Source organism: Myxococcales bacterium (assembly GCA_022563535.1).
In the GTDB taxonomy this organism is placed as follows: domain Bacteria; phylum Myxococcota_A; class UBA9160; order UBA9160; family UBA4427; genus DUBZ01.
In genome coordinates this window covers 1-57,671 of the sequence record JADFNE010000016.1, presented here as the reverse complement: position 1 = coordinate 57,671, position 57,671 = coordinate 1, and the positions used below count along the sequence as shown (strand labels likewise).

General features: G+C 59.9%; 54 protein-coding genes (1 of these 54 running past the window's edge). 30 read left to right on the top strand and 24 right to left on the bottom strand.

Features of this window, described 5'->3' with window-relative positions:
* A protein-coding gene (locus IH881_07365) for a cytochrome P450 (GenBank protein ID MCH7867502.1) crosses the window boundary here: on the bottom strand, nt 1–731 show its 5' end (the start). The gene continues 847 nt to the left of window position 1, outside the view; the window shows 731 of its 1,578 coding nt (coding positions 1–731); the start codon lies at nt 729–731; its stop codon lies beyond the left edge, outside the window.
* An 80-nt stretch (nt 732–811) separates the two neighbouring features.
* Complete coding sequence (locus IH881_07360) at nt 812–2,314, bottom strand: aldehyde dehydrogenase family protein (protein ID MCH7867501.1); 1,503 nt, start codon at nt 2,312–2,314, stop codon at nt 812–814.
* A gap of 184 nt (nt 2,315–2,498) precedes the next feature.
* Here IH881_07360 and IH881_07355 point away from each other — a divergent pair, with 184 nt between their 5' ends.
* Both IH881_07355 and IH881_07350 read left to right on the top strand, forming a co-directional pair.
* Nucleotides 2,499–3,365: an NAD(P)-dependent oxidoreductase gene (locus IH881_07355; GenBank protein ID MCH7867500.1), complete on the top strand. Its 867-nt coding sequence runs from the start codon at nt 2,499–2,501 to the stop codon at nt 3,363–3,365.
* Nucleotides 3,362–3,988, top strand: coding sequence for a TetR/AcrR family transcriptional regulator (locus tag IH881_07350; protein ID MCH7867499.1), 627 nt, complete (start codon nt 3,362–3,364; stop codon nt 3,986–3,988). Before IH881_07355 ends, IH881_07350 begins: the two co-directional genes overlap by 4 nt.
* A 259-nt stretch (nt 3,989–4,247) precedes the next feature.
* On the opposite strand, the gene IH881_07345 is transcribed toward IH881_07350, so the two are convergent.
* A complete protein-coding gene (locus IH881_07345) occupies nt 4,248–5,705 on the bottom strand; it encodes a sulfatase-like hydrolase/transferase (protein MCH7867498.1) in 1,458 nt (485 codons plus the stop codon).
* 382 nt (nt 5,706–6,087) lie between these two features.
* On the opposite strand from IH881_07345, the gene IH881_07340 reads away from it, so the two are divergent.
* From IH881_07340 to IH881_07330, 3 genes are all read left to right on the top strand, one after another.
* Nucleotides 6,088–7,299, top strand: a complete 1,212-nt coding sequence (locus IH881_07340; protein ID MCH7867497.1) for a CoA transferase — start codon at nt 6,088–6,090, stop codon at nt 7,297–7,299.
* 123 nt (nt 7,300–7,422) lie between these two features.
* On the top strand, nt 7,423–8,166 hold the full coding sequence (locus IH881_07335) for a glutathione S-transferase family protein (protein MCH7867496.1): 744 nt from the start codon (nt 7,423–7,425) through the stop codon (nt 8,164–8,166).
* A gap of 139 nt (nt 8,167–8,305) precedes the next feature.
* Complete coding sequence (locus tag IH881_07330; protein MCH7867495.1) at nt 8,306–8,830, top strand: DsbA family protein; 525 nt, start codon at nt 8,306–8,308, stop codon at nt 8,828–8,830.
* Nucleotides 8,831–8,850: 20 nt separating this feature from the next.
* Here IH881_07330 and IH881_07325 read toward each other — a convergent pair whose 3' ends face one another.
* The 6 genes from IH881_07325 to IH881_07300 form a co-directional block, all read right to left on the bottom strand.
* Nucleotides 8,851–9,795, bottom strand: coding sequence for a TIGR03621 family F420-dependent LLM class oxidoreductase (locus IH881_07325; GenBank protein ID MCH7867494.1), 945 nt, complete (start codon nt 9,793–9,795; stop codon nt 8,851–8,853).
* 20 nt (nt 9,796–9,815) lie between these two features.
* Complete coding sequence (locus IH881_07320; protein ID MCH7867493.1) at nt 9,816–11,072, bottom strand: cytochrome P450; 1,257 nt, start codon at nt 11,070–11,072, stop codon at nt 9,816–9,818.
* Between the two features lie 39 nt (nt 11,073–11,111).
* The gene (locus IH881_07315; protein ID MCH7867492.1) at nt 11,112–13,784 is read right to left on the bottom strand and encodes an MMPL family transporter; all 2,673 of its coding nucleotides are present in this window, start codon (nt 13,782–13,784) and stop codon (nt 11,112–11,114) included.
* Between the two features lie 116 nt (nt 13,785–13,900).
* Nucleotides 13,901–15,442: a DUF115 domain-containing protein gene (locus IH881_07310; GenBank protein MCH7867491.1), complete on the bottom strand. Its 1,542-nt coding sequence runs from the start codon at nt 15,440–15,442 to the stop codon at nt 13,901–13,903.
* 163 nt (nt 15,443–15,605) lie between these two features.
* A complete protein-coding gene (locus IH881_07305; protein ID MCH7867490.1) occupies nt 15,606–16,946 on the bottom strand; it encodes an MFS transporter in 1,341 nt (446 codons plus the stop codon).
* A gap of 64 nt (nt 16,947–17,010) precedes the next feature.
* The gene (locus tag IH881_07300; protein MCH7867489.1) at nt 17,011–18,183 is read right to left on the bottom strand and encodes an OmpA family protein; all 1,173 of its coding nucleotides are present in this window, start codon (nt 18,181–18,183) and stop codon (nt 17,011–17,013) included.
* A gap of 284 nt (nt 18,184–18,467) precedes the next feature.
* Here IH881_07300 and IH881_07295 point away from each other — a divergent pair, with 284 nt between their 5' ends.
* The 4 genes from IH881_07295 (at nt 18,468) to IH881_07280 (ending at nt 22,516) form a co-directional block, all read left to right on the top strand.
* Nucleotides 18,468–19,058 carry a TetR/AcrR family transcriptional regulator gene (locus IH881_07295; protein MCH7867488.1) on the top strand — a complete coding sequence of 197 codons (591 nt, stop codon included), beginning with the start codon at nt 18,468–18,470 and terminating at the stop codon, nt 19,056–19,058.
* Nucleotides 19,059–19,114: 56 nt separating this feature from the next.
* Nucleotides 19,115–20,347, top strand: coding sequence for a cytochrome P450 (locus tag IH881_07290; GenBank protein ID MCH7867487.1), 1,233 nt, complete (start codon nt 19,115–19,117; stop codon nt 20,345–20,347).
* Nucleotides 20,348–20,535: 188 nt separating this feature from the next.
* A complete protein-coding gene (locus IH881_07285) occupies nt 20,536–22,143 on the top strand; it encodes a response regulator (GenBank protein MCH7867486.1) in 1,608 nt (535 codons plus the stop codon).
* Nucleotides 22,130–22,516: a CBS domain-containing protein gene (locus IH881_07280; GenBank protein ID MCH7867485.1), complete on the top strand. Its 387-nt coding sequence runs from the start codon at nt 22,130–22,132 to the stop codon at nt 22,514–22,516. Before IH881_07285 ends, IH881_07280 begins: the two co-directional genes overlap by 14 nt.
* A gap of 25 nt (nt 22,517–22,541) precedes the next feature.
* Here IH881_07280 and pyk read toward each other — a convergent pair whose 3' ends face one another.
* Nucleotides 22,542–23,975 carry a pyruvate kinase gene (pyk, locus tag IH881_07275; protein MCH7867484.1) on the bottom strand — a complete coding sequence of 478 codons (1,434 nt, stop codon included), beginning with the start codon at nt 23,973–23,975 and terminating at the stop codon, nt 22,542–22,544.
* A 50-nt stretch (nt 23,976–24,025) separates the two neighbouring features.
* On the bottom strand, nt 24,026–25,546 hold the full coding sequence (locus IH881_07270) for a PQQ-dependent sugar dehydrogenase (protein ID MCH7867483.1): 1,521 nt from the start codon (nt 25,544–25,546) through the stop codon (nt 24,026–24,028).
* Nucleotides 25,547–25,694: 148 nt separating this feature from the next.
* On the opposite strand from IH881_07270, the gene IH881_07265 reads away from it, so the two are divergent.
* From IH881_07265 to IH881_07255, 3 genes are read left to right on the top strand one after another with little or no spacing between them, the layout of a single operon-like run.
* Nucleotides 25,695–27,137, top strand: a complete 1,443-nt coding sequence (locus tag IH881_07265; GenBank protein ID MCH7867482.1) for a thioredoxin family protein — start codon at nt 25,695–25,697, stop codon at nt 27,135–27,137.
* Nucleotides 27,134–27,430: a hypothetical protein gene (locus IH881_07260; protein MCH7867481.1), complete on the top strand. Its 297-nt coding sequence runs from the start codon at nt 27,134–27,136 to the stop codon at nt 27,428–27,430. Before IH881_07265 ends, IH881_07260 begins: the two co-directional genes overlap by 4 nt.
* Nucleotides 27,431–27,451: 21 nt before the next feature.
* Nucleotides 27,452–27,673, top strand: coding sequence for a hypothetical protein (locus IH881_07255; GenBank protein ID MCH7867480.1), 222 nt, complete (start codon nt 27,452–27,454; stop codon nt 27,671–27,673).
* A 58-nt stretch (nt 27,674–27,731) separates the two neighbouring features.
* Here the strand turns inward: IH881_07255 and IH881_07250 are convergent, their stop codons facing one another.
* From IH881_07250 to IH881_07240, 3 genes are read right to left on the bottom strand one after another with little or no spacing between them, the layout of a single operon-like run.
* Nucleotides 27,732–29,840 (bottom strand): sulfatase-like hydrolase/transferase, encoded by a 2,109-nt coding sequence (locus IH881_07250; GenBank protein ID MCH7867479.1) that lies wholly within the window; start codon nt 29,838–29,840, stop codon nt 27,732–27,734.
* Nucleotides 29,830–31,080, bottom strand: coding sequence for a DUF2029 domain-containing protein (locus IH881_07245; protein MCH7867478.1), 1,251 nt, complete (start codon nt 31,078–31,080; stop codon nt 29,830–29,832). Before IH881_07245 ends, IH881_07250 begins: the two co-directional genes overlap by 11 nt.
* A gap of 24 nt (nt 31,081–31,104) precedes the next feature.
* A complete protein-coding gene (locus IH881_07240; GenBank protein ID MCH7867477.1) occupies nt 31,105–31,725 on the bottom strand; it encodes a 1-acyl-sn-glycerol-3-phosphate acyltransferase in 621 nt (206 codons plus the stop codon).
* A gap of 142 nt (nt 31,726–31,867) precedes the next feature.
* On the opposite strand from IH881_07240, the gene IH881_07235 reads away from it, so the two are divergent.
* Together IH881_07235 and IH881_07230 are read left to right on the top strand one after the other, a co-directional pair.
* On the top strand, nt 31,868–32,143 hold the full coding sequence (locus tag IH881_07235; GenBank protein ID MCH7867476.1) for a BolA family transcriptional regulator: 276 nt from the start codon (nt 31,868–31,870) through the stop codon (nt 32,141–32,143).
* Between the two features lie 20 nt (nt 32,144–32,163).
* Nucleotides 32,164–32,538 carry a Rieske (2Fe-2S) protein gene (locus IH881_07230; protein MCH7867475.1) on the top strand — a complete coding sequence of 125 codons (375 nt, stop codon included), beginning with the start codon at nt 32,164–32,166 and terminating at the stop codon, nt 32,536–32,538.
* A gap of 294 nt (nt 32,539–32,832) precedes the next feature.
* Here the strand turns inward: IH881_07230 and IH881_07225 are convergent, their stop codons facing one another.
* Nucleotides 32,833–33,930 carry a Zn-dependent alcohol dehydrogenase gene (locus tag IH881_07225; GenBank protein ID MCH7867474.1) on the bottom strand — a complete coding sequence of 366 codons (1,098 nt, stop codon included), beginning with the start codon at nt 33,928–33,930 and terminating at the stop codon, nt 32,833–32,835.
* Nucleotides 33,931–34,251: 321 nt separating this feature from the next.
* Between IH881_07225 and IH881_07220 the strand changes: the two genes are divergently transcribed.
* From IH881_07220 to IH881_07180, 9 genes are all read left to right on the top strand, one after another.
* A complete protein-coding gene (locus tag IH881_07220; GenBank protein MCH7867473.1) occupies nt 34,252–34,992 on the top strand; it encodes an outer membrane lipoprotein-sorting protein in 741 nt (246 codons plus the stop codon).
* A 21-nt stretch (nt 34,993–35,013) separates the two neighbouring features.
* Nucleotides 35,014–36,480 (top strand): DUF1302 family protein, encoded by a 1,467-nt coding sequence (locus tag IH881_07215; GenBank protein MCH7867472.1) that lies wholly within the window; start codon nt 35,014–35,016, stop codon nt 36,478–36,480.
* 320 nt (nt 36,481–36,800) lie between these two features.
* A complete protein-coding gene (locus IH881_07210; GenBank protein ID MCH7867471.1) occupies nt 36,801–39,719 on the top strand; it encodes a chemotaxis protein CheW in 2,919 nt (972 codons plus the stop codon).
* Nucleotides 39,716–40,231: a purine-binding chemotaxis protein CheW gene (locus IH881_07205; protein MCH7867470.1), complete on the top strand. Its 516-nt coding sequence runs from the start codon at nt 39,716–39,718 to the stop codon at nt 40,229–40,231. Before IH881_07210 ends, IH881_07205 begins: the two co-directional genes overlap by 4 nt.
* Before the next feature lie 99 nt (nt 40,232–40,330).
* The gene (locus tag IH881_07200) at nt 40,331–41,428 is read left to right on the top strand and encodes a chemotaxis response regulator protein-glutamate methylesterase (protein MCH7867469.1); all 1,098 of its coding nucleotides are present in this window, start codon (nt 40,331–40,333) and stop codon (nt 41,426–41,428) included.
* Nucleotides 41,425–42,291: a protein-glutamate O-methyltransferase CheR gene (locus IH881_07195; protein MCH7867468.1), complete on the top strand. Its 867-nt coding sequence runs from the start codon at nt 41,425–41,427 to the stop codon at nt 42,289–42,291. Before IH881_07200 ends, IH881_07195 begins: the two co-directional genes overlap by 4 nt.
* Nucleotides 42,288–42,662, top strand: a complete 375-nt coding sequence (locus IH881_07190; protein ID MCH7867467.1) for a response regulator — start codon at nt 42,288–42,290, stop codon at nt 42,660–42,662. Before IH881_07195 ends, IH881_07190 begins: the two co-directional genes overlap by 4 nt.
* 2 nt (nt 42,663–42,664) lie before the next feature.
* Nucleotides 42,665–43,546, top strand: a complete 882-nt coding sequence (locus tag IH881_07185; protein MCH7867466.1) for an HDOD domain-containing protein — start codon at nt 42,665–42,667, stop codon at nt 43,544–43,546.
* A gap of 102 nt (nt 43,547–43,648) precedes the next feature.
* Nucleotides 43,649–44,128, top strand: coding sequence for a chemotaxis protein CheX (locus IH881_07180; GenBank protein MCH7867465.1), 480 nt, complete (start codon nt 43,649–43,651; stop codon nt 44,126–44,128).
* A 45-nt stretch (nt 44,129–44,173) separates the two neighbouring features.
* On the opposite strand, the gene IH881_07175 is transcribed toward IH881_07180, so the two are convergent.
* From IH881_07175 to IH881_07165, 3 genes are all read right to left on the bottom strand, one after another.
* Nucleotides 44,174–45,529 carry a protein kinase gene (locus IH881_07175; protein ID MCH7867464.1) on the bottom strand — a complete coding sequence of 452 codons (1,356 nt, stop codon included), beginning with the start codon at nt 45,527–45,529 and terminating at the stop codon, nt 44,174–44,176.
* A 117-nt stretch (nt 45,530–45,646) separates the two neighbouring features.
* Entirely contained in the window at nt 45,647–46,453 is an 807-nt protein-coding gene (locus tag IH881_07170; protein ID MCH7867463.1) for a ParA family protein, read from the bottom strand.
* Between the two features lie 209 nt (nt 46,454–46,662).
* A complete protein-coding gene (locus tag IH881_07165; protein MCH7867462.1) occupies nt 46,663–46,965 on the bottom strand; it encodes a hypothetical protein in 303 nt (100 codons plus the stop codon).
* A gap of 140 nt (nt 46,966–47,105) precedes the next feature.
* Between IH881_07165 and greB the strand changes: the two genes are divergently transcribed.
* On the top strand, nt 47,106–47,642 hold the full coding sequence (greB, locus tag IH881_07160; GenBank protein MCH7867461.1) for a transcription elongation factor GreB: 537 nt from the start codon (nt 47,106–47,108) through the stop codon (nt 47,640–47,642).
* Here greB and IH881_07155 read toward each other — a convergent pair.
* Nucleotides 47,632–48,369 (bottom strand): hypothetical protein, encoded by a 738-nt coding sequence (locus tag IH881_07155; protein ID MCH7867460.1) that lies wholly within the window; start codon nt 48,367–48,369, stop codon nt 47,632–47,634. The two genes, greB and IH881_07155, sit on opposite strands and share 11 nt — an antisense overlap.
* A gap of 186 nt (nt 48,370–48,555) precedes the next feature.
* On the opposite strand from IH881_07155, the gene IH881_07150 reads away from it, so the two are divergent.
* Nucleotides 48,556–49,530: a CvpA family protein gene (locus tag IH881_07150; GenBank protein ID MCH7867459.1), complete on the top strand. Its 975-nt coding sequence runs from the start codon at nt 48,556–48,558 to the stop codon at nt 49,528–49,530.
* Here IH881_07150 and IH881_07145 read toward each other — a convergent pair.
* The 3 genes from IH881_07145 to IH881_07135 all read right to left on the bottom strand — a co-directional run bounded on the left by IH881_07145 (nt 49,527) and on the right by IH881_07135 (nt 52,194).
* Nucleotides 49,527–50,261, bottom strand: coding sequence for a DUF502 domain-containing protein (locus IH881_07145; GenBank protein MCH7867458.1), 735 nt, complete (start codon nt 50,259–50,261; stop codon nt 49,527–49,529). The genes IH881_07150 and IH881_07145 overlap by 4 nt on opposite strands.
* A 99-nt stretch (nt 50,262–50,360) precedes the next feature.
* The gene (locus IH881_07140; GenBank protein MCH7867457.1) at nt 50,361–51,386 is read right to left on the bottom strand and encodes a sulfotransferase; all 1,026 of its coding nucleotides are present in this window, start codon (nt 51,384–51,386) and stop codon (nt 50,361–50,363) included.
* A gap of 73 nt (nt 51,387–51,459) precedes the next feature.
* On the bottom strand, nt 51,460–52,194 hold the full coding sequence (locus IH881_07135) for a cyclic nucleotide-binding domain-containing protein (protein MCH7867456.1): 735 nt from the start codon (nt 52,192–52,194) through the stop codon (nt 51,460–51,462).
* A 277-nt stretch (nt 52,195–52,471) separates the two neighbouring features.
* On the opposite strand from IH881_07135, the gene IH881_07130 reads away from it, so the two are divergent.
* Both IH881_07130 and queG read left to right on the top strand, forming a co-directional pair.
* A complete protein-coding gene (locus tag IH881_07130; GenBank protein MCH7867455.1) occupies nt 52,472–53,344 on the top strand; it encodes an exosortase/archaeosortase family protein in 873 nt (290 codons plus the stop codon).
* 26 nt (nt 53,345–53,370) lie between these two features.
* Nucleotides 53,371–54,432 (top strand): tRNA epoxyqueuosine(34) reductase QueG, encoded by a 1,062-nt coding sequence (gene queG / locus IH881_07125; GenBank protein ID MCH7867454.1) that lies wholly within the window; start codon nt 53,371–53,373, stop codon nt 54,430–54,432.
* Between the two features lie 6 nt (nt 54,433–54,438).
* Here the strand turns inward: queG and IH881_07120 are convergent, their stop codons facing one another.
* Both IH881_07120 and IH881_07115 read right to left on the bottom strand, forming a co-directional pair.
* Nucleotides 54,439–54,993, bottom strand: a complete 555-nt coding sequence (locus tag IH881_07120; GenBank protein ID MCH7867453.1) for a class I SAM-dependent methyltransferase — start codon at nt 54,991–54,993, stop codon at nt 54,439–54,441.
* Nucleotides 54,990–55,790, bottom strand: coding sequence for a glycerophosphodiester phosphodiesterase (locus IH881_07115; protein ID MCH7867452.1), 801 nt, complete (start codon nt 55,788–55,790; stop codon nt 54,990–54,992). The genes IH881_07120 and IH881_07115 overlap by 4 nt, the downstream gene beginning before the upstream one ends.
* A gap of 29 nt (nt 55,791–55,819) precedes the next feature.
* On the opposite strand from IH881_07115, the gene dcd reads away from it, so the two are divergent.
* From dcd to IH881_07100, 3 genes are all read left to right on the top strand, one after another.
* Nucleotides 55,820–56,332: a dCTP deaminase gene (gene dcd / locus IH881_07110; GenBank protein ID MCH7867451.1), complete on the top strand. Its 513-nt coding sequence runs from the start codon at nt 55,820–55,822 to the stop codon at nt 56,330–56,332.
* A 3-nt stretch (nt 56,333–56,335) separates the two neighbouring features.
* Nucleotides 56,336–56,785, top strand: a complete 450-nt coding sequence (locus IH881_07105) for a D-tyrosyl-tRNA(Tyr) deacylase (GenBank protein MCH7867450.1) — start codon at nt 56,336–56,338, stop codon at nt 56,783–56,785.
* Between the two features lie 274 nt (nt 56,786–57,059).
* Nucleotides 57,060–57,518: a hypothetical protein gene (locus IH881_07100; protein MCH7867449.1), complete on the top strand. Its 459-nt coding sequence runs from the start codon at nt 57,060–57,062 to the stop codon at nt 57,516–57,518.
* Nucleotides 57,519–57,671: the final 153 nt, after the last annotated feature.

Below are 57,671 nucleotides of genomic sequence, written 5' to 3'. Positions count from 1 at the left end.
ATGAGTGAGATGAACATGCCGGTAATCTTGTCGATCGGGTATCGGGGCTCACCGTGCTCGTCCTCGAGGGTGAGCAGCACATCGAACAATTCGCGTTTCGCGTTTGGATTCTGACGTCGCCGCTCGAATACATCGGTGAGCAGACTGACCAGGCGCCGGCGCGCGCGGTCTCTCGCGCGAAATGCTGGTAGCGGAAGGTTGGCGTTCACGTATGCGATCGCGTCGGTTCCCTTCTCCAACTCGTAAAATGCCTGGAAGTATTCCGGCGTCAACTCTTCCCGAAACTCCTTGCCGATCAAGCAGGCGCTCGAGGTGTAGATCGTGAGTTCGGAAAAGAAGTCGAGCAAGTCGATCTCGCCTTCATCGCCGAGCCGCTCGATCATGCGATGGACTTCGCCGGAGATCGTCTCGGCGTGCCCTTTCATGAATTTTGCGGTGAGGGACTGGTTGCGAATCGCCTGCTTGCGTTGTTCGGGAGTGCCGTCGAAGACCACGCCCTTGCCAAAGATCGGGGTCATGAAGGGATAGGCGGCCGCCTGATCGAGTTGTTCGTCACTTCCGCGGAAGAAGGCCTCTTGCGCCTCCTCTCCGATCATCATTACCACGCGGTTGCCCGCGAAATTGATTTCTCCGATTTCTCCAAGTTCGTCGCGCACCCGTTGAAACAATCCGATCGGATCGCGGCGCAACTCGCCCAGATGGCCGATCAGCGGTCGGGAACGGGACAGCACCGGCGGCGCCCGCCCTCCTGGATGCGCGGCCCGCGACGGAGCCAGGGGCTCCGATTCGCTCGGGGTACTCGCTTGACTACTCACTTGCCCACTGTCGAGTCTGCAGGGATGGCGATCACCTTGGTTTCGAGCATGCTTTCGAATCCCATCACTCCGTTTTCGCGTCCTACACCACTTTGCTTGTAGCCGCCAAATGGCGTGTCGGGATGGAACCACTGAGCGCCCGCGACCGACAGGGTTCCCGCGCGAATTCTGCGCGCTACCGCGATCCCGCGTTCGATGTCATTTGTCTGAACGGCGCCCGAAAGCCCGTACTCGGAATTGTTCGCGATGCGCACGGCATCATCGTCATCCTCGTAGGGAATCACGCAGAGCACGGGGCCAAAGATTTCTTCCTGAGCGATCGTCGAGTCGGGATCTACATCGACGAACAGAGTCGGTTCGACAAAACACCCCTTGTCTCCGAGGTCACCGCTCGGCTTGCCGCCCCCGACCACGCAGCGCGCTCCATCTCGCTTTCCTATTTCGATGTAGCGCAGCACCCGCTCTTGCTGACGCTTGCTGATCTGGGGGCCTTGAAGATTGGCTGGGTTGGTGGGGTCGCCGTAGTTCCAATTTTCAAAGGCCCCGATGAGGATCTCGATGGCTTCGTCGTAGCGAGCACGGGGGACCAGCAGGCGGGTGGTGATCGCGCAGCCCTGTCCAGCATGGACACACGTCATGGCGGCCCCGGGAAGTACCGCTGCCAGGTCGGCGTCGTCGAGCACGATGTTTGCGGACTTGCCGCCCAGCTCGAGGAACACACTCTTCACCGTGGGCGCGGCAGATTCCATAATGCGCCGCCCGGTCGCGGTCGAGCCCGTAAACGACACCAGATCGATGCGCGGATCCGAGGACAGGATCTCGCCGGTCATGTGATCCGAGGAGGCGACGATGTTGAATACGCCTGCGGGAATGTCGGTCTTCTCCGCGACGATCTTGCCGATATGCGTCGCCGACCACGGTGTGTCGGGCGCCGGCTTGAGCACGAGGGTGCAGCCCGCTCCCAGTGCCGGGCCGATCTTGGCGATATTGAGATACAGCGGCACGTTCCAGGGTGTGATGGCCCCGACTACGCCGGCCGCCTCCTTGCGCAGCAAGCGGCCCTGGGGCTTGCCCAAGAAGGGCACGTCGGGCATGCGGATTTCGTACTCATACGAGGCGGTGAGATCTGCCCAGTAGGACATCATCTCGATCGGATCGTCCACGTGCATGTAGGGGGTCAAGGAAATGGGTGCGCCGGCCTCGTGGACGACGATTGCGCGAAGCTGTTCTTTCTCTTCGACCAACCCTTCATAGAGTTGTCGCAGGCAGCGGCTGCGAAATTCAGGGTCGACAGACCAATCGGTTTCGTCGAAGGCGCGGCGCGCGACTTCGACCGCGCGGAGCATGTCGTCCTTGGTGCCGTCTGCGGCCTGCCCGAGTATCTGTCCTGTGGTCGGATTCAGATTATCGAACGTGTTGCCGTTGCTGGCGTGACACAATTCACCGTCGATCAGATTTCGGGTTTCGGGAGCGAGGGGGGACAGGGGCAATTGATTGATCCTCAGACCTTGGCTGTCAGCGCAATGGAGCCTTGCGCAGAAAGTGAGTATTCAAGCGTCGAGACGACCGTATCCAATTTGCAATGCGCTTGCAAGGTAAATTATGATAGGGTTTGATGACCGGAACGACGGTGACGGACCCATCGATGGCCCGTCCGCGGCCGCATGAAAAAGGACAGTGTCGATGACGCTTCGAGTTGGCTTTATCGGGTTGGGCAACCAGGGTCTGCCGATTGCGGGGCATCTGGCCCCGGCAGGATTCGAGACGACGGTGTTCGACATCGTCGAAGCGCCGGTACAGGAGTTGGTCGCCGGTGGCGCGAAGGCGGCCGGATCGCCCCGGGAGGTGGGTGCCAATGCCGAGCTCGTCGGGATCTGTGTTCCCGAAGACTCCCACGTCATCGACGTCGTCCTCGGCGAAGATGGACTGTTGAGCGGGATGAAAGCGGGAAGCGTGATCTTGATTCATAGCACCGTGCTTCCAGAGACTGCCAACAAAGTTGCAATGGCGGCGTCCGAAAGAGACGTCGCGGTGTTGGATGCGTGCGTGACCGGCGGCCAGGCGCGCGCGCTGACCAAACAGATCACCTACCTGGTCGGCGGATCGGATGCCGCGGTCGAAAAAGCGCGCCCCTATTTCGAAGCCACGAGTGAAGTGCCAATCGTGCACGCGGGAGAACTCGGCAACGGCGCCAAGTTGAAGCTCTGCATCAATCTCATTACGTACATCCAATGGTCGGCCGCGTACGAGTCGATGGCCCTGGCGCGCGCGATCGGCCTGCCTCAGGAAGTTCTGGAGGAGGCGGGTCGTTCAAACGGCCAGATCACAGAAATGATGCTCTCCTTCCTCGCAGGACACAAAATTCCAGAAGAGGCGCGCAAGAGCGAGGGCTTCCAGAAATTGATGCGCGGCCATATGAAGATCGCCGAAAAGGATCTGGCATGGGCGCTACAGCTGGCTCGCCAGGCGGGGGTCGCATTGCCGGTGGGTTCGTTGGTTTCACAGTCGATGGCACGCCTGTACAACGTCGACGATGAGTGGCGCCGTTGAGTCCGCGCGCAAAAAAGCCGCCGCCGGTGCGAGCGCGACGCACCCACGCCGAACGCACAGCGGAAACTCGCGAGCGAGTGATGGCCGCAGTGGTCGAGGCCATTTCTGATATCGGCTTCACGCGCGCGACTGCGGTCGAGATCTCCCGGCGAGCGGGGGTGACCTGGGGAGCGGTGCAACATCATTTCGGGGACAAAAACGGCATCTTGAAGGCGGTGCTGGAGGAATCCTTCCACCGCTTTGCGGAGACCCTCGGCCAGGTCCCCGAAGGCCAAGGTCTCGAAAAACGCGTGGCACTATTTGTCGAGCGGAGCTGGATCCACTTCTCCAGTCCGCTCTACCGATCGACCTTCGAGATCCTGCTCAATTTGCCCGACGAAATCGAACCGCCGTGGCAGCGAGAGATGTTGGGGGAATGGCATCGCATCTGGTCTCGCTATTTCCCCGAGAGTGATCCGTCGAGTCAGCAGACCATCGAGATCATGCTCTACGCGGTGTCGGTGTTCTCCGGCCTGGCGACGACCCGAATGCTCGAACCCAAGCCCGCGCGTTCCCGGGACCGCGAACTCGAATTCTTGAAGGAAACACTGGTTTTGCAGATCGAACGTCATCGGAGTGCTTGATCGGGGAGCTTGGAGTGGTGACCGCGGAACCCGTTGAATCTAGCCAGAGACGCTCGGGCTTGAGAACATGCCAACTTGTAGTTCTGATCCAGGTCGCCGGCCGTATCACAGCAGCCGGCAAACACGGCGACCAAAATCAGGGTTCGAGTGGACCCAGCGCGAGGGTAAGACGCATGGCGGTTGATTGAGCACTTGAGCGTGTGTCGCCTAACACTGAATCATCATGCCCTAGGTCTGCTTGGCAGAGAAAGCAAGATGCCTACTCCACTATATCGGCAGGAATATCGGCAGGACGTGAAGCCTGACGACCCTCGGGAGCCCAGGGCTCGAGTTGGCACTCGGCGTCCCTCATATCCGTCGAACCGTCGCCGTCGTTGTCGAGGAAATCGACACATTCCAATGTCTGGGTCAAGAGATGTCGAGTCGTCAGAAATGCCGTTCGAGTTGGACTGGCCGAACTTCCACCATCGGCGCCCAGCCCGGGCGCCAAATCGTTGCGCTCATCTGGGTCCTTGCACACGTCGAAGAGCGCAAAGTCGGTGGCGACGGGAAATTTTGGATCGATAAAGGTGATCCCCTTGTAGCAGCGACCCCACCATGCTGCTCGCGATACCTTGGTATAGCCGTGGCGCTCCACCATCATCCAGCGATGCAGTGGCTGATCTTCGCCGCCGAGAATGCTCATCAATGAACGCGAGTTCGCCGGTATCGGCTGCGTGCTGCCAACCAACTCGGCGATCGTCGCGTAGATGTCGATCAAGCCCACGAGTCGATCACTCGACCCCACTGTGACCCCCGGCCCAAACACGATCGCGGGAACCGTTACGCCTCCCTGGTACGGGGTCCCCTTGGTTCGTCCATCTCCCCAGAAGGTGTCCTCTGCCTTCGGCGTACCGTTGTCACTCAGAAGGAACACGAGCGTATTTGCTGGGAGCGCGGCGAGCAGCCGTTCGAGTTCGGTGTCCATGGCCTCGATCATCGCACGATGGCGCTCGGCGTTGTTCAGCAGGGGGCGCGGTCGCGAAAGCAGCTCGCTGGGAGGGTCATGGAAGGATTCGTGGGCCGCGTGGTAGGCAACGAATCCCAGCCAGGGTCCGCGCGCGGACTGGACGCGATCAATCGCTTGATCGGTGACGTAGGTCGTGGCGTATGTATCGACCTCGTGCGCGGTTCCGTTTCGGTAGCTCGTCCATTGGTAGTACGATTTCAGATTCGCGCGCGAGACATCGGCGTAGTCGAATCCGTAGTTCAGCGGGTGAGTCATCGGGGCTGAATCGCCAGCCAGATGCCACTTGCCAAGCACGAAGGTGTAGTAGCCATTGTCCCGGGCCACGTCGGCAAAGCTCGGTTGATCGGCCAGGGTGCGATCGAATCTCTTGGTCATGGCGTTGGCCGTCATGCCATGGTGACGCGGTATTTTTCCAGTTAGCAGGGTTGCTCGGGAAGGGCTGCAGATCGGGTTCGCCTGGAAGTAGTCGAAGCGCATTCCCCGGGCAGCCAAGGCTGAGATGGTTGGCGTTGGCGGTGCATCAGGGGCCCCAAGTCCATAGGATGAGATGTTCTCGCGCCCGATGTCGTCGATCAAAACGATCAGGATGTTGACCCGGGTGCCCGTGCAGCTCACGAGCCATACAAGCAAGACAAGCGTAAACAGGCCGACCGCGCCCCACTTCATCGCGCGTCCCGTGCTACCGGGCGCAACCACCAACTCCGACATCTCGCTTCCCCACCTTCGCCCGGCAACCCGTGCGTCGCCATGATTTCGCTTCGACCAGAATTGACGAACTCTGTGGCCGGGCGTGATGTTGCTGATCGCGACGGGTTTACCTAGGAGACAGTTTTCAGTTTCAGTCTAGGCGGCTTTGCTGGCCAAGCGCTCTCTTTTTCTGCGTCGCATCGTTTTCCTCTTGATCTTCACAGCACGCGGGCTGAGGCACGGGCAGATATCTTCGACTACATCGAACGATTCCACAATCCAAGGAGAGCAAGAAGGACTGAACAACGCAGGCAAGAAGAAGTAGGCTTAACTCAACTGTTCGTGGAAAAGGGGTAGAACCCAGGTGCTTGATCGGGTTCTTGATTGACGAAGGGGAGGGCGCATGAGCAAAGACGGTTCATCGCAAGCAGCGCAGGGACCCTGCTCAGGCCTTCGCGTGCTCGACTTCACAACAGTGATTTCGGGTCCCATGTGCACCCAGTCCCTCGGCGATTTCGGGGCAGACGTGATCAAAGTGGAATCGCCCTCCGGCGATCCAAGTCGCCACAGTGGGGCGCCGTTTCGCGAGCCGGGATTTTCTGGCTTTCTTTCGCAGTTCAATCGCAACAAGCGAAGCATTGTGGTCGACCTCAAGAACGAACTCGGACGCGACATGATTCTCGACCTGTTGCCTCAGATCGATGTCGTGATCGAAAACTTCCGTCCCAGCGTGATGAATCGACTTGGACTCGGGTACGAGGTCATGTCGCGACTCAATCCGAGCCTCATCTACGTCGCCATCAGCGGTTTCGGTAGTGACGGACCCTACGCAGAATTGCCAGCCTACGACCAGGTACTCCAGGGTTTGATCGGCTTGATGCCTGAACAAGGCGGTGACGGTCCCCCCGCGCTAGTGCAGGGCGCAATGGCTGACAAGTCGACGGCACTCACGGCCTTGGGTGGTGTGCTCGCCGCGCTGTTGGCCCGGGAGCGCGATCCCGAAAAGCGCGGCCAGCGAGTCGAGATTGCGATGATCGACGCCTACAGTGCGTTTGCGCTCCCCGAATCCATGATGGAGCGTTCCTATCCGCCGCTGCGCAACGATGTCAGTGTGGGCAAGGACTTCTTCCGCAGTTGGGAAACCGCCGACGGGCACGTCGTGGGCCTGATCATTCAGGACGATCAGTATGCGGGGCTGTGCCGGGTCATCAATCGGCCGGACCTCGCCGTGGATTCGCGCTTCCAAAAGATGATCGAGCGTTTCCAGAATTGGCGCGCGATGGTGCCACTGATCGCTGAAGAGATCCTGAAGATTCCGACCGACGAGTTTCTCGCCAAGACCCGCAAGGAAGGAGCGCCCTTTGCGCCAGTCAATACGATTGACGACTTTCTCGCCGATCCCCAGGCCGTCCATCGCAAGTGCGTCGTTCGCCGCGAGGACGAGCGGTTCGGAACAGTGCAGTACCTCTCCCCGCCGGTCCGCTTCGAGCGCACCCCCGCTTCGATCCAACGACACGCTCCGCGCCTGGGCGAACACACGGACGAAGTGTTGATGGAACTCGGCGTCGAAGCCGTTGCGATCGCGGAACTGAAGCAAGCGGGCGCCATTCGCTGAATTTTCGAGTTTCGCTCCGGTGGCTTTGTTCTTCGGCCCAGCGGCGTCGCGTAAACGGGCACCCCGAGCTAGACTCCAATTTTCAACCCCCGATTCCGCAGCCTGGCGAGAACGCAACTGGCATTGACGGAATCAATTAGACCCAAGATGCCAATGCCCAACGTCAATCTCTATTCCCAGGCCCTGAACCCCTTCACCGAAAAAGTGGCGTGTGCGCTCGCGCTCAAGGGGGTGGACTATCGGCGCATCGAGGTCAGCGATGCCGAGGAAATCAAGCGGCTGAGCCCGGACAAGCAGACCCTGCCGGTACTCGAGGTGGACGGAAAGCGAGTCTCGGAATCGGGCGAAATTCTCGTCTGGCTCGAGCAGCTATTTCCAGAGCCCTCACTGTTCTCCGCACTGCCACGGATTCGTCGGCAACAGGAGAGCCTGGCCATCTGGTCCGACGCGAGCTTTGCTTTTTACTGGAACCGTTGGCGCACAGCGAGGGATGAACACGAGCGAAAGCAGGCTCGTTCCTCGCCGGGACTCCTGACCCGCATTCACCAGCGCGTCGAAGAGCGCATGGGAATCGAATCGGAGCCTGCAAACGAGGTCATTCCGGGGACCGAAATTATTTCGGAAGAGTTGTCTGCTCGCCTGGACGACCTGGTGGGCTTTCTCGGCAGCCGCCCCTATTTCTACGCCGATCAGCTCAGCGTTGCGGATCTCGCAGTATTTGGGATGCTGCTGTTGATGCGCGACGGCCCGATGGCGGGAAGTGCCGTAATGCTCGCGGAACGACCGACCCTGGTCGCGCACACGGTTCGACTGATTGAACTGAGCCGACGAGGCAGTGAGGCGGGACGAAAGACTTTGGAGGCCTGAGGGCACCACGTCGATTACCAAGCGACAACCAACCGACAACCCGAGGAAAAATTCGATGCGCACGATTCCCTTTTATTACGACTACGCTTGACCTTGGGCCTACTTCGGCAGTTGCCGAGTCGAAGCCTACTTTAGGGACCTGGACGTCGAGATCGATTTTCGCCCCGTCCGGCTCCGCAAGCTGATCGAACCTCCCGAGGGCCAGGAAAAGCCCAGCCGGCCGCCAGAATCTGGGCCTCGCAAGCGCGCCGACTACATGGCGAGCCTGCTGCACTGGGCCGAGTTGTGTGGCGCCGAAATCTCACCGAATGCGCGCGAGTTCATGAAGAGCGACACCAGCCTGTCGTTGCGCGCGGCATTGGTGGCGAAGGACGAGGGACGCTTTCATGAGTTTCACGGCCCGATGTATCGCGCTCGCTGGGCACAGCCGAGAGATCCCGCCGACCCGGGAGTGGTTCATTCGCTGCTCAAAGACGCCGGGCTCGATGCGGACGCTGCCCTGGCGCGTGCCGAGTCCGAGGAGTTGGTGACGCGTCTCGAGATCGACACCAAAGAGGCCATTGAACGGGGCGTATTCGGAGTCCCGACGATCTTTGTCGAAGACAAGATGTTCTGGGGCAACGATCGCTTTGAACTCGTTCGCCACTTTTTGACGAAGGACTGATTCGAGTCTGAATTCAGCGCTCAGCGGGTCAGGGGTTCGACGATTTCCTTGGCGAAAGTTTCGAGCAGTGCATCGTCCCCCGCCTGAATCACCGTGTAGCTGATGCCCGTGTCCTCGCGTCGTTTTTCGAGCCGATCGCGAATCTCACTGGCCGAGCCCGTCAGGAACAGGGGGCAATCCGCAACCTGCTCGACCGTCATCCCGCTCGACTTGGCGATCGCCTCGCGAACGCTCGAAGGGTCATCCACGATCGCAGTCACGAAGGTCAGCGAATTGAGTTCGATGTCGTCGGGGTTTCGTCCCGCTGCGATGGCCCCTTCGCGGACCCAGGAGACTTTTTCGCGGATGCGCTCGGGGGAAGAATCTGCCGGCGTCGCGCTAGTGACCCGACCTTCGGGGAGCGCCGGGTTGATGCCCACAATGTCGGCGTAGCGGCCGGCCAGGGTTAGCAAGCGTTTCCCACCGCCGCCGATCAGGACCTTGGGGCGCTGGCCCTCGGGCAACGCGACTGCCTGGGCGATCTCGCGAATCGTGTAGTGCTCCCCCTCAAAGCTCGTCCGTTCGTTCTGCCACATTGAAAAAATGATCTGCAGCGCCTCGTCGAGCCGAGAGATTCGCACCCCGGCACGGTCGTAATGCAGGCCAGCTTCGACGTAGTCGGTCTCCATCCAACCTGCGCCGATGCCGAATTCGAAGCGTCCCCCTGAGAGTACGTGGAGCGTCGCGGCGGCCTTGGCATAGATGACCGGGTGTCGGTAGTCGATGTCGTAGACGAGGGAACCCACGTTGAGTGTTTCGGTCGCAGTGCTGATGGCGGGAAGCGCCGTCATCGGATCCCACTGGCTGCCGAAGTGGTCGGGAAAGAACAGCGTCGAATAGCCGAGGGCCTCGATCTGGCGCGCTGCATCTTCCCAGCGATCACTGGGGAGTTGGGCGGCCTGGACTCCAAAGCGGAATGGTTTCATCTGGGGGCTCCGTTTGGGAATTAAATGGCATCACTCGTGAACCGGGTCCGGATCTTCATGTGCTTGACACCGCCGAGAAAACTCGACTGCAAGCGCTCGACGGGTTCGGTGAGTTCGACTTCGATCAAGCGTTCTGCCAGTTGACGAAACAGGATTCGCAGTTCGAGTCGGGCGAGGTTTGCGCCCAGGCAGAAGTGTTCTCCAATGCCGAATGCGAGGTGGTGATTGGGTTGTCGATCTACCCGGAACTCGAAGGGTTGATCAAATACTTCCTCGTCGCGGTTCGCAGACGGGTAGAAGAGACACATGGAATCTCCCGAACGAATGGTCTGTCCCCGCAGTTCGAAGTCCCGGGTTGCGGTCCTGCAGAACTGGATCACCGGGGTCGTCCAGCGCAGGATCTCTTCTACCGCAGTGTCGATCAAGGTCGGATCCTTGCGCAGCTTCTCGAGTTGTTCGGGATTCTGGATCAGGGCGAGCAGCCCCCCGCTCATGGCATTTCGCGTGGTTTCGTTTCCGGCCACGACCAGCAGGAAGAAGTAGGAGAGCAATTCTCTCGGCGGTAGATCCTTTCCGTCGATGCTCGCGTTGGCCAGCACGCTTGAAATGTCTTCCCGCGGTTGCTTGCGCCGCTCTTCCGCCATGTTCCAGAAGTATTCGAAAAGTTGCACCCGGGCGCGATCCGCCGTGTGACGCGTGTTCCCTGTATCTTGATACTCCGGGTCGGAAGAACCGACAATCGCGTTGGTCCAGGCGAACATCAGCTTCCAGTCTTCACGGGGTACACCGAGCAGGTCGGCCAGCACTGCGAGGGGAACTGGCGCGGAGACCGATGTTACGAAATCGAATTCACTGTGCTCTCCACCATTCGCGATGGCGTCGATCGTTTCCCGGGTGATTTCTTCAATGCTCGCTTCAAGACGGCGAACCGATCGTGGAGTGAAGTGCGACGAGGTGATCTTCCGGTAAATGGGGTGGTCGGGTGCATCCATGAGCAACAGATGTCGAATCTCCCGTTCCTCTTCCGTCGGCGGACTGAACTCGGGAAACACGGCGAGCCGAGGTGCGTTGATGTTCTCATGGGACTGGCGCGAGATCTTGACGATGTCTTCGTGCTTGGTGATGGCCCAGAAGGGAATCTTGACGCCGCGGTCATAGCGAAAGACGGGTGCCTCTCGGCGCAGGAGGGTCCAGGCCTCGTGGGGATATCCATCGCGAGCGAACGTTTCGTTGCTGACGATGTCGATGTTCTCGAGAGTGAGCTCGGCGTCTCCCATGCCGTTAGTATGGCAGGAGCACTGCTCTGATCAACCGAATTATGCCCGGGGCTCAGTCGGGGTTTCTGGATATCGCCAGAACTTTGCCAGCAGGGCCGGCAGAACCACCAGGTTGCAGATCACCGTGAGCGACATTCCGACGGTCAATAGCGTTCCAAGCCCGGAAAGGCCGACATGGGACGAAAAGGCGAGGGTTCCGAAGCTCGTGATGGTCGTGAGTGCACTAAAAAAGACGGCCCGCGCGGTGGTCGTGCCGAGAACATCGATCTCGTCGGGTTTGCGTCGACGGGCCTGTTCCACCAGATGGATGCCACTGTCGACACCGGCGCCGAGCAGCAACGGAACCACCACGACGTTGAAGAAGTTGAGGGGGAGGCCAATCAAGACCATGATCGCCCCGGTTGCGGTGCCCGCGAGCATGAGCGGAGCCATGACCAGGACGACCTGACGGACGCGCCGCCAAAGCAACCAGAGGATTCCGCAGATCGCAACCACGGCCGTTGCGATGGCTTGTCGGAAGGCCTGCTTCGTCGTGCGCGCAAACTCGACGAGATTGACCGCGATGCCCGTGACATTGGGGTCGACACTCTGCACCGCTTCGACGAAGCGAGTGAAGGCTTCGTGATTTTCGAGGTTCTCCCGGGGAAAGGTTTGCACTCGGGCGCGACCGTCGGGAGCGATCAAGCGTCGGACGAGCTGATCCGGGAGAGATTCTCGGGTAATTCGCGAGGCATTGAGCGCGCGGTGGAGTCGATCCACCTGTTCGGGAAACGTCGAAAGCAGTAGATCCTCGAGCTTGGCGAGGGCGCGCTCGGGGGCTTCATCTCGGTCGACCCGCACCAGAAACTCGTCGAGTTTTCCAGTGAGATCCTGCATGCTCGCGACGAGCAGGGGGGCTTCGGCTTCGTCGCTGGCTCGCACGAGCAGGTCGCGAAGCAGACGCAGCGCTGCAATTTGCTGATCGGGCGGCAGGGTTTTGGGAGGGGTGTCTGAACCGCCCCCGCGCGGTCCCAATAGAAACGAAAGGTCGCTCAAGATTTCGAGCTTCTCTTCCTGTTCGTCGGGGATGTAGTCGGAGAGCGTAATCGAGCGATCGACTGCGTCGAGTCGCTGCATTCGGCGCTTGATCCCATCCGCCTCCTTTAGATTCGCGGCCACCGAGTTGGCGTACCAGGGTGAATTGGTTCCCGAGTCGGCGAGCAGGTCGTTGAAGGTCTGGACAGATTCCGTCGACGGATCGCGCATGGCGACAATGTTGGCGTCGAAGTGAAGATCAGAGACCAGTACCAGGGACAGCGCAAAGGCGACGAACGCCGCGGCGCGAATCGTGCGCGAATTGCGCGCGATGAATCGCGAAGGTATTTCGCCGAATCGCAATTCTCGCGTTCGTAACCGCTCGGGATTCGCGTGAAGCACGGCAGTCAGCAGGGCGGGGAGCAAGGTCAAGGTCAAGAAGAGGATGATGATCAAACCCACGCCCGTGATCAGTCCGAGTTCTGCCACTCCCTTGTAGTCCGTCGGCAAGAAAGCGAAGAAGCCGAGCGCCGTAGTGATGGTGCAAATCGAGAGCGATCCTCCGACACTCGCTGCTGCTTCGTCGAGTGCAGCGGCGTGGCTGTCACCGCCGCGCAGCAGGTCGGCGTAGCGCATGCCCAGATGCAACCCGAAGTCGACCCCCAGCCCGAGAAAGAGAACGCCCGCGGCGATCGAGATCACGTTCAGGTTGCCGACCGCAATGGCGGCGAAGCCCCCGGTCCAGATCAGCCCCGTGAGCAAAGTGATTACGACCCCGCCGACGAGCGGGCCCGAGCGCAAGGCCAGAAAGAGGATGATGCTGACCAACAGCAGGCAGAACCCCCCCGAGACCCCAATATCCCAGGTCAGGCTGAGGGTTTCTTCATGGGTGAGCGCTGGATTGCCGGTCACTCGGATTCGCAGACTGCTGTCCCCCTCGCTCATGAGTTGGGCAGTTACTCTGCGAATGGCTTCAAGGGGAGCGCGCGCCGGAAGCGCGTCTGCAAAGTCGAGCACCGGATGGGCGAGCACGACGCGACGGGTAACGACGTCGATCGCCGATCCCGCGAGCATCAAGCCCTCCCAGGAAATCGCCAGTGGGTTCTCTCGGTAGACCTCGACGCTCGCGCCGCCCAGACGGTCAAAAATCTCACCCCACAATTCTTCGTCGCCGTTTTGGGGTCGAAACCGGTCGAGACCTTGCTGAATCAGCGAGGTCAGGTTGGCGATACTCGCATCGCGGTCGAGTTCCGCGATGACGGGTTGGACGCGTAAGAGGTGGTCCGAAAACTGGTCGAGGTCGTCGACGGTTTGATAGAGCAGTGCGTGTTGTTCGAAGAATGGGCCGCCACCGGGCAAATAGACCGTTTCGAAATTTACCGGGTCGCGACTGAGGATCTGGACGAGCTGCTCGCTGGCATTTCGCGCGGCCTCTGGAGTCGCCGCGTCCACTACGATCAACAATGCGTTTTCAAGATTTGGAAAAACCGCCACGAAGGCATCGTGATTTCGTCGGGCGGGAAGATCTTCGGGAAACAGTTGGATGGTGTCGGAGTTGATGCCGAGGTTTGCCCCGGCGTAGTAGCCGGACGCAAGGGTGACGACGGCACAGAGCGCGAGCGTTTGCCACGGTCGAACTCGCACGGCGCGGACCCAGCGGCGGAGCGGGCCAGATAATGCGGAGTCGATGTCAATCAAGGAAAAGGCTCGCTAGGGGGGCGCCGCGACGTTGGAAGGGTGAAGACGTTGTGCAGATCGCCTGGGCCTCCAATGGAAGCACGCCCAGTGCTCGGGGTCCGGAGAAATCGACTGACTCAGAGAAGCTGAGAGTCCAATCCTGATCCGGCTTGCCGTTCCGGGGCGATCCCGTCCAGGTCGCGCAGCGCGCGCCTCGCCAATCGCAGGGAAGCTGCGCGGTCGAGGGGCTGCCAGCCGGGATCGCTGTGCTCGATGCCGCCGACGGGGCGCACAGAAGTGCCGGTGTTTTTGGTCAGCCACTCGTAATGCCTGCGGGTTGCCCGGAGGCGCCCAGGGTGCACGGTTCGCGGCAGAATGGGAGTGGTGAAGCTGGGAAGTGCTGCGATGAGTGTTTCGAATTCGTCGACGCCGATCGCTTGGCAGCCGGCGATGGGGAGTCCGTCGCTGAGGCGAAAAATTTCACAACCCTCATCTCGCAGTCGCGAACAGTAGTCACCTAGATAGCGAGCGGAGTGGAAGTAGTGCGAGTTGGTGGTCACAGTTTCGCCCGCGAGATTCTTCACGAAAAACCGCTCGGCGTAGCGCGAGGCGTCACAATCGAGATCGACTCCAACCAGGATGAATCGCCGGGCGCCCATCCTGTGCGCCAGCAACATGGACGTCTCGCTGACCGAAACAATCGGCTCGTCGAGAATCTCGAGACCGCTGGCTTGCCAGGGGAGTTGATGTGCGTGCTGGGTTCGTCCATGAAACAGGCAGCTGCGGTCCCGATGGTCCCGCAGCATCTTTGGCTCCGAGGAGGTGTCCGCCAGCAGAAGGTCGAAAGGGATGTCGTTTGGGATGCCAAATATTTCGAACAGGTTACGCAGATCAGAGCACACCGCAAAGTGAACATGAGACGATGTGGCTAGAAGCTCATGCAGAACGCGAACTCCGGCAAACCGAACGCCGCCTGAGTGATTTGTGAATCCGCGATTGGCCAGATGAATGGATGGACCCGCAGAGATGATGATTGCAGTCTGTCCGTCGAGGCAGTCCGCCAGGTCGTCGGTCACGGGAGTGAAGGGCAGTTGACTTGCGGCTTCGATACTGCGTTGACTCACAATCGCGGCACGGGGCGTTAGCTTCGCCTGGCCGACCAGTCTTTGGCGCAACGCCCGGAGCGCGTAGCGCGCTTCAAAACGGCATACATGTTCGTAGCCCGGATGAATCCAGAGATAAGGATTGCGGCCAGAACCCGCGAGTGCGTCCAGCGCGAGTTCGAATTCCTTCGTCGTGCTGACGCTCACGCGATGATGGGGACTCTTCTTTCGCTTGCCGGTGCCCCGGTTCGCCGCTGCGGTCAGGACTTCGCGGGTTGACCCGAGATTGCCAGGAAATCCCTTGTTGGCGATCTCCTCGCACAGCTGCGGGAACGGTTCCCAGTGCAGGATGGACTCCGTCCACTGCTCGGAGATCGCGCGCGTGATGTAGCCGAGGCCCGATCCGATCGAAATGAGTGAGTCGTGACCTCCATTCGCCATGGCAGCCAGAACCTGGCTTGCGACTTGTTGGGCTTCGGCCAGGGGATTGTAAGCGCTGTGGGCGTGGCGTCGGGCGACGCTGAGCGTGTTGGCGCCAGAACGCGACTTCTCGATCTTCCACTCGACCTCAGCCATCTTCGCTCCCGCGCAGGCGCGCAACGCATCGATTCGCAAGGGGACGGATCGCCCATGGACCTGCGTTCATACTGCCGTGTCGAGTCGAGGTATCGGGTACGGGGATCGGCGCCTCAATCGGGCCAAGCCCCCATTTTTGTGGAATCGGGAGATCGGAAAATTCTCAACCGTAAACTTGCCCGCGCTTCTTCCAGTTGCGAGACATAAGACACATGAACGCTCCGTAACCGGCGCAGATCACGGACGTGAGTATGAGCGTCGTCGAGACACCGAGCGGCACCGCGAGGTATCCCATCGCAAGACTTCCGAAGGGCACCAAGCCGGCCCAGCAGACCTGAAACAGGCTCATGACTCGGCCGCGTTTCGAATCATCTACAATTTGTTGGATCAACGTTTGGAGGCTGGTCATCACGGCGAAGTAGCAGTATCCGATCACTATTTGTGCGATCAAAGCAACTGTGAGGTTTTCCGTCGCGCCAAATACTGCGAGTGTTGCGCCGTAGACGATGAGTTTGCGAGATGCCGAGAATATTCCCGGGTTCTGTTCACGTCCAGATCGCAGCGCTCCGGCCACGGCTCCGATCCCGGTCGCGCACACGAGCCAGGTAAAATACTGTCCATCCTTCAAAACGTCTGTCGCGTAGGCGCTCAGCAGCACCGTATGCGAAACCCCGAAGAACGACAGCATCGCAACCAGGCTGAGAGCGGGTACGGCGGGGTGACGTTCCTGAGCGTGGACGATGCCGTTGTGCATGCGATTCCAGATGCCGCTCTCGTCATTTCCGGGGACAAAGCGATCGATCTTCATCTGCATGGTCAGGAACGCGGCGACCAGGGCCGCGACCAGGTAACTCGCAAACGAGATGTCATAGCGGCCTGAGGCCACGATCGGTATCGCGATGAAGGGGCCCATGACCCGGGTCAGGTTGTTCGCGGCCGATTGCAGGGACACGGCACTCGGGAGATCCTCAGCGGGTACCGTATTCGCCGCGATCGCAAAGCTTGCCGGGCCGGAGAACGCGAAGGACAGACCCATGAAAGCCGCGACTGCGATCATGCGGTAGGGCGTCATCTCGTCCATTGCGGTCAACCAGGTGAGCGTGGCACAGCAGCTGGCGATCAGGCCGTAGCAGCAGAGGACGATCGTCTTGCGGTCGAATTGATCCGCCACGACCCCCGCTAGCGGGGCGAAGAGAAATGCCGGCAGAAAAAGAAAGAAGAAGAGCAGACCCACCATGCGCGTGTCGTTGTTGCTGAGCAGGGTCATCTGTTTTTGAAGCGAAAGATGGGAAAGCCAGAACCCGGTCTGGTTGATGATGAAGGCCATGAAGAGCAGCCGAAACGAGGGATGGGACAGCGCTCGGAACGTGCCGCCACTTCTTGTTTTGTCATCGACGGGTCGAACGCGATTGGCCGGCACGCCCATGGCGACGGAGTCGGCAGGATTGAGCGCGGCGTCGCCGGGGTTTGCGCCGAGACTTTCTTCGGGATGGGATCTGGTCACGAGGTTGGGCCTAACGAATTGCAACGGGGCGCGCGGAGTAGTCGGACTCTAGCGCGGAGGGGCCCTACTTCAAAACCGTCAGCTGACAACGGCGGTTTGTCGCCATGCCTTCTTGGGTGTTGTTGCTCGCAAGCGGTGAACTCATGCCGAAACCCCGGGTCATCAGACGGGCGGCGTCGATACCGGTGGCCTCGAGGTAGTGCCGCACCGCATCGGCCCGCTGCTCCGAAAGGGTTTGATTGAACTGCGCAGTCCCCATGGAATCCGTGTGACCGTCGATGCGGATGCGCAACTCGGGGTTCATCTTGAGTACTTCTGCGACTTCGTCGAGTGCTTCGTACTGCGAATCGAGAATGCGGAACTGCCGGGTGTCGAAGGTGTAGCTGTCGAGCACCCAGCAGCCGAAGTCGTTCACGTGTGCGAAGTGCGGGGTGTCGAGACACTGATCCGTTCCGTCTTCTACGCCATCCCCGTCACGGTCGACCTTTTGGACGACGACAATGGCTGGCGGCGGCGCGCTGACGGCGGGGAGCAGCGCTGCGAAGAATACGTACTGCTCGAGTTCGTGAAGGGACGCTGTGCTGGTCAGCGAGTCGGCGTGTCGATAGCGGCCACATCCCGTGACGGCGGCAAGGCTCTGCATCAGTCGCGTGCCCGCCGGGTCGTCACCCGACTGGATCGTGAAGAAGCAGACTTCCCCCTGATTTTCAGCGACCAATTGAAACGCGGCTGCAAGCGTGTGCTCGAGGCCCAGATCGCGACCGTGGCGGGCCGCTTTGCCATCGGAAAAGAGCACGATCGCAGTGGTGCCCGTCCGCCCCCTCAACAAGCCTTGTACTTCTTTCAGCACCGCGGGAATGTCGGTGCTCTTGCCGAGCAGTTCGCCGTCGATCACCGCGTTTTCCAAATCGTCGCGGTCGAATGGGGCAAAGCCGAAGATCTCGCTGGCGTCGCCGCCAAAGGTGACGACCGCCGTGGCGTAGCCGCCCTCGGGCATCCCCGCGACGAACGATGAAGCGAGGTTTTGGGTAGAGAGGAAGCGAGAGGAAGCTTCCATTGAACCGGATGCATCGAGCAGGATCACGGCCTGGTCGACGCGAAGGGCCGTGTTCTCGCCGGGTTCGACGATTGTCGCCTCGATGGGCTCAGTGGGGGGTGGGGGAGAGACGCAACTCGCAGTGCTGAACAGGGTCAGCGCGGCTACGAGCGAACGGGCGGAAGATGTCGAGAAGCGCATCGGGGGGGTCTCCGTACATGGTTGAGCGTGGAAGCCGCGATCTCGGGAGCATCCTAGCAGTCCGAAGAATTGCGCCTTCTAGTACTTGACGTATCTTGGAGTTCTATCTAAGTTTAGCTCGGACTCCAAGCATGATGACTTCTCCAGATAAACGCTCAGAACGTCCACCTCAGCCGCAGGCCGCGACCGCTACGGGGCCAGAGCCTGATTCGGCCCCATCTCCCGGCCGCAGGGAACGCCGCAAACAGGCGCTACGCCAGCACATTTTTGATGTTGCGACCAAGATGTTCCGGGACCGGGGGTTCCAGGCCACCACCGTCGAACAGATTTCGGAGGCCGCCGATATCGCCCCGGCCACGTTTTTCAATCACTTCCAGAACAAGCGGGCAGTCCTGTTCGAGATGACCAACATGGTGGTGATCCACCTTCAAGGCCTGCTCGATCAAGAACTCGAGCGCAAAACGGATACCCGTTCGCGTCTGTTGGGCTTTGCACGCGCTGCTGGCGCAGACATCGGGGAAGCCCACGAAATTGCCCGAGACGTCGTACTCACCATGGTGCGCAGTGAAACCGACGGCGCCGAGCCCCCCTATCTGCTCAGAGTCCATCAGCCCTTTGCCGAGATGCTGCGCGAAGGACAAAACTGCGGGGAAGTGCGCGACGACATGAGCGCCGACTTTCTGGCAGAAATGGTCGTCGGGATGCTCAACGCAACCGTCACTGCGTGGTTGTCAGACCCCGGTTATCCGGTCGAAAAGCAAATCGTGCAGGCAGCAGAGTTTGGCTGGGAAGCCATTCGAGCGCCGGATCATTCAGTTTCGGAGCCGCGACGGACGAAGAAGAAACAGAAGAGCCCGAAGAGACAGAAGAGCTAGAAGAGCCCGAAGAGACAAGTGAACCAGTTCATGTGGACAAACCAGGAGTGCCCCCGATGAAAATGACGGATGTGGATATCGATTTTACGAGTTCAGCCAATTGGACCCCGGATATGGAAGGCCGGCTGCGCAGCTTGTGTGAGAATGAGCCGATTTTCTGGTCTGAGAAGAGTGGCCACTGGATCGTTACGAGTTTTGAGCACGTCAGTTACGTTTCGAAAAACAATCAGCTCTTCTGTTCGGGTGAGGGCGTGCGACCGGGAATGCCGATCAAGCTGAGCTTGATCGACGAGGACGAGCCGCGTCACGGCAAGCTGCGTGGCCTGATCAATCGTGGCTTCACCCCCCGCATGGTCTCGAAGCTAGAAGAAGTCTTTACCCGGATTGCAACGGAAACGATCGACGCCGTCGCGAAGAAGGGCCGATGCGATTTTGTCACCGATCTTGCGGTCCCAATGCCGCTGCTGTTGATCGCCGAGATGATTGGCATCCGCCCCGATGATCGCGAGCGCTTTCACCAATGGTCGGACGCCATGATTGCCGGCGACGGAAATCTCGACAAACCGGAAATCGTCGCGGCCGCAGGCCAGGCCTTCGTCGAATACACCTCCTACATACGAGAAATTCTCGACGATCGGCGCGAAAACCCACGGGATGATCTGGCGAGCATTTTGGTCGGCGCGGAAACCGACGGGCTGCTGCATACCCACATGGAACAGCAGGACACGGCCTTCATTGGCGACGGCGGGGAAGTCGCGCAAGAAGAGCTGGTGATGTTCATGGTCCTGTTGCTCGTGGCCGGCAACGAAACCACGCGCAACGGCATTTCTGGGGGCATGCAATGTCTGATCGAAAACCCGGAAGCGCGACAGCGCCTGATCGATGATCCCAGTCTGATTCCTCAGGCCGTCGAAGAAATGTTGCGCTGGGTCACGCCGATCCGCTCCTTCTGCCGTACCGCCGTCGAGGACACGGAACTCGGAGACAAGAAAATTCGTCAGGGCGACAAGGTTTTCATGGTCTACAGCACGGCCAACCATGACAAAAGGGAGTTCGAGTCGCCCGAGGTGTTTGATATCGACCGCAATCCCCACCACATCGCCTTCGGAATTGGCAATCATTTTTGCCTCGGCGCCAATCTCGCTCGCATGGAAATGAAGGTCGCCTTTGCCGAATTGCTGCGTCGCCTTCCCGACATGGAGTACGCAAGCGATGGGCCGCAGTTCCAGCCCTCGTCCCTGGTGCGCACCTGTAAGAAGATGGAAGTGGTCTTTACTCCAGAGTCGTAGCCGCTCCATTCTCGCAACCTGTTGCCCGAGAAAGGCTGCTGGATTCAGGACCCTTGCATCCCCGACTCTGGGGAGTTTTCGGGGCAAGATTCCGGAGATTCATCCATCGCCTAACGCCCCCGTTTTGCCGTTTCGAAGACCCTGTACCGCGGTATGCAGAGCGGTCTACGGCCTATGGGTTCAGTTTGATGGCGAAACAGGGCGGCAGTATCGAGTTTTGCGAGGGGATCTCCTTTGAGACCTTCTGTGAGCGCCTGCCTGTTTCGTTGATGATCCTCAATCGCGACCAGCACTGCATCTATGTCAATCAGCGCTGGCGCGAACTCTCCCGCTTTGATGACGAAGAACTCATGGGAACTGCGTGGATCAATCTGATCCTCCCCATGGATCGCGATTGGCTCCAGGAAGAACTCGATTTATCCCACGATCAGGGCAGGGAATTGTCGACCGACTTCAGGCTGATGCGGCCGGACGGTGAAGTGATCATGGTGCACGGGCGCGCGGTCTATATCGAAACGGCTGCGGGCGAAGTGCTGTATACGATCTTTACGCTTGAGGACACGAGCCACCGCGCGCGCCTCGAAGCAGAACTCAGCAAGGCGGCTGAACAGGCGACGGCCGCAAATGTCGCCAAGTCCGAATTCCTGGCCAACATGAGTCACGAGATCCGAACCCCGATGAATGCGGTGGTGGGAATGGCCGCTCTGCTGCTGGATAGCGACCTGAATGACGATCAGCGAGATCTCGTGGGAACAATCGCTCGCTCGGGCGACGCGCTGCTCTCGATCATCAAGGACATTCTCGACTACTCGAGAGCGGAAGCCGGCAAGCTGGTTCTCGACAGGCTGCCCTTTGACCTTTGTCAGTCGCTCGATGACTCCGTCATTTTGCTGCGGTCATTGGCGCACGATGGCGGATTGACACTCGACGGCATTCATGAAGTCGAATCCTGCTGGGTGTTCGGAGACCAGGGACGCCTCGGTCAGGTCTTGCTGAACCTTATTGCGAACGGCATCAAGTTCACCAAATCTGGTTCCGTCACCGTGCATTTGGACGTCTTGGACGATTCCAATGGGCGCCGTCAATTGGCGATCTCCGTGAAGGATTCCGGAATTGGTATTTCCGAAGAGAAGATCGAGCTCGTCTTTGAACAGTTTACGCAGGCCGACGCTTCCAATACCCGCAAGCACGGCGGAACCGGGCTCGGTCTCGCGATCTCGCGCCAGCTGGTAGAACTGATGGGGGGCTCGCTCTCACTGACGAGTGAAGTTGACGTTGGCTCGACCTTTACAATCAATCTCGACCTCGAAATTGCGATGCCTCCCTCGGACAATCTGGGCGCCGGCGGTGCGGCGGGATTTGAATCGTCGCTCCTCCAGGGAAAGCAGGTGCTGCTGGTAGAGGACAACGCGGTCAATCAGAAGGTGGCCAGGAAGATTCTCGAGCGCTTGGGTTGTGTCGTGCAGGTTGCAGTGGATGGTTGTGATGCCCTGTGTCACCTCGAATCCTATTGCCCCGACGTGATTTTGATGGACTGCCAGATGCCAAACATGGACGGATTCGACTGCACGCGAGCCATTCGCGCCATGGACGGCCCTTTGTCTGAGATCCCCATCGTCGCACTCACCGCAAATGCCATGGTCAAGGATCGCAAGCGATGTGAACGAGAAGGGATGAACGATTTTTTGACGAAGCCGCTTCGGGTCAAGGAGCTGGTCCGGTCCCTTGCTTCTGTACTGGAGTTGGAATCCGAGGGCGCTGAAAGCGAAGAGGAGACTACCCTTGAAGATCAGTGAAATCATGAACGGACCCGTGGAGACGGTTTCGCCGAATCTCAAGGTCTCCTCACTTGAACAGATCCTCAAGCAGCACCAGATCAGTGGCACTCCCGTCGTGGCGAGTACCGGTGAGCTCGTCGGCATCGTGTCGAAGACCGATTTACTGGGGGGTTATGTCGAGGACCCGACGCTGTTGAAGCGCGGTGCCGAGGTGTGGGAAATCATGACGTCGGACGTTCTCTGCGCGCAGACTGACGATACGGTTGCGAGCGTGGCAAAGACGATGGTCGATGCCCATGTGCATCGGGTACTGGTGTACGACGGCGATTCGCTGGTGGGCATTGTCTCGACGCTCGATTTTCTTGAAGCAATGGCCTCTAGCGCAGCCTAGAGTAGACGCCCCGGAAGCAGGCGTCTCATGACTCGGGCACATCGAGGACGCGGATCATGCTCGTGCTTCCCGACTCGCGGTCCACTCCATGGGTCGCGACGATGATGTCTCCCGGGTCGATGTAGCCCAACTCCACGCCGCGGCGTACGGCGAAGGCAAGCATCTCGTCGTCGGAACCCTCCCCGTCGAAGTGGATTCCCGTAACGCCCCAGTTCATCGAGAGCTTTCTGACCACGTCCGCTGAGACGGTGATGGCGAGGATGGGGCAGCGCGGGCGAAACTTGGAGATCGACCGCGAGGTGAAGCCCGTTTCGGTCAGGGTCACGATCGCGGCCGCGTTCAGGTGATGGGCCATGGTGATGGCGGCCTGACTGACCGCATCCGTGACCTTGTCCGCAGTCTCGGTGTTGGTGTGCTGCAAGTGGCCGTAGTCGGTCAGCGAAGCCTCGGCCCGCAGCGCGAGTGCTGCAATGGTGCGAACCGCTTCGACTGGATAAGCGCCTGAAGCCGTTTCCCCGGACAGCATGACCGCAGAAGTCCCATCGAAAATCGCATTCGCAACATCGCTGACTTCGGCTCGGGTCGGGACCGGGTTGCGTTCCATCGAGTCGAGCATCTGCGTCGCGGTAATTACGGGCTTGCCAGCCCCGACCGTCGAATGAATGATGCGCTTCTGGATGATTGGGACGTCCTGGAGTTCGATCTCTACCCCCAGGTCGCCTCGCGCGACCATGGTCCCGTCGGCCGCCGCGATGATTTCATCCAGGTTTTCAACTCCCTCACGGTTCTCGATCTTGGCAATGATCGGAATGACGGCATTGTGCTCTTCGAGGATGCGTCGAATGGCGATCACATCTCCCGCGCTGCGCACGAACGACGCTGCGATGTAAGTGATGTCGTGTTGAATCGCGAACAGGATATCGTCGCGATCTTGACTCGAAATATCGGGGTAGGCGATGTTGATGTCCGGGATGTTGACGCCCTTGCGGTCGCCGAGCAGGCCGCCGCGGTTGATCGTGCAGTGGACATGATCGTCTCGAATTTCTTTGACCCGTAGTTCGATGACGCCATCGTCGATCAAGATTCGCGAACCCTGCTCGACTTCATCTGCCAGTTTTTTGTAGCTGATCGAGACTCCGGAGGCGTTTCCGAGGCGATTGTCTGCATAGAGGTCGAAGGTTTGGCCGGTGGTGAGCGTCGCGCTGCCTCCTTCGAGACGCCCCGTGCGAATTTCGACGCCCCGGGTATCGAGCAGAATGGCGAGGTGCGTTTCGAGTTCGGCAGAGGCCTGTCGAATGGTATCAATGTGTTTGCGGTGTTCGGCGTGGCTGCCGTGAGAGAAATTCAGACGCGCCACGTTCATCCCGGCGCGGATCATGGCCTTGATCGTATCGACCGAGTCCGAGGCCGGACCGATCGTGGCGATGATCTTGGTCTTGCGAAGGATTCGGTGTCCCATGGCGACGTCCCCCCGGATGTCTGATGCTAGAAAGCGTAACGACTCTGGTGTCAGCGACCAGACGTGTGGATCTTGGAAAGAAGATAAACCGCGAGTGCGCGCTTTTCTTCTGCGGTCAGTGGGTAGCTCGGCATCGGCGAAGGGGGCGCTGCGAGCAGTGCTTCGAGGGCGTTCAGGTCGTAGCGCTCCGCGAGATGGTCCAGCGGCTTGACCGAAATGCCGAGTTTTGACTGTGCGGGATCGTGACAGGTTGCGCAGCGATGAAGCTCGTACAAAGACGCTCCCTCCAGGGACAGGCTCGCGCGAAGTGTATTGGAGATGCCAGCAAGCGGATCTGAAGAACCTTGGTTTCGCCTCGATCGAGTGGGGTCGAGATTGCTGGCGTTTTCTTCGCCATACGCAACTCGCCAGATTGCACCCGCGTAGTCATCAGAAATATAGAAGGCTCCGTCACGGCCCTCGACGACATGAACGGGTCGACCGATGACATCCCCGTCTTGTTCGAAGCCACTCAAGAAGTCTTCTTCGCGAATCGTCCCGTCGGGTAGCCAGCGAAGAGACACGACGCGGTATCCGTCTTTGATCGTTCGGTTCCAGGACCCGTGGAGTGCGACCAACGCCGCTCCGCGAAGAGCGGCTGGAACCCGATCACCGCGGATGAAACTGATCCCGAGCGGTGCGTTGTGGGCCCGAAAGCTGTGAACGGGGGGAATGGACGCGAGGATTCGTGCCTCTTGTCCAGCTCCAAAGTCCGGGTCGGGTACGCGGTCACCGTTTGCGAATGGCCAGCCGTAGAACCCGCCCATCTCGATGAGATTCAATTCGCAGGGTGGGAAGTCGTCCCCCAGTAGATCGCGCCCATTGTCCGTGGCGTAGAGATCGAGGGTTCCGGGTTGCCAATCGAAACCGACCGCGTTGCGCAAACCGTAGGCGACGAGTTCGCCTCCGGTTCCGTCCGGTCGGTAGCGGTACATGGCAGCCCTTCGCTCACCATCTTCGGTGCAAGCGTTGCACGATGAACCGATGCTCAAGTACAGAAACCCATCGGGTCCCATGCCGATTGTGCGGCTCCAGTGATTGCCCCGCGAAGGGATACCGGTCACGATGCGTTCGAAGTCACCGTTCACTGTTCTCGACTGGGCGTCGTAGCGCACCCGGCCGATCGCGTTGGTTTCCGCGACATACAACCACCCATCGAAGAGTTCGAGGCCCTGCGGGCGATTCAAATTCTCGAGTAGAGGGAAGGTCCCGTCACTGCGGCCGTCGCCGTCTGCATCCGCTGCAATCAGGATCACATCGCCCGATCGCGGCCTGCTGGCAATCAGGTCACCTGTGGGCGTCGGGTGGAGCCAGCGAACGTGCTTCAGCTTGTTGGCGTAGAGCGAGAGGCCAAAGCCCGGTTGCAGCTGAAAACGGCTTTGAATCTGATTCGAAGAAGGCGCGCCGATCGTGTGGCCGAACAGCATTCCGGCAAGAGGCACATTGACCACGAAGCGTTCGGGAAGCAGAAGACTGCACGAGACGGCGAGTCCGATCAAAAACACACACGCGGCGATCGCGAACCTACGCATCGAACGGACGGCCCCCCTCAAACAGCAGCGGGGCAGAGACTAACACGAGCCCGGATCGCCGTCCGAATGGAACACGGCTTCCCGGAGACCGGATTTGGCGAGTGCCTCGGTTGCCCCCTACAGTGTCGGGAATCGCGGAGGCGTAATTGTGGTTCGATCGAGTGCACCGCTACCCAACGGCATCGTCGCGTTCGTAAAGCGAGATTGCCCTACCTGCGAATTGGTGGCCCCGGTCTTGCGACAGCTAGCCCAGGGCGGCGCGCTCACGGTCTACAGTCAAGACGATCCCGACTTTCCCAGTGATATCGAGGTTTCGGACGACTGCTCCCTCGAAGTTTCCTGGCATCAAAACATCGAAGCTGTTCCCACGTTGCTGCGGATCGAAGACGGCATCGAGAAAGAACGTGTGCTCGGCTGGCACCGCGAAGAATGGGAAGCCCTCAGCGGTATGAGGGGGCTCGGCGCAGACCTGCCCGCAATGCGGCCCGGCTGCGGTTCGCTCTCGGTCGACCCCGAGCACGCGACAGATTTGTTGCTGCGCTTCGGAGTCGACACCCTGCGCTCTCGACGCATCCCATTGGCGCGACTCGAAGACGATATCGAAGCACTCTACGGCCACGGCTTCAGCGATGGCTTGCCATTGGTTCCCCCGACCGAAAAGCGCGTGCTCGCCATGCTCGAAGGGACGGCGCGCAAACCCGACGAAGTGGTGGCCGTGGTGCCCTCGGACCTGGTCGAGTGCACGGTCGAGAAAGTCGCGATCAATGCAGTCATGGCAGGTTGTCGTCCCGAATATCTCCCGCTTGTCCTCGCCGCAGTCGAAGCTGCCTGCACGGACCAATTCAACATGCATGGCCTGCTGGCCACGACGCTGAGTGCTGGGCCGGTATTGATCGTCAACGGCCCGATCCGAAAGCGACTCGGAATGAATTCCGGAGTGAATTCCCTGGGCCAGGGAAACCGTGCCAATGCGACCATTGGACGGGCGTTGCAGTTGGTGGTGCGAAACGTCGGCGGGGGCCGACCCGGAGAAGTCGATCGCGCCGTCTTCGGACACCCCGGAAAATTGGGATTCTGCATCGCCGAAAACGAAGAAGATTCTCCCTGGCAGCCGCTGTCCGTCGATCTCGGTTCCGAGGCGGGGCGCGACACCGTGACGCTATTTCCCGGGGAAGGGCCCCGCACCATCCTCGATCAGCTTTCGCGCGAACCCGAATCTTTGTCGCGCAGTTTTGCCGCGACCCTGCGCGGGCTCTACCACCCAAAGATCGTGTTGGCTTTTGACTGCCTGCTGCTCGTGTCGCCGGAACACGCCCGGATCTTTGCGGAAGCCGGCTGGGATAAAGCTCAATTGACCGCGCGCTTGCACGAGTTGTGCGCCATTCCCAGCGAAGAACTATTGCGCGGCGCTGGCGGCATGGCCGAGGGTACCCAGGGACCGATCTCCGTGGAAACGGTTCCGAAGTTTCGGCCCGGTGGCATATACATCGTGCACTGCGGTGGCTCGGCGGGTCTTTTTTCAGCGGTCATCGCAGGCTGGGTGGGCGGCGAGATGGGAAGTCAAGTGATCTTGAAGGAGGTTCAAGCATGAGCGCACACACCGAAGCAGAACGGGTGATCCTCGACCCGACCGGCGAACAGGCTCTCGTTCAACGCGAACGAATCCCGCGACCTGAAACAATCGAGGGACTGACCATTGGTCTGCTCGACATCTCAAAGGCCCGGGGCGACATTTTCCTCGATCGCCTCGAAGCCGAGCTGACCAAACGCGGCGCCCTGATCAAGCGCTTCCGCAAGCCGACCTTCACGAAACCCGCACCCTTCGACCTGCGTCAGCAAATTGCCAACGAGTGCGCGGCGGTGGTCGAAGCCCTGGCGGACTGAGGCAGCTGCACGTCGTGCAGTGTGCACGACACGAAAGCACTGGAAGAGCAGGGCGTAGCGTCGGTCTTCATCGCCTCGAACGAGTTCGTCAGCGCGGCAGCATCGCAAGCCCGGTCGCTTGGCTTCGAAGCCTCACCCGTCTTTACCGAACATCCCATCCAGGACCGCACGGATGAAGAGATGGTGCAGATCGCGGACAAGGCCATCGACGAGATCGTGGCGAAGCTGACGGGGCAGGGCTGATCGGAAGAACGAAGCCCGCGTGCATGATGGACGGAACAAAGCCTTGGCTTTGCGATCGCTACTCTCGTTCGTCCTTCAAGATTCGAACTTCGACCTCGCCGCTGCCTTTTGGAATGTCTTCAGTAGCCAGCAGCGCTGCGAAATAGTGCTTTGTGCGCCGGATCCGGAAGCTGCGCGTCACCGCCCGGACTTTGCCCTCAACCGCGATGACGACGTCCCACTGATGATGTAGCTGCCCGGGGGGCGCTTCAATCTGACCCTGGATCCATCCAGAGCGCAATTCGAAGACGGCGTCCGAATCGTCCGTCGCTTCATCGGCTCCGAAGAGAATCAAAGGAAGTTTGCCAGAGGACTCGAGTTGGCCTTCGATCTCCTTCAGGCTTTGCCCCAAGAGATCGTCACGGGAACTCGCGAGCCGCAGCCAGCGTCGTTCAGGCTCGTAGACCAGTCTCTCCATCATGGGCACAAGAGAGTGAAACTCTCCTCCATCGGTTGCGTCGAAGGCCTTCAGTCCCCGGTATCCAACGGTGATAAAGGCATGCTTTTCCTTGGGCATCGTCTGTGGGGCCGCGAGTAGCGAGCGTCCATCCACGGACCAGGGCAGTGGAACATCAATGAAGTCTGCGATCGTCGGCAGGATGTCTACCGTTTGTGCGTTGCGGTCATCGTTGATTCCCTGCCTTTTGCCCGGGAGCTTCAAGAAAAGCGGGACGTAAAGAACGTCCGTTCGGGTTTCAGGAGTGATCGCACGCGAGTGAGCTTTTGGTGTGAAGCTGGATCCGTGGTCCGCAGTGACGAGCAGCAGTGAATCGTCGTATAGACCGAGTGCCTGCATGCGGTCGAGAATCTCGCCCAGCAGCGTGTCTACGAGCAGGAGCTGCAGGAGATAGCGCTGCAAGCCTTGGCGAGCAGGCTCCTCGCCGCGGTACCAGTAGCCCCAGCTGCTGCGCAAACCCGGCACCCACCAACGGCGTGTGTATTGACTGCGGTCGGGTCGAAAGTTGTAGGGGGTATGTGGGAGAACGATGTGCAAGAAATGGAACGTCGGCGCGAGCCCGTCGGCGCTTTGCGTCACCTCCTGCATGCGATCGAGAAACCGCGACACTTGAGCGATCCGGGCTCCCTCGCTCATCGCATTTGCGTGATCGAGGGCGTCGCCTTCCCGCAGGCCGAAGAATGCAACCTCGCCCTCGATCGTGGGAATGCCGAAGCGCCAGTGTTCGGGCAGCAACACGTGGGCAGAGACGATGCCGACGTCTCGCAGCAACCTCGTGCTGCGTTGGATGAAGTCCGGAGGCGGCTCGCGCATGCTCCGCGGGGAGAAGCGCGTGATCTCCTCGGATACGTTGGCCATGTGCGAAGAGGCGATGAAGCCAATCAGGTTCTCGGGGTAGCCGACTGAACTCGGTGGTGGGAACGGGTTTGCTTCCACGGGGAACCGCCCGGTCAGGATGGCCGGCACCGAAGTCACGGTAGATTCCGCAACTGTGGTCGCGTTGCGAAACCAGATCGAATCATCCGCGAGTCGAGCAAACGCCGGTAACCGCGTGCGATCAACCGCGCCGTTGGAGCCGAGCAGGCTGGAGGTCGAAAGTTGGTCGAATACGATCATCACGACCGACTTCGGGCTGGCGCCATCGATTCGAACGGATCGCTGTACCTCGGCGACGGATGAGAGGATTCCGGTAGAGGCCAGGTTCCAGACAAAGAGCGTCGCGATCACGAGCACCGCGGGGGACGCCATGGTCATGCTCAGTCGCACCGCCAAGTAACGCCGGTACGTGACGCAGAAGCAAAGCGCGCCCGCAATTGCAACAGGGATCGCAAGCGTTTCAAATGTCGCGCTGCTTCGCAGCGCAAGTTGCAATCCGCATGTGGTGAGGAGAAAGAGCAATAGCGTCTGAACCCAGCGGCGCACCGCCTCTGCGAAGAGTCCCGCCACCCCCGTTGCCACGATCAGCGGGAGTGAGATGAGCAGACTGAGGACGAGCACCAGCACGAGCACATCCATGAGAGCCACGTCATGGGCGAAGAAGAACTCTGGACTGCGCCTCAGTACGTCGTAAGTGGGCTGTGCAATGAAGAGATTGCAGAGCAGGAGCAGGTGAACGGATCCCAGGAGGAATCCATCGTGGGCCCGATCCGCCCCTTTGGCTTCACCCTTCATCCGCCTCGATACCCCCGCCGAAATCGATCTCGGCAGTACACCATCCCAACAGAAGCAGAAGCGCGAGGCTCGCCACGCTGAAGTGAATCCATTCAGAGATCGGATAGGCGATGGGGACGATGTAAAAGAAAATCAAGGCCGCGATTCCCACGCGCGCGCGTTGGGCGCGCTTCTCTGCGATTCGATAGGCGGCCCAAATCATCATCGGGTAGTAGAGAATGAGGTCGTAGTCGAGAAGATGCGGCGTGGCGAAGGTGCAGGCCCCGAGCAGAAGCGCGAACGCGGGAAACGAGTGCGTGTCGCGCGCGAAGATCGGAGCGAGTTTGCCGCGCAGCCAAAGCGCAAAAGCGAACGCCGCGCCCCCCCCGGCAACGCCCACCGGCATAGCCCACGACGTGCCCGAAAAAGGCATCGCTACAAGACTGCGTAAACTGACGTGTCGATTTAGATGAAACCACAACCGCTGTGTGAGGTCGGGGGTGTCGAACAGCATCTCGACATACCCAGCCCAGATCTCGATCCCATCCGCCGCGATCGAAAGTGCGAGCACGCCTGCGCCCCCGAGCACGAAGCCGCCAACCATGCGCCATTGCGCCGCGAGTGCCAGCGCCAGCGCGACAGGGGCCGCGACGGTGGGCTTGATGCAGAGGATCCCCAAAACGATACCCGCGAGAATGTCGCGCTTGCTTTGCCGCAGCGCGAGCCCCCCTCCCAACAGCGCGAGCCAGAGCGCCGCGGGCTGTCCAGTGGCTATCCCGAGCTGGCTGGCCGGCGCAGCCCAGAGCAATAGCCAGCCCTCAGTGCCCCGGGGTAAGTCCAAACCTGCGCTGCGCAGCAGGAGCGTGATCCCGAGCCCATAGGCGAGCAGGAACCCCCAGAGCAGGAGCTTGCTGGCGCGAATCTGCCCCAGGCCCTCGAGGGCATTGAAGCCCTGGTAGATCGGGGGCGGGTAGGTGGGGTTGTAGCGAGAATTGGCATCTGTGCGCTCGACGGATTTGAACGCTTCCCTGAATGCTTCTCGGTCGTAAAGATTGCGCGAGGGGATGTTGGCGTCGAGAACCGCGGCGCCGGTCCAGAACTGAATCAAATCCCCGCCGCGTACCACCAGCGGATCCGGTCCGGCGGGATCTTCGCCGCGATGTGCGAAGTGGACCGTCATGATGATGGGGGCGATGAAGAACATGATGGCCATCGAGATCGCGAGCGCATCCCAGCCAATTTGATCGTCTCGAAAGAACACAGTTGGGTCCCAGCTGGATGCTGTCTACATCTCTTCTTTGAGACGCACCGGGCCGAATAGCTCCGGGCGCTTGCCGATCTTGTCCCGATAGAAATCACGAATCTGGTTCATGTCGCTGGTGATGTCCTCGCCCGGGATGAGTGCCGGGCCGAAGCCACCTCGCTTGCGTTCGAAGTCGAGATAGCCCATCACGATGGGGACTCGGGCCAGCCTGGCGATGTGGTAGAAGCCGGACTTCCAGTGCGCGGTGTAGCTACGGGTGCCCTCGGCAGGGACAATCAGGATAAAGTCTTCTCGCTTCGCAAACTCGTCGGCCATTCCCTGGACGCGGTCGTTGCTGGATTCTCGGTGGATGGGGAGTCCGCCCATCAGGCGCATGAACCATCCGTAGGGCCAGTAGAACAGCACGTGCTTGCCCATCCACCGCACCTTCATCTCATAGCTCCAGGCGAGCGCCATCATGAACGGCAGGTCCCAATTGCTGGTGTGGGGCGCCGCAATCAGCACGTACCTGGACTCGAGCGGGCGGCCCGCTTCGCTCTTCCAACCAAAGACTGCCAAATAGAATTTGCCGATCCATTTCAACACTCGCGGTTCTCCGAATCTAGTGGGGCCCTTGGCCCCGATGGCAGGCGGGCACAGCATAGCCGGTTGGCCGCTGAATCTCCTGTGCGGACCGATGGGGTCTCTTTCGAAACGCGGAAGGGCGCTAGTCTCTCTCGCGCGTAGTGCCCAAGAGCCTGGGGCCGCTTCGCGATTCCCTGTTTTTGACAATCCTGGAGATTCCATGAGTGAACGGAGCGACAAGATCGAAGCCAAGTTGAGAGAAGCGCTCGATGCGGTCGAGATCGAAGTCGTCGACGAGAGTCATCTTCACGCGGGACATGTGGGCGCGCGCGAGGGCGGAGGCCATTTTCGTGTGAGTATCGTGTCCGAACGCTTCGCGGGGCTCGGTCGCGTCGCCGCCCAGCGACTGGTGTATCAGATTCTCGAATCCGAGATGAAGCATGAGATCCATGCGCTGTCCATTACGGCGAGTGCACCCAAAGCCGGTTTGTCCTGAAAGCGGAGACCGAGCCGAAGATGTCCCAGCCCAGCGAGCTGCCAAGTTTGCGTCTGTGTCGCCTGGCGGATTTGCCCGAAGGCGAGGCGTTGGACGCGGTCGGCTTCGCCGGGGACGCGCCCAATCAGGCGGGCATTCTCGTAGTGCGCCACGGTGCCGGCGTTCGGGCCTTCGTCAATCGCTGTCCCCACCAGGGGACGCCATTGAATTGGACCCCCGATCGTTTTCTCGATCTCGATCGCAAACAAATCATCTGTGCGACCCACGGCGCAGTGTTCAGAGTGAATGATGGCTTTTGTCTTTCGGGACCCTGTTCGGGGGATTCCCTGGAATCGGTTCCCGTCGAAGTTCGCGATGGCGATGTCTTTGTGGTCGACTGGCGCCGTTCGGACTGACTCCAGTTTGCCTTCCCGCGAGATCGGAACTTCTCACTGGGCACCCGCTCGCCCTCGATCAGAAATGCGATTTTCGCTCGCAATGTTTTGCGCCTCACCGCAGCACTCAGAGTGCCGAGCGGGACTTGAAGGGGCGCTCGCATGCCTTCGCGTGTTAGAACTTCGCGATGCAATGTCGATGTCAGAAAGCGATCCGCGCGACCGCGCCAGCCAGAATCAGCGCTGACGATGTTCACTGCGAAACGGTTGTTTCTCAGCAAAAATGACGGCTGAAAAGAATCGATCTCGGCTGCGCTAGAGATTGATCACGGTGCGAATTCCGCGGCTCGCGATGAGATCTTCCACAGCGAGATTGATCTCTGCGAGTGGGCGACGTTGCGTGATCAGACCCTCGAGATCGAGTCGGTCCGCTTGATACAGACCGATCAAGCGCGGGACCTCGTGCAGCGAGTTGCAGCTGCCCAGGGTGCAACCGCTGATCTTCTTTTGCTGGAACACCAACAGCGCGGGCAGGAAGCTGACCATGTCGGTCAGTGGCGGCGCCCCGACCATGACGGTCGTGCCTCCGTTGCGGATGGCGGCAATTGCGACCTCCACGAGTTTGCCGACGCCCGCGGCTTCGAACGCAAAATCCGCCCCCACCTCGGTCAGTTCGACGACTTTGGCAGCGACGTCTTCCACCTCAGTCGGATCGATCAGGTGGGTGGCGCCAAACTTGCGCGCGTATTCTCTTCGCTCTGCGACCGGGTCGGAAACGAGAATCTTGCTCGCCCCCGCCAACCGGGCACCCTGCACAATGGAGAGGCCGACCCCGCCCAGGCCCAGCACCAACACCGTATCGCCCTCCTTGATCCCGGCGGTGTTGAGGGCGGCTCCTACCCCCGTCTGCACCGCACAACCGATCACGCAGGCGACGTCGAGGGGTACGGAATCTGGAATCTTGATGGCTCCGGTCTCGAGTGCGATCACATATTCCGCAAAGGCCCCCACCCCGAGACCGCGATAAACCGCGCTGCCGCCCCGCGAAAGCCCCGTCGATCCGTCCGGTAGCGAATTCGTCATGATGCTCGCCGTGTTGACGCAGAGCGAATGCTCGTTGCGAACGCACCAGTAGCAGCTGCCGCAAGGTGGGCAGGGCGTGAGAACGACGCGGTCGCCGGGCTTCAGGCGCACGACGCCGGGTCCCACCGCATCCACGATCCCGGCGGCTTCGTGGCCGAGTATGATCGGCAGCGGGCTGGGAAACGATCCGTTGATGATGCTCACGTCCGAATGGCACAGCCCGCAATGTTTGACCGCGACGCGAACCTCTCCGGCATGGGGTGCCCGGATTTCGATATCGTCGACCAGAGTCAGAGGCTTGTCAGGTGCTTCGAGCAGCGCGGCTCGCATGGTCTTCGCAACGGGACTGTCCGACATGGTTTCTCCTGCTCTCGCCTTGGGTTCGCTCGGCGCTGCGGGTTCGGCAGGGCCTGCATCCGGGCCTCCAGTGTGAGACGCCGATGCCTTCACGTAAAGGGGCGCGACACGAAATGATTGAACGAAGTTGCAGAGATGCAGCGATCAGCGGCACTTCCCCTGATATTGGAAACGCGGCACACTCTCGGCTTGTTTTGCAATAGGAGAACTCTCTTGGAGCTACGTCGACCCTCGCTGTCGTGCTCGTTTCTCTCGCTTCTTGTCTTCTGCGGGCTCACCGCTGGGGGCAGTTCGATGGCCGATGACCTCTCGGCTCGGGAGATCATGCAAAAGGTCAAGGATCGCGACGATGGAGACAACCGCGTGTCCGACATGGAGATGATTCTCATCGACAAGCGAGGTAAGCAGCGGATTCGAAAAATGCGCACCTTCAGCAAGAACTTTGGGAAGGACGACTACACCCTGATGTTTTTTCTTTCGCCGGCCGACGTGAAAGACACCGGGTTTCTCACCTACGACTACGACGACGATGACGCCGATGACGATCAGTGGTTGTACCTGCCCGCGCTCAAGAAGACGAAGCGGATCGCGGCAGGGGATAAGAGCGGCAGCTTCATGGGGAGCGATTTCAACTACTCGGACATGTCGTCGCGCTCGGTCGATCATTACACCCACACTTTGATGAAGGAAACCGAGGTCAAGGGCCACAAAGTCTGGCAAATTGAATCGATCCCGAAGACCGAAGAGGAGATCGACGAAACCGGCTACACGAAGTTCGTGGCCTTCGTACGCCAAGACAACTTTGTGGTGATCCGCTCGGTGGGTTGGCGCAAGAAGGGGAAGCGGCTGCGCTACATGGAAATCCAGGGCCTCGAGTTGATCGACGGGATCTGGGTCGCCACCGAACTTTCGATGACGACCAAAAAGGGCAAAGCCACCCTGCACAAGACCATTCTCAAAACCTCGAACATAAGATTCAATCAACAACTCGCCGAAGCCGACTTTACCATCCGAAAACTCGAGAAGGGCTTGTAGCGGTTCGAGCGGATGGCGCCCATGCTTCGAGGCAGTCTGCTGAAGAGAATTCTCGCGCTCAGCTTGATCTGGGTCGCACTGGGGTTCTCCGTCGTCCCGGCCGCTGCCCAGGATGATGCGATGGACGACGTTCTCGCAGGATTCGACGAGAGCGACGAGTTCGAAGTCGACCCGGCACAGAGTGAGCCATCCGCTGCTATGGAAGATCGTGTTTGGAGTCTACAGGGCGATCTGAACTTCGGGTTGACGGCAAGTCTCCACAACCACGATTCGCCAACCGGCGACGATTACTCGGGGCTCCAACGCTTCCGAACCAAGCTCGCCCTGCAGTTCGATCTCGACCTGCCCCGAGGCTGGAAGCTGCGCACGTCGGGCTATGGCTTCTACGATCTCGCGTACGAGATGAACGGGCGCCGTGGCTACACGCGCGAAGTGAAGAACACCTACGAGAACGACTTTGAAGTCACGGACACCTACTTCGAAGGAAGCCTGCACGAGCGGGTGGATCTCAAGATCGGGCGCCAGGTCGTAAACTGGGGGCGAAGCGAGTCGCTCAGGGTGCTGGACATCATCAACCCGCTGGATAGTCGGGAGCCTGGCCTGGTTGATATCGAAGACATCCGGCGCTCGGTAGGGATGGCGAAGCTCGGAGTCTTTTGGGGTCCATGGACTCTCACGCTGCTCGCGATTCCCGAGGTGCGGTACGGCATCTCGCCGGCCCGGGGTTCAGACCAGGCGCCGGATGTCGGAATCGACGTAATCATTGCGCTCAATGCAACACTGACTCCAGCGGAAATGCTCAGGTTTATGTCAATAACCGGCAACGCCGAGGCGCTCAGCGACGAAAGAATCGAGAAGGACTTCGGCAAAGCAACCGAGTTTGCCGTCAACCTCACGGGGGTATTCAGCGGCTGGGATGTATCGCTGCAGGCCGCACGCTACAACGATGACCGCGCCCACTTCGACCCGGGCGATGGGCAATTAGAACACAGCCGACTTTGGATGCTGGGCAGTGGCGCGAACTACACCTTTGGTTCGTGGTTGATCAAGTCGGAAATTGCCTACCTGGACGGTTTCGAATTCTTTTGGGCGGACGAGAAGAAGTCTCGCGTCGACACGATGATCGGCGTTGAATACTACGGAATCAGCGACGTCAACATCGTGCTCGAGATCGCTCAGCGGCACATCAACGGCTTTGAGAGCGCGATGGGTCGCTTGCCAGATTTCGCCCAGAAGGACACGCTCGAAACAGCGCTGCGCATCAGCGTCGATCTGATGAATGACCAACTTCACCTGACGATGCTGAGCTTCGTGATCGGGGAAGCGGCGCAGGACGGAAGCTTCGTTCGACTTTCCGCTGCGTACGACGTAATCGACGCATTGAGTGTCAACGCGGGGTTCCTGCTCTTTCAATCCGGAGACAACATCTTTTTCGCCAACAGCGAGAAAAATGACCGTTTCTTCGCCGGTGCAAAATACAGTTTCTGAACTTTGCTACTCGTCGCTTTGAGAGCGTTCTAGTGCTCCAGGTCGCCATCACCCGATCCGTCGTCGGGTTCCCCGACGAAACCGTCTGACCCAGATCAATTGCATTCGCCCAGGTCCATGCTGTCTCGCTGGAGTGTTTTCCCGACCCTGACGCTGGGGCGAATTGCAGGCTCGCCAGAAAGTGTTCTAAGTCCGGGGATTGCAGTTCAAGTAGATCTTTCTGCCAAACGATAAGAATGTTCCAGCAGGGGCGGATCGTTTGCCTGGATTCGAGCCGAATACGGCGCGGACGGGTGACCCCTGTGATAGGGGGGAGGGAGATGGACGAGGATCAGGAACTTCTCCAGGATTTCCGTACAGAGTCCCTGGAACACATGACCGAAATCGAGCCTCTATTTTTGGAGATCGAAGAGCTCGAGGGCGAAGCGCAACTCGAAGTTGTGAATCAGATTTTTCGCGCTGCGCACAGTGTCAAGGGCGCCGCCGGTTTCTTCGGTCTGGATCGAATCCAAAATCTCGCTCACATCATGGAAAATCTCCTGATGCGAGTCCGGGACGGCGAGTTGGTCTTCCAATCGGACATGACCGATGCGCTGCTGGCGGGAGTCGACAAGCTCAGTCAGTTGATCGAAGCCTTGCCCGAAGTGGTCGATCTCTCGATCGACGAAGAAATTGACAGACTCAAGCCGCTGATCGAGGGCGAAGGTGCGTCGCCGGAAGCGGCGAGCGCCGAGGCACCCGCCGAGAGTGCCACTGTCCCTCCCGCTCCCGCCGTAGAGGCCGAGGCGGCCGAACCCGTTCCCGAACCACAACCGGAGCCGGCTACCGCAGTTTCCCCTGAGAGCACCGGAGAATCGGCGACCGATGACTCGTTCCCCGAATTTGTCATCAACGAAGAGGCGGCCGAAGAAGTGGCACGCTTCGGCCAGCGAATATACGGAATCGTCTTCGACGACGTACCTCTCGAGCAAAAATCACTCGTTCACGACACCAAGAAACGCGCTGGGTCGATCGGCAAGGTGTTGTCCGCCTTGCCTGCGGAACTCACGGGAGGATGTCTCGCTCTTCAGATTGGTTCCGTTCTCGAAATCGACCTGGTAGCCGGGGCGCTCGGGATCGATCCAAGCCGCATTCGATTGCTGCGCGAGCGGGTGACGATGTCCGACGACCGACTCGCTCAGGTGACGAACAAGAAAACAGGCAAGGACGGCGCCAAGAGTCAGCCCGCGGCGGCCAAAGAGTCCAAACCGGCTGCGGTCGCAGAATCGAAGGCCGTGACACCTCCTGTCGCCGGGTCAAAGCCGACCGAGACAGCAGTTGCAGCTGTTGTTGGAGCTGTTGTTGGAGCTGAAGTATCGGCGGCACCGGAAAGCAAGCCCGATCCACCCGCTGCCGGAAGCGCTGGAGGCGCAGGAAGCAATTCTGGTGACAGCGGCAAGCCGAAGGTCGCAAGCAAAAAGATGGAGGCGGCTGAAACGGTTCGCGTTTCTGTCGACCTGCTCGACAAATTGATGGACCTCGCGGGTGAATTGGTGCTCGGTCGAAATCAGTTGCTCGCGCGCCTGGATCAGACCGACGATCCCAGCATCAAGGGTGTGTTGCAGAACATCGATATCGTGACGAGTGATCTGCAGAGCAACATCATGAACACTCGGATGCAACCGGTCGGGAATGTCTTCAAGAAGTATCACCGGGTGGTGAGAGACCTTTCGAGAAAACTCGGCAAGAAGGTCGATTTGGTGATCGAAGGCAGCGAAGTTGAACTAGACAAGTCGATCATCGAATTGCTCTCCGATCCCCTGACACATCTGGTGCGCAATTCGTTGGACCACGGAATCGAGGCCCCTGCAAAGCGGCTGCTTGTGGGTAAATCCGAATCCGGCCTGATTGAACTGCACGCCTATCACGAGGGCGGTCAGGTCAATATCGAGATCCGTGACGATGGTCGGGGAATCGATCCAGCGAAGACCCGCGCTTTGGCGATCGAACGCGGCATGATGACCCCAGAAGAAGCCGAAGCGCTCAGCGATTCTGATGCGGTGATGTTGATCTTCGCCGCCGGCTTTTCCCTCGCGGCTGAGGTCACTGAGGTCTCGGGCCGCGGCGTGGGCATGGACGTCGTGAAGGCGAACATCACAAAACTCGGCGGCAAAATCGATATCGATAGCGAGGTGGGGAAGGGCGCAACCATTCGCATCCGCTTACCCCTCACCCTCGCGATCGTTCCGTCTCTGATCGTAGTCGTCGATCAAGAGCGCTTCGCGGTCCCCCAGGTAAACCTGGTCGAGATTGTGAGGATCAAGGCATCGGAAATCCCAACACGCCTCGAGCAGATCAAGGGAGCCGACGTGCTGCGCTTGAGGGGACGTTTACTTCCTTTGGTACGACTCGCCGATACCCTCGAAATTCCAAGGTATTTCGAGGACCCAGAGACTGGAGCCAAGAATCCCGATCGAAGAAAGAACCTCGCGGAGCGTCCAGTCGCGGCCGCCACGAGTGATGCTGCCCGGGATGCGGACGATACTTCGGAGACCAGAAGGACGTACGAGAATCAATCGGCCATCCACGTGGTCGTGCTGCGCTCGGGTGAACACCGCTACGGGTTGATTGTCGATCGCATTGCAGACAGTGAAGAAATCGTGGTGAAGCCGCTTTCGCAATTCATTAAAGGTTGTCGCTGCTATGCCGGTGCCACGATCATGGGCGACGGCCGGGTGGCGATGATTCTCGACGTTGCGGGCATCGCTGCAGATACGAACCTTCGCTTCCACGATTTGGCGGAAGAGTCGGATCGTCGCGAGCGCAAAATTGATGAGACCACCGGCAGCCGGCGAGAACTGATTCTCTTTGCCAATGCGGCATCAGAACAGTTCGCTGTCGATCTCGCACAGATCGTACGGCTCGAAAAAATCGAAGCCAACGAGATCGAAAGGATTGGCGGCTCCGAGTACATGCAGCATCTCGGCAAGGGCTTGCCCTTGATTCGGCTGGAAAATGAAATTTCCGTAAATCCAATCGAAGAGTGCGAAGAATATTATGTCCTGATCCCGAGTGGAGATGGTACGTCGGGTGGCATTCTCGCGAGTCGTGTGATCGACACGGTGGATATCGCGATCGAGCTGAACAAGTCCAAGGACGACCCACCTTGCGTGAGTGGTCGTGCGCTGGTCCAGGGCAGGCTGACCACCATATTGGACGCCGAATTGCTGCTCGCATCGGCGTTGGGAGATACGCCGTGATCTTGGATCCCGCTTCTCAGGACGAGGCGCTGGAGTATGGACTCGCGAGCTTCTATCTGGGCGATGACCTCTTCAGCGTCAACATCAGATTGGTGCGCGAGATCAATCCGCACCTCGACATAACTCCAGCGCGAAAAGCCGAAAGTTTCGTGAGCGGCCTGGTAAACCTTCGCGGCCAGATCGTCACAGTCATCGACCTCGGCGAACGTCTCGGGCTAGGTCGGCATCAAATCGGACCGGAGAGCCGACTCGTCATTCTCAAGACCAATTCAGAATTGGCCGCGCTGGACAACTGCGCCCTTGCCTCGACGGACGACAAGGTGGGGCTGTTGGTCGACCGAATCTCGGATGTGATCACACCGAACTCCGATCAACTCGAGCTCCCGCCGCCGAACCTGGACGGTTCAGGGTCGGTGTACTTGACTGGAGTCTGCAAGACCGACTCGGGGACGATGAGCATTCTCGATGTGCGCCGGTTGCTCGAGTACAGCCCGTCTGTCACCGAAAACTAGGTTCGACAAGCATGACGAGTTCGGCAGCAACATGATCAGGAAGGCGATTCGCATGGGAGGCCAGACCAGGAACGGATCGTGGCCGGGCGAGGAGCGGCGATGAGCGATCCCATCAGAACCGTGATCGTCGACGATTCCTCGATCTACCGGGCGATCCTGACTCGGGTTCTCAAGCAGATTCCCGATGTTGAGTTGGTTGGCTCAGCCAACAACGGACGACGCGGACTCGAGGTCATTGAAGAAGTACGCCCCGATCTGGTCCTGCTCGACGTCGAAATGCCCGAGATGGACGGTCTCGAGGCGCTCGAAATCATCGCCAAGCAGCACACTGATGTTTCGGTGCTGATGGTGTCGGGGGTGAGCGATGCGCGGCGCACGCTGAAAGCGCTGAGCCACGGAGCGGTCGATTTCATCGTCAAACCCGAGGACAGCGGAGCGGATGCTCTTCGCAAGCAACTCTGGAAGGGCGTTCGCGTCGTAAAGGCGCAGCGAGCGGCCCGGAAACGGCGGAAGAATGCAGTCGAAGCGGGAGAACCGCTGCGTTCTCGAGTTGCTTCGCCGAACCAAGTTGCAAAGGCGGCGAGCGGTTCGAACCAATCGCGACTGATCATCATCGGCGTTTCGACGGGGGGACCGCGGGCGCTCGAGACCCTGGTGGCAGACTTTTCGCGAGACCTTTCGTGTCCCGTACTCATCGTTCAACACATGCCGCCGGGCTTCACGGATTCGTTGGCCCAGACCCTGAACGGGATGAGTGCTCTCGATATTGCGGAGGCGAAGGCAGGAGAATCGCTGACTCCGGGGCGCGTCTTGATCGCGCCCGGCGGCAAGCATATGGAGATCGAGCCAAGCCCATCGGGCGACGGAAACCTGTTGATCAGTCTGCACGACGGTGCTCCCCGCAATGAGTGCAAGCCCTCTGTCGACGTATTGCTCGATTCTGCGCGAGCCCATTTCAAGGGAAACATCCTCGCGGGCATCATGACGGGAATGGGGAACGATGGTTGTCATGGAGTCGGGAAGCTCAAGGCCATAGGGGCATATTGCATTGCCCAGAGCGAAGCATCATGCGTAGTTTACGGAATGCCGCGCGCGGTGTACGAGGCCGGGCACGTCGACGAAATGGTGCCGCTCTACAGATTTGCGTCACGTATCGAGGAGTGGACCCTCGGGACCACCCCGGAGAGTCGCTCATGAGCGACAAGATGAATCTGTCAAAGGAAGAATTTGAGCAGCTACGTGACTTCGTGAAGAAAGAGTGCGGAATCGCTGTAGGTGACGAGAAGAGTTACCTGATAGAAACCCGACTCTCGACTCTGGTGATTGAAGCTGGCTGCGAATCGTTCGGTGAATTCTATACCACCGTGACCGAGGGCAAGCGCACGGGGATGCGAGACAAGATCATCGACGCGATGACGACGAACGAAACGCTTTGGTATCGCGATGCGGGTCCCTGGACCATCTTGCAGAAGTCACTGCTCCCTCGTTTCTGCGAACAGTTGCAGTCGGGTGAGCGCAATAAGATACGGATCTGGTCGGCCGCTTCGTCGACCGGGCAGGAACCTTATTCCGTCGCGCTTACGATTTTGGAGTACCTGAAAGAGTCCGGACCGCCCGGGGTCAAGGAAGAAATGTTTGAAATCCATGCAACGGATCTTTCCCCATCGGCGCTGTTTGTCGCGATATCCGCCCGCTACGACGGACTCTCGATCAGTCGCGGACTCGAACCGGATTTGCGAGATCGTTACTTCGAAAAGTCGGGGCGCGTGTACTCGCTCTGTGATCGAGTCAAATCCAGGGTCGCGTTCAAACAGTTCAATCTGATCGAGAGCTTCGACTCATTCGGGAAATTTGATCTTGTATTGTGCCGCAACGTCTTGATTTATTTCTCAGCGGACTTGAAGCGCGACATCGTCGGGCGAATCGGCGAGACGCTCATTGACAACGCAAGTTTCATGGTGGGTGCATCAGAATCTCTTCAAGGATGTATGACGAAGTTCAGTATGAAGCAGTGTGAAGGACAATTTTTCTACCAAAGAAAGCCGAGAGGTACAGGATGAAGATTCTCACGGTCGACGACTCGAAAATCATTCGAAAGATCGTAAGCGGTGTGATCGAGATGGCGGGCTACGAGCCCATTGGTGCCGAAAATGGCCAGGTGGCCCTCGATCTGTTGCGCGAGCATCACGAGGATATCGCCTTGGTGGTACTCGATTGGAACATGCCGATCATGGATGGGCTCACGTGTCTGCAGGAGATTCGCGCGGACGAAGATCTCGCGTCCATTCCCGTGATGATGCTGACTACCGAATCCGAACGGGAACGAATGACCACCGCGATTCAGCATGGTGCCAACAACTACTGTTCCAAACCCTTCACTCCAGAGGCTCTTGCGGTGAAAATCCTGGAGTGTTTGGGGATGGGAGGATGACGTTGTCGGGTCCAAAATTGCTCGAGCGCGTTGGCGGCCGGGGCAAACCGCTGCCCGCGCTGGCTGCCTCCGTGACGAGAATTCTCAGGGCTCTCGACGATGATCTCGCGAATGCTCAAGATATCGCGGATCTGATGGCCAGTGACATTTCGATCGCGAGTCGGGTGCTGGCCGTATCCAACAGCGTCATCTACAACCCGTCCGCGACTCCGTTCGCATCGCTCTCGGATGCCATTGCAAGAATTGGTTTCAACGAGGTGCGGAACATTGTCGTGACGACTGGTGTCATCGACGCATTCTCCGCTGCCGACTGTCCGTTTGACTACATGGGGTTCTGGAAGCACTGCCTGACCTCGGCCATCGCTGCGGGAACCCTTGCCGCACGTTCTCCGAAGATCGAGCTCGGTGGCTCTCCCGGCGACAATCCGTATTTTGTGGCTGGTCTCATGCACGACGTCGGAATTTTCATGCTCGTACAATGTCAGTCGCGCAAGTACGGGCGCATACTCAACGATGCGGTCGAACGCCATACGACGCTCATTCGCGCCGAACACGACAAGCTCGGCTACACCCATGCCGAAGTCGGTGCGGCGCTGATCCGGGAGTGGGGTCTGCCAGAGGGAGTTGCGGTCGCTGCCGAATTTCATCACAGCCCCACCGATGCGCCCGAAGAATTTGTGACCTGGGCGCAAGTCATTCATCTCGCGGACTGGATTGCAGACCACGAGGGTCTCGGTGTTTCGGTGGAAGGGACTTCCCCGCGGTTCGCCGAAGGGACCTGGTTTGATCTCGGAATTGGAGTGGACGAGATTCCGGACGTGATCGCCGATTTCAGCCTCGCTGCCGAACGTTCTGAAATGATGCTCGCGTTGGTGAAGGCTTAGAGAGAGTATTCAAGATGCAGACAACACTCGAAGTAATAGTGGAGACGCCCGCGTGTCTGTAAATAGCCGCCGGGCGGGAAAAATGAACGAGGAGCAGGGGAAATGACCGTTGATCATCCAATCGTGAAGGCCTTCGTCGGTGCTGCAATCGAGACGTTGAACACCATGGCCATGCTCGAACTCGAGACAGGGGAGATCTCCCGGGTTCAGGCTCTCGAGAACACCCTCGACTACACCGCGACGATGGGATTGTGTGGAGAGAAAGAGGGACTCCTCGTGTTGAGTCTCGAGTCCAGCCTGGCCCGACAGGTTGTTGCCGCGATGCTCGGCGAAGACGAGAGCGAGATCGACGGGGACCTTCTGGACGGCGTTGGAGAACTCACCAACATGATCGCGGGCTCAGCCAAAACTGAGCTCGGAAAAGCGGGTTATCACTTCAACCTGTCGATTCCCGCAGTCATCGAGGGCGAGAAGAATGTCGTGACCCCTCAAACCGCCTCGACGGGTCTACGAATCAATTTGTCCTGCGGTGGAAGAGAATTCGTCCTCGGGATCTGGACTTCCGGACTCGCTGAAGAGTAGGGCTTGCGCGAGAAGTTCGAGCCGAAAATCGCGGCCCCTGGCCACTCAATCCGAATGACGGCTCGGGCCGCGCGCGATGCGGTCGGCCATGCCGCGCAGGATTCGCACCGCAACCGAGGGGTTGCAGGTGATGAGCTGCTCCAACTCCGCTTCGTTGTAAATGCAGGCCCAAACGGTGCCCTCGGCGCGTAGGGTCAAGTGCCGCTCGACGCCGGTCAGGGTCGAGATGGCACCCAGGAAGGCGCCTTCGTCCTTTTCAATGTCTACGAGTTCCGTGCCATTTTCGATGCGAATCTTGCCCGACATCAGTTGGTGAGTGTGGTGAGACTGATCGCTCGGACTCGCGATGATTTCACCGTCCTCAAATTTTGCGAAGTAGCGATCGAAGCCCGGGGCGCGACAGATCGAAGCCCACAAGGGGTCGACCAGTTCGTCGATGACCTGATACACCTCTCCGACAAAGGCGTCGCTCCGGCCTGCTGCTGCCGCGGGTTGAGAACCCATGCCGAAGCCCGCAGCGATTGCCTTGATCCGACTCACGACTTCGGCTGCGCCACCGGGCCGGCGTTGAGGATCGAGGAAGAGCAATCCCATGACGACCTCTTCGAGGGGAGCCGGGCATCCGAGATGCACGTCGGATAGCCGCTGCAGTCCGTAGATGCAGCCGTCCTCCGCGCGCCGCAGGACATCCTTTCGCTGGTTGAGATCGATCCCGGTGAACGCAGCCCAGGCGGTGGCGCCTACGCCCCATAGATCGGTTCGCAAGTCGAATGCTCGCGTGCTTTGGTTGGCTTGCTCGGGTGCGCGGTAACCATGGGTCCCAAGGCCGACCGGAATTTGACCCTGCGCCAGCAATCCCTTCGACATCCATGAAGAGTGGGCGACTCCGAAATCGGAGAGCACATAGCCCCCCATCTCGTCGAGAAGAACATTGGAGGGCTTGATGTCGAGATGTAGGATCGACGCCTTGTGGGCCGCAGTGAGGGCGCTCAACAGGTCGGAAATCAAGCGCCAGGTCTGATCGACGTCAAGCCGTCCGATAAACGACCAGGCGTCCGCCAAGCTACCGCTCGGAAAATATTCCATCACCGCGAAGGCAGCAGGTCCATCGAGACAGAAGTCGTAGAGCACGGGGATGCGTGGATGCCCAATCCGTCGCAGTGCGGCGAGTTCTCGCTTGAGTGCGCTCATCGCTTTGGGATCATCGGTCGAGCCCAGTACCTTGATCGCTACGTCGCGCGGGGGAGCATCGGGATGGGACTCGCTTGTGTCGAGACATTCGCCTTGAAAAACGTTGCCGAAACTTCCGGCCCCCAGACGTTTGACGAGCTTGTAGCGGTACTTTGCTTTGAGCGTGGTACCGACTTCGACCGGGTCGCTGTTCGGGCTAACTTTTGTCATGTTGAAATGCCGGACCCGCTTGTGGCGGGCGCTTTCGGTTTATCGGTTGATCGGTGCTGCATCTTCTGTTCGTCGGGAGAGATCGTTGCAGGATCGTTTTCCAGCGGTCGTCGAAATTTATGGAAATCGTGTAGCGGTGGGAGACTGCCCGCGTGATCGCCGGATCAGGGGCGAAATCTCGATCGACTGAATCTCCCTGGCCAGACTTCGATAGATCTTTGCCACCGGCCCCTTGGGCTCGTGGACGCTGGCCGGGACCCCCAGTCCGGAGGAGCGTGCAATCGAAATGCGTTCGGGAATTGCGGTGCTGAAAACTCGGGCGCCATACCGCTTTCGCACCTGCGCCTCGACCGCGCGAGATACACCGGTGTGGTTGGTGCGCGAGATGACGAGTCGGGGCTCGCAGAGCGAATGATTGAGTCTGCGCTGATTGCGACCTGCGGTACAGAGGATGCGGCTCAGGCCGGCCAGCCCCATGGGACGGGCTTCGACCGGTACGTATAGTTCCTGCACTGCAGCGAGAACCGAATTGACGACGATCCCGAGGTTCGGCGGGGTATCACAAATCAAGTAGTCCCAGCGATCGGGGTCGAGGTCGTCGATGGCTCGTCGCAAAAATGTCAGGGCGTGAGATACGCCGTCGAGGCTTCGTTCCAATGTGGCCAAGCTGGTGGATGCCGGGATCAGGTCGACGCGTTCTGCGCACGTCGTCTGGATCAATCGTTCGAGAGGCAGGCTTCCCGCAAAGCTGCGAGTGAGTCCCGGCATGTGTTCGCGGCCCAACCATTGGGTCGCTGCTGCCTGGCTGTCGGTATCCATGACGAGGACGCGCTGCCCCAATTGGGCCAGGCCACAGGCCAGCCCCACCACTGTGGAAGTCTTTCCGACGCCGCCTTTCTCGCAGGCGATTGCAATTCGACGCACTGAAGCTCCCCAGGTCCTTGTCGGCCGGTAATCACCCCGCGCGGGAGGTGGCCGCGTCCATGCTCATCGGACAATTCCGTAATTCAATGAATGGATGCTTGACCCCAAACGCACGTTAGAATACGAATGGGTTGCGAGAGGCGCTGGGAGGGGCGGAAGGAAGAGAGGAGGGAAGAGAGGAAGGAAGAGAGAGGCCAAAGGCCTGGCGGTTACTCCCGGTCTTCCTTCCATTCCTTGTAGCCGGTGATGCCTGTATAGATGGCGCCGAGGAACAACGGCACAAAGACCACCCGATTGAAGGTGGCATGCTCGAGCATGTTGGGGTCGGTCGTCAGCCAGCCGTCGTAACCAAACCAGAGGGCGAGGCCGGTCAGCAGTGTGGGCAGGAACAGGGGGTGATCGAACGGAGTCGGGGCTTGTTCTTCCTCTTGCTCCGCGACTTCGGTTGAATTCGATTCGGTCTGTGGTGATGCAGAAGAGTCACTCTCGATTTTGTCGTCAGCGTCGGGCATTGGGCCACGATATCATGCTCGCAAGCGTCCCGCAGCACATTTGGGTGTTCGTATTGCACTGAACTCCGGCGCGACCAAGGCACGGGGACGGCTTGACCGCTGAACTCACCCAAGGGATTGTTCTCTGATGGCAGGCAGAAATGGCAGATAGATCCAAAAAAACGCCTGGCCCGGGGGCCGGCCCGCGGCCGAGCAGCTACATCACCCCCGAAGGCTTCGAGCGCATGCAAGAGGAGTACGAGAACCTCTGGAAGGTTGAGCGTCCCAAGGTCACCCACGCGGTTTCAGTTGCAGCGGCGCTCGGCGATCGATCGGAAAATGCCGACTACATCTACGGCAAGAAGCGGCTGCGCGAGATCGACTCGCGAATTCGGTTTTTGCAGAAGCGCCTGGACGACTTGACGGTGGTACGCGAATCCCCCGACCGAGAGGACAAGGTCTTCTTTGGTGCCTGGGTGACGCTGGAAGACGCGGAGGGCGAGCAGGTTCGCTATCGGCTGGTCGGTCCCGACGAGTCCGACGCCGCAAGCCTTCTCATCAGTGTCGATTCACCGGTCGGCCGCGCGCTGCTCGGGCGGGAACTCGACGACGATGTCAATGTTGTGCGCCCGCGCGGAAGTACGACCTACACGATCATCGATATTAAATATGAGAGCAAAAGCACCGCTAGCGGTTGACGTCGTGGAGCCCCGTTCGTTCGCTGCGAAAGTCTTCCAGGATTTCATGGATGACGTTCTCGTCGATCGAAAAACTCAGCAACTCAGCAAACACGTGGAGTCTCGATACAGCATTGCGGCTGGCGTCCCGGACCTTGACGTGGCTGAGCCGCTTGGTAATACCCTCGTTGACCTGTTGGATGCCTTCGTAGGCCTGCGAAAGCTTACTCATCTCCCAATCCGGATCTTCACCCCGACGCGACCTCAGATATTGCTGGAAGAGATAACGTGAGATCACTCTCGGGAGCGTTTCGTAGGCGGTTGCAAACGGGAGGTGGCTGCGGGCCAGAGGTCGCATGGGTTCCATCACCGGGCATCCACTGGTTGCCATCAAGAGACCAAGCAGCGAACCAATGCCGATCTGCAGTGAGCACACTTTTTCGTAACTGCGCTCTTTTGCGTGTACGGTGACCCGAGCTTCCTCGTGGGCGTACGAGTCGGCGAAGAACTCGACCATTTCGTCGATCGAGACCGCAACGGGGCAATGGGGCGTCGATTCTGGGGAGAGCGGACAATTGGTGCACTGCGACACTTCGAGTCGTGTCCATTCGGGCAAGGGGATCGTCGGAGCTTCGTGGACCTGTTTCAGCGTCAGGGGATCGAGCCGCACCTGGTACGACCACCTCCGGTCGTCCGAGAGCAAGAACTCGTAGGAGAATATGATGAGTTCTGACGCCGATTCCGTCACGCACGACACCTACCGCCTCGACTGGAATTGCGCTGGCTCGACCGCGCTTCGAGGTTCCGGCGTATTCATCGGTCGTCGTTGCGATGGGCACGATGGGGGTTTCCCCCAGGTCCTGGCTGGTCATCTCACCCGAGAGATTGCGCCGGAGCTCTTTAGGCCGGTCTCGGGCAGGTCGATAGGTCGAACATGCTTCTCGATGTGATTTTGCTTGGCCTGTTTGGCGCGTTCGTACTCATGGGTGCGTACCGCGGGGCGCTGGCCGCGGGCACGAGTGTAGTTTCGCTGTTGCTGGCCTACGGCGGTGGGGTCTACTGCGCCCAGAATTTGTCGCAGACTGTCGCCGAGAAGCTGGCGATTTCGTCCCTCTACGGAGCGGTTGCGGCGGGCACCCTGGGCTTCCTGGCGACGTTCATTGTCGCCGGTCTGTTGGGTTCCCTGCTTCGCGAATGGGATCTCGACCGCCTCGATGACGATCCCCGGGGCTGGCTGGACCGCGCGGGCGGCGGCATTTTTGGCGGCATTCGCGGGGGACTCGTGGTGCTGCTGCTGTCTTGGCTGGTGATCTGGCTGGACGCGGCGCGGGACCTCGGTGTGATTGAAAACATCGACCGACTTCCCCAAACCGAAGATTCCAGTGTCGCCAGCGCCACGCGGTCGGTGGTTGCCGAGGTGATCCGGCGAGTCATGGCTGAGGACGGCGAGGCGCCCGAACCCGGTGCGAGATTGATGGCGCAACTGGCCTCGAATCCGGGCACGGCCCTCAAGGGGCTGCAGGATCTGCTGTCCGATTCCAAGATCGAGGGACTCCAGCGCGACAAGTTCTTCTGGACGCTGATCGAAAACGGAGCCGCAGAGCGGGCCCTCAACCGGCTCTCTTTTTACAAGCTTTCGCACGACGACCAGATGCGCCGTCGGCTGGCGGATTTGGGCATCGTCAGCGCCGCCGCCGCAAAAGATGTCGAGATTTTTCGTCAGGAGTCGCGTGTGGTCTTCGAGCAACTTGGGCCGAAGCTCAAGAGCTTGAGAAACGACCCCGAATTGCTGCGACTCGCCGAGAACCCGGAGATCGTGAAGCTGCTGGAAAATGGCGACACCCTGGCGCTGCTGAACCGCCCAGAAATTCAGAGCATCGTCGAACGCATCGCGAATCCGACCCCCTAGCGGGTCTCGCTCGTAGCCTCGATTCCTGGGAGAGATTCCTGACTGGCCGAAACGCGGTGGTCGGGATCGGGATTCACGAGCCCCGCCGACATAATCACCTTGAACGCCTCCTCGACCGTGAGATCAACCTCGCGAACCTCGGACTGTGGAACGACAAGGTAGAAGCCCGAGGTGGGATTCGGGGTCGTGGGGACAAAGCAATTGATCATCGGTTCCTCGGGAAATGCCGCCTGTATCAGCGGCCCAGAATTCCCAGTGGTAAACGCCAGAGCCCAGAGTCCCCTGCGCGGATATTCGACGAGCACCACGGTGTTGAAGCCGGTGGCTCGTCCTCCGGCGACGATCGCTTCGAAGAGTTGCTTGACGCCGCCGTAGATACTGCGTGCCACGGGAACCCGGGACAGCATCCGTTCCCAACCCCGCACCAATTCCTGGCCAAAAAAATGACGCACGATGACGCCCGACAGCAAGATGACGATAAAAGTAAACAGGGCGCCGACTAGAGGAGGGAACTCGATCGGTTGCTCCAGCGCTGGAAACAACCAGCTCACCACCCGGGGCAGCAGCAAATTGTCGAGCCGTTGGACGATCCACGCGATTGCCCAGAAGGTGATGCCAATGGGCGCAAAGGCCACCAGCCCGGCGACAAAGTAGAGCCGCGTCGCGGTCCAGATCGCATTCCAGGCGCGGCTGATGATGTTGCGGGACTGTGGGGTCTTGTCGTCAGCCAAGTTTGAACTCTCGATTTTCGCTGCTCAATCTCACGCAGAGCGTTGAGCAGATGATGGAGGAGAAATAATTTATCTCAACAGTTTTCATCTCGACAACTTTTATCTCAACAACACGTCACACACATTGCGGACCAGTTTCACGAGCTTGCCGAATGCGTTGTGGTGAATGTTGCGGCGAAGCGCGACGAGAAGTTTGCGTTCGAGAGTATGCCGCGTTGCCTTGGGACGCTTGGCCGGCTTCGCCCCGAGTTCGATGGCATTGAGTTCCGCCGTGATCTGGGCGCGCGAAAACCCCCAGGTCTCGAGGTCGTCGTCCAGCAGTGCGCCGAGAATGTCGTGGCACTGGGCGACTTTGTCTGGACGCCCCGTCATGGCGTGGGCCCATTTGGCCAGGGATGCCGTCGTGGGTCGCGACTCTTTGGCCACAGTCATCGGATCGCCTAGACCACGAGCCGCAGTTTTGACGCCCCCGGTCTGGTCCCCGTAGTTCACCATGCCGGGTTCGAAGGGAATGCCGAGGTAGCCGCAAAGCTGCTCCATCTGGGTATCGGGATCGCTGACCAGTTCTTCGTAGTGGATCGCGTGCAGATCGACCGGTTGCTCCCGCACGAAGCGTGCAATCGCCGGGACATAGCGCTCGAGCAGCGGATTGTGGTTGTGCGCGACCTCGTGATCACCGTCGAAGAATGACGTCACGAATGAGGACCAGATCGCCATCGGGTGACGCATCAGCACGACGAACTTGGCCTTGGGGTAGAGGCGGGCGGCGAAGTCGAGGATCAGTGAATAGGCCGGAGTCTTGTCGAGCAACAGTTCTCGGCCAGAGGGCGCGAGGAGCTTTGAGTAGACGGAGTCGGTGTAGCGTCGCAGGGATTCGAGGTAGTCCGCCTCGCCTTGCGGCAGGTCCGCAACCAGTTCGCGAATACCCGCCCGGGCAATGACCGGGTCATAGGGCGCCTTCTCGACGCTTTCGTAGTAGCCCAGATGTGCGAGTGGGGTGAGGAGGTGGGGTTCCGCCGGCGCGTGAATCTTGGAGTGCGCACCCAGCATCTGCGTCAGCAGCGTGGAACCCGAACGCGGGGGCCCAATCAAAAATACGAGTCGGTCTTCCACCTCGTTCAGCATACCTTGTCTCGACATCCTGTGGGGCTCTTCGGTTCAGGATCGAGAACGCCGGAACGTCATTTCCTCGCGCAGCCTAGAGCAGGCCCGACACCCTGTTCATGATTGCGCTGAGGCGTCGGGTCGAAATGCGCAGCATGGCGCTGCCCAGGCGGTACCCGAGCCACGGCTTGGCGGTCCGAATATATTGGAACGCTTGCCTGTCGATCTCGAGCAGCCGGACATCCGTCGCGGTGGTGGCGCTCTCGGCGTGGGGGACGTCGGCGAGAATGGGAAGGCCGCCAAAAAACTGACCGGGTTGCAGCCGCTCGAACTCCACATCCCGCGCATCGCGGACACGAAATTCAAGCGTGACCGTTCCTTCGATCAGCAGGTAGATGCTGTCCTGTCCCGGCTCGTTGGTATTTTGGCGGTAGAGACTGTGGCCGATGGGAATGTCTCGATAGCGGGTCATCTGCGACAGGCTCATCGCATCGTCGAGCCCGAGTTCGTGGAATTCCGACTTCTCGAGCAGAAAGCGCGCGAGATATTTCCCGCTTTCGAGCACGAAGTCCCAGATGCTGTCCAGATCCGATTCGCTCAGATACTCGAATGAAATGCCGGTGAGCATCAATTCGGCGCAAGGTTCTTCTCGCTGCCAACAGCCGGCACAGCTCAGTGTCAAGGAACTGCGATCTGGCAGCATGATGACGATCTGGTTGATGCTCTTGATATTGAACGGTGAAGCGGTCGCAATGCATGTACCGCCGACGCTCAGATCCCGGGTGCGCCCGGGCAGGCCCCCCGGAAATTCGCTCGAGCGAAGCTCCACCGGAAGGTCCGCTCCTACACGTGGAGTGACGCGCGCCTCGAGGGGGTCTTATGTACGATTGCCGCGGAACGACGGACTCGTATTGCCGGAACCTCCGAGAGCTTGATCGGTCAACATGCACTTGCGCTTGAAGATTGTGATCACTCTGTACGAACAAGAGGCTGGGGCCGAGAGCAGCTTGCAGGCCGACGTTCCGTCCAGATCAAATCGGGACTGTTCGCGACCGATGAGATGACCAGGGTCCGGCGAGGCCGGATGGAATGGGAGCAGGAGTCAGGTGACAGAGCGAGTTGAGCGGTCGGGAATTGCGCTACAGGGCACCGAGTGGTTGCTCCTCATCGCCTTGATCGCGGCGTTTGCTCCGGCCCTGGTCGCACTCTCGGATGTATGGAGCCGCTACGACTACTACTCGCACGGGTACATGGTCCCGCTCGCTGCCCTGTGGGCCGCCACGGCTCAGCGCAAGGTTTTGCCACGGCTGCCCGTCGAGCGCAGCCTGCTCGGGGGCGTGCTGCTCGGGTTCTGTCTGATGCTGTATCTGGTGGGCCTGTTTGCTTCGATCGTATCGCTGCAAGGGCTGGCCCTCGTTCTCAGCGTTGCCTGCGCGGTCTACTTCGCCCGGGGGCGCGCCTGGCTGCGGAGTCTCAGTTTCTCCATCTCGTATCTGATCTTCATGGTTCCCGTGCCGCAAAGCCTCATCACACCTTTTATCGCCAAGTTGCAGTTACTGGTGAGTGGTGCCGCCATCCGCGTGGTTCACAGCATGGGGATGTCGGTCTATCGAGACGGCAACGTCATGCACTTGCCGGGGGGCGAATCCCTCTTTGTCGCCGAAGCCTGTAGTGGCATCACGTCGATCCTGACCCTGGTGCCACTGGCGGTATTCCTGGCTTACTTCACGCAACCGAATTGGTCTCGACGGCTCGCGCTTGTGGTCGCCGTCGTTCCGCTGGCCATGCTCGGCAATCTGACGCGGGTGGTTCTCACGATCTACGTTGCGCGGCACTATGGAAGCGAAGTAGCCACGGGCGGCATTTTCCACGAATCGGCCGGAATTCTTACCTACGTTCTCGGTTGCTTCGCCCTGTTGGCGATCGGGGGTCTGATGACCCGAGTGCTGCCCACGTATAAAAGCCATACACCGCAATGAGTTCGGAAACGGAGCTCAGCAAAAAGGTGAAGTCGATGGCGCTCGCTCTCGGCGCCGATCTGGTGGGGATCTGTGCCGCCCGCGCAACTCCGGAGAGTCGGCAGCTCGGCAGTTGGCTGGCTCGAGGGTATGCGGGGACGATGGACTACCTCGCCCGCACAGCGGAAAAACGGCAAGACCCCGAGAAGTTGTTCGAAGGCGCCCAGAGCATGATCGTCATTGGGATGACGTACGACCCGGCGCCGGCCCCCGGAGCCGGCGAACCCGATCTCCCGGCCCAGCCCGATGACGCTCGCGGCAGGGTGGCCCGCTACGCCGTGGGCGATGACTACCACGAGGTTTTGGCGGACCGATTGCACGCGCTTGCGGCGGGCATCGAGGCACTCGTCGAAGCACCGGTTTCGAGCCGGGTCTACGTCGATACCGGCCCAGTCATCGAGCGGGTTGCCGCGGCCTATGCGGGAATTGGCTGGGTGGGGAAGAACACCTGCCTGATTCATCCCGACCTGGGCTCGTATCTTTTTCTGGGCGTTCTCGTGACCGGCCTGCAACTCGATTTCGACGTGCAGACCGAGGACCTGTGCGGCACTTGTACGGCGTGTCTCGATGCATGCCCGACCGACGCCCTCGAGTCGCCTCGCGTATTGAACGCGACTCGCTGCATTTCCTACACGACCATCGAGGACCCGGGCCCGATCCCCGAAGCACTCCGCCGTGCCCACGGCGATCTGGTGTACGGCTGCGACATTTGCCAAGAGGTGTGCCCCTGGAATTCTAGACGCGCCCGTTCGTGGCCGGACGATCCCCTCGGCTTGCATGCCCGGTTGGAAGCTCGCGACGAATGGGCCAGCCCAACGCTTGCCTGGATTCTCGATCTCGACGAAGCCGCCTGGCAGCGGGCGACCCGCGCGAGTGCAATGCGCCGCAGCAAACGCCGAGGTCTGCTCCGCAATGCGCTGGTGGCCGCGGGGAATTCCCAGGACCTGTCGCTTCGGCCCCAGGTCGAGAGGTTGGCCGCCGGGGACGATCCATTGCTGGCCGAGCACGCCCGCTGGGCGATCGAGCAATGGAATGGCACCGGTGCTTGAGTGAACTCAGTCGGGCTTGCGCGCCAGCAACCGGGCGGTGATATCGGGAGGCGTCCCGGCGTCGGGGCCTTCTCGATACGAGATGACTTCGAGGTTGGGAAACAGCGCCGGTAGCTCGTCCGGTTCGAGAAAGAACTCTTTGCGCCGCGGTCCCCGCCCGGTCTCTCGATGCGCCAGGGCAAAGGTTTCGTAGAGCAGGATGCCTCCCGGGCGCAGCGCTTCTTCGATTGCCGCGGCGAGCGGCCGGAACAGAAAGCGAAACACGAGGATTGCTCCGCAACTCCCCGGTCGCACTGGGATTCCGTGCTGGGTTTCCAGATCGCAGCGCACCGTGGTGACTTTGTCGCCGAGCTGCCGGGCCCCGGCTTCCAGTTCTCTCAAATGGTCGCGGTTTCGGTCCAATCCCAGCACGGGGATGCCGGCCTTCGCCAACAACAGGGTGTGGCGTCCGCTCCCACAGGCCAGGTCGACTACCCGGCCCTTCAGGGCGGCAGCCCGAACCTCTTCGATGTGCTCAGTCAACAATATGGAGGCTTTGGCCAGGGGCGTATTGGGGCTCACGCTCGATCCAGCAGCGCCGCCATGCGTTCCGGATGGTCGGTCACGAGCCCGTCTACACCGAGGGCGAGCAGACGGCGCATCGCGTCCGGCTCGTTGATGGTCCAGACATGCACCGCGATCTCGGCGTCGTGGGCGAACTCGATCAGTTCCCGAGTGACCAGGGGCCGGTCAGCGAACTCCTCCGGGATCTGCAGGGCCATCACATCCTCAGGCGCTTTTTTTCTTTCGATGGCGGCCCGCACCACTGAGAGAACGTCAGCCGTCGAAGCTCCGATTGCGAAGCGGCTACCCCGGGTGCTTCGTTCCCGCCGCAGCTCGAGCATGATCGGATTTTCGCCCGCGGTGAGCAGGGTGCGGCTGGCGCGATCAAATTTCTCGACCAGTTCGATCACCCGACCGACCAGATTCACGGGGTTGGCTTTGATCTCGAGATTGAAGTGGGCGTCCGGAAACGCCTCGAATGCCTGTTCGAGAGTCGGGATGCAAACGCCTTGCCCGCGTTGAGGAAAGCTCTTGCCAGCGTCCGTACTGAAGTAGTGCCCGGCGTCGAGCTCGCGAAGTTGATCGAGAGTGAGATCTTCAACCTGGGCCGTCCCTTCGGTGACGCGGCCGACGTAGGGATCGTGGATCAGGACCGGCACGCCGTCCCGGGTCGCGTGAATGTCGCTCTCCAGAATTTCGGCTCCGAGGGCCAGGCCCTTCGCGAACGAGACCAGCGTGTTCTCCGGCGCGCTGCCGGCGGCGCCCCGGTGACCGATGATGACCGGGTGCGAAACGTCAAAGAAGGCGTGTGGCATGTGGGTCCTAGGTTATCATCTTCCTCCCCATGTCGGTTCTGACCCGCGACGTCATCCTCGAAGAGATCGCCGCAGGGCGTTTGAAGATCACACCACTCGAAGAGAGCCAGGTGGGCACGGCATCAATCGACCTGACCCTCGGTGACGAAATCCGGCAGATCATTCCGGTGGCGGGCGCCATCGACATCGTCGAAGACACCGACTACCGCCAGCACACCCAGGTCGTTTCCCTCGACTCGCCGTACGTCCTTCACCCCGGTGAGACGATTCACGGCATCACCCGCGAGTTGGTGGAACTGCCACCGAACCTGTGCGGCTTTCTCGAGGGGCGAAGTCGCTATGCCCGACTCGGCTTGATGATCCACGTGACCTCGGCGCTGGTGCAGCCAGGCGTCTGCAACCGCCAGGTTCTCGAACTGAGCAACGTTTCGAGTCAGCCGCTCCGCATCCACGCCGGAGTTCGGATCTGCCAGTTGGTCGTGATGCGCACCGAGGGCCAGGCGACCTACGCTGGGCGATTTTCGAATCAACACGAAGTCTGACCCGTGCGAGCCGTCGTCCAACGAGTGAGTTCAGCCCGCATCGCGGTGGATGAAGAAACCGTCGGTGAAATCGGACCGGGGCTGTTGGCGCTGGTAGGGGTCGGGCGCGAAGACGACTTGTCCGACGCTGAGGAATTGGCCAAGAAAATTGTCCATCTCAGAGTCTTCGCCGATGCGGACGGTCGCATGAATCGCTCGCTGCTCGACTGCGGGTACAGTCTCGCGTTGGTCTCTCAATTCACCCTCTACGGCGATGCGCGGAAGGGACGCCGTCCGTATTTCGGTGCCGCCGCCCCCCCCGAGGTTGCCGCTCCTTTGATCGAGAGTTTGGCGACCGCAGTCCGCTCGCTCGGGGTTCAGGTCGCATGTGGGAGGTTTCAGGCCCACATGGATGTAAGCCTGGTGAACGAGGGCCCAGTGACCATTCTGCTCGATACCAAAAGACTTTTCTGACGTAATTGAACGTCCTGCTGCTTGCCCTCGTCTCAGCAAAGCGTCAGAATTCCAGTTGGGGGGTCGATTCCAACTGCGAGTGCGTATTTTCACGCACGCCAACTTTTCAAACGTAAAGTCGGCGAACGCAGTTTGATTCGGTTCAGCTTCGGCATCTGGCACTCGGTTGGAGAATTCTGACCGGGCCAAATGCAGGGGCAAAGCAGATCGGCGTCATCACACGCTGTTGTGACGCGCCATTGTGCGAACAATGAACGAGAGGAGAACCAAGCCAGTGAGTTTAAAACTGAAATCGACTGCGACACGTACGGCGAATCCGGGCAGCAGAGCCGGACGCCGTTTAATGATGAGCCTGCTCGTGTGTGTGGCGCTCGCGGTGACCCCGGCGACGGCTCTGGCCGCAGGGGAAGGCGAAACCATGGTGAGAGAGGCGGGCATAGGTATGGGAACCGCGGTGGCGAGCCTGATCTACGCCCCCCTAAAACTCGTCTACGCGTTTGGCGGGATGGTGGTGGGTGGCCTGGCCTGGGTTTTTTCAGGGGGCGATCCCAGCGTCGCAAACATCGTTTTGACCCCGTCCGTGCGCGGTGACTATGTGATCTCGCGGAAACAACTTCTCGGTGAGCAGGAGATCGAGTTCTTTGGACGGCGGCCCCGACCTACCAGCGATGAAGGCTGGGACGAAATGCCGGTCGGCTCGGAAGTCGCATCGGCCTCTGCGTCGCGCTGGTAGCTGTCGCGCGGGTAGCATTGGCGAGCGCGACCGGCGAGGGAAGACAAACTCGCGGGTCGCGCTCGTTGCCGTTTTACTCGCTGTTACTTTTTGATTTGTGGAGGAGTGATGGCGGGGGTTCTGCAACAGTCTGCCAGGCCGGCGATGCAAGTA

Excerpts from the sequence above, each read along its gene's own strand:
- IH881_07195 (MCH7867468.1), top strand. The coding sequence starts at position 41,425 with ATGAGCGACAAGATGAATCTGTCAAAGGAAGAATTTGAGCAGCTACGT.
- IH881_07175 (MCH7867464.1), bottom strand. The coding sequence starts at position 45,529 with ATGACAAAAGTTAGCCCGAACAGCGACCCGGTCGAAGTCGGTACCACG.
- pyk (MCH7867484.1), bottom strand. The coding sequence starts at position 23,975 with ATGGGACACCGAATCCTTCGCAAGACCAAGATCATCGCCACGATCGGT.
- IH881_07190 (MCH7867467.1), top strand. The coding sequence starts at position 42,288 with ATGAAGATTCTCACGGTCGACGACTCGAAAATCATTCGAAAGATCGTA.
- dcd (MCH7867451.1), top strand. The coding sequence starts at position 55,820 with ATGTCGGTTCTGACCCGCGACGTCATCCTCGAAGAGATCGCCGCAGGG.
- IH881_07165 (MCH7867462.1), bottom strand. The coding sequence starts at position 46,965 with ATGCCCGACGCTGACGACAAAATCGAGAGTGACTCTTCTGCATCACCA.
- IH881_07320 (MCH7867493.1), bottom strand. The coding sequence starts at position 11,072 with ATGGGAGACGCCGAGCTCACTCTCGAGAACATCGACATCGTCAGCAAC.
- IH881_07250 (MCH7867479.1), bottom strand. The coding sequence starts at position 29,840 with ATGAAGGGTGAAGCCAAAGGGGCGGATCGGGCCCACGATGGATTCCTC.
- greB (MCH7867461.1), top strand. The coding sequence starts at position 47,106 with ATGGCAGATAGATCCAAAAAAACGCCTGGCCCGGGGGCCGGCCCGCGG.
- IH881_07115 (MCH7867452.1), bottom strand. The coding sequence starts at position 55,790 with ATGCCACACGCCTTCTTTGACGTTTCGCACCCGGTCATCATCGGTCAC.
- IH881_07220 (MCH7867473.1), top strand. The coding sequence starts at position 34,252 with ATGGCCGATGACCTCTCGGCTCGGGAGATCATGCAAAAGGTCAAGGAT.
- IH881_07225 (MCH7867474.1), bottom strand. The coding sequence starts at position 33,930 with ATGCGAGCCGCGCTGCTCGAAGCACCTGACAAGCCTCTGACTCTGGTC.
- IH881_07200 (MCH7867469.1), top strand. The coding sequence starts at position 40,331 with ATGAGCGATCCCATCAGAACCGTGATCGTCGACGATTCCTCGATCTAC.
- IH881_07310 (MCH7867491.1), bottom strand. The coding sequence starts at position 15,442 with ATGGCTGAGGTCGAGTGGAAGATCGAGAAGTCGCGTTCTGGCGCCAAC.
- IH881_07140 (MCH7867457.1), bottom strand. The coding sequence starts at position 51,386 with ATGCTGAACGAGGTGGAAGACCGACTCGTATTTTTGATTGGGCCCCCG.
- IH881_07150 (MCH7867459.1), top strand. The coding sequence starts at position 48,556 with ATGCTTCTCGATGTGATTTTGCTTGGCCTGTTTGGCGCGTTCGTACTC.
- IH881_07285 (MCH7867486.1), top strand. The coding sequence starts at position 20,536 with ATGGCGAAACAGGGCGGCAGTATCGAGTTTTGCGAGGGGATCTCCTTT.
- IH881_07295 (MCH7867488.1), top strand. The coding sequence starts at position 18,468 with ATGTTCCGGGACCGGGGGTTCCAGGCCACCACCGTCGAACAGATTTCG.
- IH881_07290 (MCH7867487.1), top strand. The coding sequence starts at position 19,115 with ATGAAAATGACGGATGTGGATATCGATTTTACGAGTTCAGCCAATTGG.
- IH881_07260 (MCH7867481.1), top strand. The coding sequence starts at position 27,134 with ATGAGCGCACACACCGAAGCAGAACGGGTGATCCTCGACCCGACCGGC.
- IH881_07270 (MCH7867483.1), bottom strand. The coding sequence starts at position 25,546 with ATGCGTAGGTTCGCGATCGCCGCGTGTGTGTTTTTGATCGGACTCGCC.
- IH881_07300 (MCH7867489.1), bottom strand. The coding sequence starts at position 18,183 with ATGCGCTTCTCGACATCTTCCGCCCGTTCGCTCGTAGCCGCGCTGACC.
- IH881_07235 (MCH7867476.1), top strand. The coding sequence starts at position 31,868 with ATGAGTGAACGGAGCGACAAGATCGAAGCCAAGTTGAGAGAAGCGCTC.
- IH881_07325 (MCH7867494.1), bottom strand. The coding sequence starts at position 9,795 with ATGAAACCATTCCGCTTTGGAGTCCAGGCCGCCCAACTCCCCAGTGAT.
- IH881_07240 (MCH7867477.1), bottom strand. The coding sequence starts at position 31,725 with ATGCTGTGCCCGCCTGCCATCGGGGCCAAGGGCCCCACTAGATTCGGA.
- IH881_07180 (MCH7867465.1), top strand. The coding sequence starts at position 43,649 with ATGACCGTTGATCATCCAATCGTGAAGGCCTTCGTCGGTGCTGCAATC.
- IH881_07215 (MCH7867472.1), top strand. The coding sequence starts at position 35,014 with ATGCTTCGAGGCAGTCTGCTGAAGAGAATTCTCGCGCTCAGCTTGATC.
- IH881_07210 (MCH7867471.1), top strand. The coding sequence starts at position 36,801 with ATGGACGAGGATCAGGAACTTCTCCAGGATTTCCGTACAGAGTCCCTG.
- IH881_07340 (MCH7867497.1), top strand. The coding sequence starts at position 6,088 with ATGAGCAAAGACGGTTCATCGCAAGCAGCGCAGGGACCCTGCTCAGGC.
- IH881_07230 (MCH7867475.1), top strand. The coding sequence starts at position 32,164 with ATGTCCCAGCCCAGCGAGCTGCCAAGTTTGCGTCTGTGTCGCCTGGCG.
- IH881_07355 (MCH7867500.1), top strand. The coding sequence starts at position 2,499 with ATGACGCTTCGAGTTGGCTTTATCGGGTTGGGCAACCAGGGTCTGCCG.
- IH881_07345 (MCH7867498.1), bottom strand. The coding sequence starts at position 5,705 with ATGTCGGAGTTGGTGGTTGCGCCCGGTAGCACGGGACGCGCGATGAAG.